The sequence below is a fragment of the Actinotignum schaalii FB123-CNA-2 genome, from assembly GCF_000411135.1.
Lineage (GTDB): Bacteria > Actinomycetota > Actinomycetes > Actinomycetales > Actinomycetaceae > Actinotignum > Actinotignum schaalii_A.
In genome coordinates this window covers 547,784-605,454 of the sequence record NZ_KE150262.1, presented here as the reverse complement: position 1 = coordinate 605,454, position 57,671 = coordinate 547,784, and the positions used below count along the sequence as shown (strand labels likewise).

The 57,671-nt window shown below is 61.8% G+C and carries 44 protein-coding genes and 1 tRNA gene (2 of these 45 running past the window's edge); 17 read left to right on the top strand and 28 right to left on the bottom strand.

Annotated features, from left to right (window positions below; all coding sequences use genetic code 11):
• Both HMPREF9237_RS02465 and HMPREF9237_RS08810 read left to right on the top strand, forming a co-directional pair.
• On the top strand, window positions 1-748 hold the 3' portion of the coding sequence (locus HMPREF9237_RS02465) for an HAD family hydrolase (RefSeq protein ID WP_016442141.1). The gene continues 191 nt to the left of window position 1, outside the view; only the last 748 of its 939 coding nucleotides appear in the window; the start codon falls outside the window, past its left edge; the stop codon is at window positions 746-748.
• 181 nt (window positions 749-929) lie between these two features.
• Window positions 930-2,183 carry a leucine-rich repeat protein gene (locus tag HMPREF9237_RS08810; protein WP_016442140.1) on the top strand — a complete coding sequence of 418 codons (1,254 nt, stop codon included), beginning with the start codon at window positions 930-932 and terminating at the stop codon, window positions 2,181-2,183.
• Window positions 2,184-2,457: 274 nt separating this feature from the next.
• Here HMPREF9237_RS08810 and HMPREF9237_RS02455 read toward each other — a convergent pair whose 3' ends face one another.
• The 7 genes from HMPREF9237_RS02455 to HMPREF9237_RS02430 form a co-directional block, all read right to left on the bottom strand.
• Entirely contained in the window at window positions 2,458-2,763 is a 306-nt protein-coding gene (locus tag HMPREF9237_RS02455) for a hypothetical protein (RefSeq protein WP_016442139.1), read from the bottom strand.
• A gap of 39 nt (window positions 2,764-2,802) precedes the next feature.
• Window positions 2,803-3,126 carry a hypothetical protein gene (locus HMPREF9237_RS02450; protein WP_016442138.1) on the bottom strand — a complete coding sequence of 108 codons (324 nt, stop codon included), beginning with the start codon at window positions 3,124-3,126 and terminating at the stop codon, window positions 2,803-2,805.
• A gap of 16 nt (window positions 3,127-3,142) precedes the next feature.
• Window positions 3,143-3,469: a hypothetical protein gene (locus HMPREF9237_RS09425; RefSeq protein WP_155875784.1), complete on the bottom strand. Its 327-nt coding sequence runs from the start codon at window positions 3,467-3,469 to the stop codon at window positions 3,143-3,145.
• A gap of 303 nt (window positions 3,470-3,772) precedes the next feature.
• Window positions 3,773-4,225 carry a DUF488 family protein gene (locus tag HMPREF9237_RS02445; RefSeq protein WP_016442137.1) on the bottom strand — a complete coding sequence of 151 codons (453 nt, stop codon included), beginning with the start codon at window positions 4,223-4,225 and terminating at the stop codon, window positions 3,773-3,775.
• A gap of 49 nt (window positions 4,226-4,274) precedes the next feature.
• Window positions 4,275-4,361 (bottom strand) — tRNA-Ser (locus HMPREF9237_RS02440).
• Between the two features lie 214 nt (window positions 4,362-4,575).
• Window positions 4,576-5,553, bottom strand: coding sequence for a class 1b ribonucleoside-diphosphate reductase subunit beta (nrdF, locus tag HMPREF9237_RS02435; RefSeq protein WP_016442136.1), 978 nt, complete (start codon window positions 5,551-5,553; stop codon window positions 4,576-4,578).
• Window positions 5,554-5,673: 120 nt separating this feature from the next.
• Window positions 5,674-7,272 (bottom strand): trypsin-like serine peptidase, encoded by a 1,599-nt coding sequence (locus tag HMPREF9237_RS02430; RefSeq protein WP_016442135.1) that lies wholly within the window; start codon window positions 7,270-7,272, stop codon window positions 5,674-5,676.
• 177 nt (window positions 7,273-7,449) lie between these two features.
• Between HMPREF9237_RS02430 and HMPREF9237_RS02425 the strand changes: the two genes are divergently transcribed.
• Window positions 7,450-10,617, top strand: a complete 3,168-nt coding sequence (locus tag HMPREF9237_RS02425; RefSeq protein WP_016442134.1) for a DEAD/DEAH box helicase — start codon at window positions 7,450-7,452, stop codon at window positions 10,615-10,617.
• A 169-nt stretch (window positions 10,618-10,786) separates the two neighbouring features.
• On the opposite strand, the gene nrdE is transcribed toward HMPREF9237_RS02425, so the two are convergent.
• Genes nrdE through nrdH form a run of 3 tightly spaced genes read right to left on the bottom strand, consistent with a single transcriptional unit; the run spans window position 10,787 to window position 13,626 of the window.
• Entirely contained in the window at window positions 10,787-12,940 is a 2,154-nt protein-coding gene (gene nrdE / locus HMPREF9237_RS02420; RefSeq protein WP_016442133.1) for a class 1b ribonucleoside-diphosphate reductase subunit alpha, read from the bottom strand.
• Window positions 12,922-13,320 (bottom strand): class Ib ribonucleoside-diphosphate reductase assembly flavoprotein NrdI, encoded by a 399-nt coding sequence (nrdI, locus tag HMPREF9237_RS02415; RefSeq protein ID WP_016442132.1) that lies wholly within the window; start codon window positions 13,318-13,320, stop codon window positions 12,922-12,924. The genes nrdE and nrdI overlap by 19 nt, the downstream gene beginning before the upstream one ends.
• 42 nt (window positions 13,321-13,362) lie before the next feature.
• Complete coding sequence (gene nrdH / locus HMPREF9237_RS02410; protein ID WP_016442131.1) at window positions 13,363-13,626, bottom strand: glutaredoxin-like protein NrdH; 264 nt, start codon at window positions 13,624-13,626, stop codon at window positions 13,363-13,365.
• A 488-nt stretch (window positions 13,627-14,114) separates the two neighbouring features.
• On the opposite strand from nrdH, the gene HMPREF9237_RS02405 reads away from it, so the two are divergent.
• From HMPREF9237_RS02405 to HMPREF9237_RS02390, 4 genes are all read left to right on the top strand, one after another.
• On the top strand, window positions 14,115-15,728 hold the full coding sequence (locus HMPREF9237_RS02405; protein WP_016442130.1) for an L-lactate permease: 1,614 nt from the start codon (window positions 14,115-14,117) through the stop codon (window positions 15,726-15,728).
• 95 nt (window positions 15,729-15,823) lie between these two features.
• Complete coding sequence (locus HMPREF9237_RS02400) at window positions 15,824-16,666, top strand: (Fe-S)-binding protein (RefSeq protein ID WP_016442129.1); 843 nt, start codon at window positions 15,824-15,826, stop codon at window positions 16,664-16,666.
• Entirely contained in the window at window positions 16,663-18,405 is a 1,743-nt protein-coding gene (locus HMPREF9237_RS02395) for a LutB/LldF family L-lactate oxidation iron-sulfur protein (RefSeq protein ID WP_016442128.1), read from the top strand. Before HMPREF9237_RS02400 ends, HMPREF9237_RS02395 begins: the two co-directional genes overlap by 4 nt.
• Window positions 18,402-19,052, top strand: coding sequence for a LutC/YkgG family protein (locus tag HMPREF9237_RS02390; RefSeq protein ID WP_016442127.1), 651 nt, complete (start codon window positions 18,402-18,404; stop codon window positions 19,050-19,052). The genes HMPREF9237_RS02395 and HMPREF9237_RS02390 overlap by 4 nt, the downstream gene beginning before the upstream one ends.
• A gap of 98 nt (window positions 19,053-19,150) precedes the next feature.
• Here the strand turns inward: HMPREF9237_RS02390 and HMPREF9237_RS02385 are convergent, their stop codons facing one another.
• Entirely contained in the window at window positions 19,151-24,187 is a 5,037-nt protein-coding gene (locus HMPREF9237_RS02385; protein WP_016442126.1) for a DUF7507 domain-containing protein, read from the bottom strand.
• A 273-nt stretch (window positions 24,188-24,460) separates the two neighbouring features.
• Between HMPREF9237_RS02385 and HMPREF9237_RS08805 the strand changes: the two genes are divergently transcribed.
• Window positions 24,461-27,529 (top strand): Cna B-type domain-containing protein, encoded by a 3,069-nt coding sequence (locus tag HMPREF9237_RS08805; protein WP_016442125.1) that lies wholly within the window; start codon window positions 24,461-24,463, stop codon window positions 27,527-27,529.
• Between the two features lie 424 nt (window positions 27,530-27,953).
• Here HMPREF9237_RS08805 and HMPREF9237_RS02375 read toward each other — a convergent pair whose 3' ends face one another.
• The 5 genes from HMPREF9237_RS02375 to dapA form a co-directional block, all read right to left on the bottom strand.
• Window positions 27,954-29,135, bottom strand: coding sequence for a glycerate kinase (locus tag HMPREF9237_RS02375; protein ID WP_016442124.1), 1,182 nt, complete (start codon window positions 29,133-29,135; stop codon window positions 27,954-27,956).
• Window positions 29,136-29,378: 243 nt separating this feature from the next.
• Window positions 29,379-30,713: an enolase C-terminal domain-like protein gene (locus HMPREF9237_RS02370; RefSeq protein ID WP_016442123.1), complete on the bottom strand. Its 1,335-nt coding sequence runs from the start codon at window positions 30,711-30,713 to the stop codon at window positions 29,379-29,381.
• Between the two features lie 302 nt (window positions 30,714-31,015).
• Window positions 31,016-31,912, bottom strand: a complete 897-nt coding sequence (garR, locus tag HMPREF9237_RS02365) for a 2-hydroxy-3-oxopropionate reductase (RefSeq protein WP_016442122.1) — start codon at window positions 31,910-31,912, stop codon at window positions 31,016-31,018.
• A 180-nt stretch (window positions 31,913-32,092) separates the two neighbouring features.
• Entirely contained in the window at window positions 32,093-33,454 is a 1,362-nt protein-coding gene (locus tag HMPREF9237_RS02360; protein ID WP_016442121.1) for a gluconate:H+ symporter, read from the bottom strand.
• 47 nt (window positions 33,455-33,501) lie between these two features.
• Window positions 33,502-34,389: a 4-hydroxy-tetrahydrodipicolinate synthase gene (gene dapA / locus HMPREF9237_RS02355; RefSeq protein WP_016442120.1), complete on the bottom strand. Its 888-nt coding sequence runs from the start codon at window positions 34,387-34,389 to the stop codon at window positions 33,502-33,504.
• A 314-nt stretch (window positions 34,390-34,703) separates the two neighbouring features.
• On the opposite strand from dapA, the gene HMPREF9237_RS02350 reads away from it, so the two are divergent.
• Window positions 34,704-35,468 carry an IclR family transcriptional regulator gene (locus HMPREF9237_RS02350; protein ID WP_231366652.1) on the top strand — a complete coding sequence of 255 codons (765 nt, stop codon included), beginning with the start codon at window positions 34,704-34,706 and terminating at the stop codon, window positions 35,466-35,468.
• 25 nt (window positions 35,469-35,493) lie between these two features.
• Here HMPREF9237_RS02350 and HMPREF9237_RS09175 read toward each other — a convergent pair whose 3' ends face one another.
• Window positions 35,494-36,153, bottom strand: a complete 660-nt coding sequence (locus HMPREF9237_RS09175) for a hypothetical protein (protein ID WP_016442118.1) — start codon at window positions 36,151-36,153, stop codon at window positions 35,494-35,496.
• A complete protein-coding gene (locus HMPREF9237_RS02340) occupies window positions 36,092-36,346 on the bottom strand; it encodes a hypothetical protein (RefSeq protein WP_016442117.1) in 255 nt (84 codons plus the stop codon). The genes HMPREF9237_RS09175 and HMPREF9237_RS02340 overlap by 62 nt, the downstream gene beginning before the upstream one ends.
• 392 nt (window positions 36,347-36,738) lie before the next feature.
• On the opposite strand from HMPREF9237_RS02340, the gene HMPREF9237_RS02335 reads away from it, so the two are divergent.
• Window positions 36,739-37,869: an L-talarate/galactarate dehydratase gene (locus HMPREF9237_RS02335; RefSeq protein WP_016442116.1), complete on the top strand. Its 1,131-nt coding sequence runs from the start codon at window positions 36,739-36,741 to the stop codon at window positions 37,867-37,869.
• A 169-nt stretch (window positions 37,870-38,038) separates the two neighbouring features.
• Here the strand turns inward: HMPREF9237_RS02335 and HMPREF9237_RS02330 are convergent, their stop codons facing one another.
• From HMPREF9237_RS02330 to HMPREF9237_RS02310, 5 genes are all read right to left on the bottom strand, one after another.
• Window positions 38,039-38,929 carry a dihydrodipicolinate synthase family protein gene (locus tag HMPREF9237_RS02330; RefSeq protein WP_016442115.1) on the bottom strand — a complete coding sequence of 297 codons (891 nt, stop codon included), beginning with the start codon at window positions 38,927-38,929 and terminating at the stop codon, window positions 38,039-38,041.
• Between the two features lie 252 nt (window positions 38,930-39,181).
• Window positions 39,182-40,768, bottom strand: coding sequence for an L-serine ammonia-lyase (locus HMPREF9237_RS02325; protein ID WP_016442114.1), 1,587 nt, complete (start codon window positions 40,766-40,768; stop codon window positions 39,182-39,184).
• 169 nt (window positions 40,769-40,937) lie between these two features.
• A complete protein-coding gene (locus HMPREF9237_RS02320) occupies window positions 40,938-41,801 on the bottom strand; it encodes a GmrSD restriction endonuclease domain-containing protein (protein ID WP_016442113.1) in 864 nt (287 codons plus the stop codon).
• 387 nt (window positions 41,802-42,188) lie between these two features.
• Entirely contained in the window at window positions 42,189-44,531 is a 2,343-nt protein-coding gene (locus HMPREF9237_RS02315; RefSeq protein ID WP_016442112.1) for an LPXTG cell wall anchor domain-containing protein, read from the bottom strand.
• A gap of 194 nt (window positions 44,532-44,725) precedes the next feature.
• Window positions 44,726-47,332 (bottom strand): hypothetical protein, encoded by a 2,607-nt coding sequence (locus HMPREF9237_RS02310; protein WP_016442111.1) that lies wholly within the window; start codon window positions 47,330-47,332, stop codon window positions 44,726-44,728.
• 414 nt (window positions 47,333-47,746) lie between these two features.
• Between HMPREF9237_RS02310 and HMPREF9237_RS02305 the strand changes: the two genes are divergently transcribed.
• Window positions 47,747-48,292 carry a DUF4232 domain-containing protein gene (locus HMPREF9237_RS02305; protein WP_016442110.1) on the top strand — a complete coding sequence of 182 codons (546 nt, stop codon included), beginning with the start codon at window positions 47,747-47,749 and terminating at the stop codon, window positions 48,290-48,292.
• Between the two features lie 8 nt (window positions 48,293-48,300).
• On the opposite strand, the gene HMPREF9237_RS02300 is transcribed toward HMPREF9237_RS02305, so the two are convergent.
• Window positions 48,301-48,552 (bottom strand): type II toxin-antitoxin system Phd/YefM family antitoxin, encoded by a 252-nt coding sequence (locus tag HMPREF9237_RS02300; protein ID WP_231366651.1) that lies wholly within the window; start codon window positions 48,550-48,552, stop codon window positions 48,301-48,303.
• A gap of 110 nt (window positions 48,553-48,662) precedes the next feature.
• Between HMPREF9237_RS02300 and HMPREF9237_RS02295 the strand changes: the two genes are divergently transcribed.
• From HMPREF9237_RS02295 to mtnN, 4 genes are all read left to right on the top strand, one after another.
• Complete coding sequence (locus tag HMPREF9237_RS02295; protein WP_016442108.1) at window positions 48,663-49,883, top strand: hypothetical protein; 1,221 nt, start codon at window positions 48,663-48,665, stop codon at window positions 49,881-49,883.
• Window positions 49,880-50,074, top strand: coding sequence for a type II toxin-antitoxin system HicB family antitoxin (locus tag HMPREF9237_RS02290; RefSeq protein ID WP_016442107.1), 195 nt, complete (start codon window positions 49,880-49,882; stop codon window positions 50,072-50,074). The genes HMPREF9237_RS02295 and HMPREF9237_RS02290 overlap by 4 nt, the downstream gene beginning before the upstream one ends.
• 442 nt (window positions 50,075-50,516) lie before the next feature.
• The gene (locus HMPREF9237_RS02285) at window positions 50,517-50,972 is read left to right on the top strand and encodes an S-ribosylhomocysteine lyase (RefSeq protein WP_039898539.1); all 456 of its coding nucleotides are present in this window, start codon (window positions 50,517-50,519) and stop codon (window positions 50,970-50,972) included.
• Complete coding sequence (gene mtnN / locus HMPREF9237_RS08800; protein WP_016442105.1) at window positions 50,969-52,390, top strand: 5'-methylthioadenosine/S-adenosylhomocysteine nucleosidase; 1,422 nt, start codon at window positions 50,969-50,971, stop codon at window positions 52,388-52,390. Before HMPREF9237_RS02285 ends, mtnN begins: the two co-directional genes overlap by 4 nt.
• A gap of 96 nt (window positions 52,391-52,486) precedes the next feature.
• Here mtnN and HMPREF9237_RS02275 read toward each other — a convergent pair whose 3' ends face one another.
• Window positions 52,487-54,709 (bottom strand): S9 family peptidase, encoded by a 2,223-nt coding sequence (locus HMPREF9237_RS02275; RefSeq protein WP_016442104.1) that lies wholly within the window; start codon window positions 54,707-54,709, stop codon window positions 52,487-52,489.
• An 18-nt stretch (window positions 54,710-54,727) separates the two neighbouring features.
• Here HMPREF9237_RS02275 and HMPREF9237_RS09420 point away from each other — a divergent pair, with 18 nt between their 5' ends.
• Entirely contained in the window at window positions 54,728-54,910 is a 183-nt protein-coding gene (locus HMPREF9237_RS09420) for a hypothetical protein (RefSeq protein ID WP_155875781.1), read from the top strand.
• Window positions 54,911-55,220: 310 nt separating this feature from the next.
• Here the strand turns inward: HMPREF9237_RS09420 and HMPREF9237_RS09170 are convergent, their stop codons facing one another.
• The 3 genes from HMPREF9237_RS09170 to HMPREF9237_RS02265 form a co-directional block, all read right to left on the bottom strand.
• Window positions 55,221-55,946: a hypothetical protein gene (locus HMPREF9237_RS09170; protein ID WP_016442102.1), complete on the bottom strand. Its 726-nt coding sequence runs from the start codon at window positions 55,944-55,946 to the stop codon at window positions 55,221-55,223.
• A gap of 42 nt (window positions 55,947-55,988) precedes the next feature.
• The gene (locus HMPREF9237_RS09415; protein WP_155875779.1) at window positions 55,989-56,126 is read right to left on the bottom strand and encodes a hypothetical protein; all 138 of its coding nucleotides are present in this window, start codon (window positions 56,124-56,126) and stop codon (window positions 55,989-55,991) included.
• A 218-nt stretch (window positions 56,127-56,344) separates the two neighbouring features.
• Window positions 56,345-57,178 (bottom strand): ribonuclease H family protein, encoded by an 834-nt coding sequence (locus HMPREF9237_RS02265; RefSeq protein ID WP_016442100.1) that lies wholly within the window; start codon window positions 57,176-57,178, stop codon window positions 56,345-56,347.
• 180 nt (window positions 57,179-57,358) lie between these two features.
• Here HMPREF9237_RS02265 and HMPREF9237_RS02255 point away from each other — a divergent pair, with 180 nt between their 5' ends.
• Window positions 57,359-57,671, top strand: the 5' portion of a protein-coding gene (locus HMPREF9237_RS02255) for a macro domain-containing protein (protein ID WP_016442099.1). It continues 569 nt past the right edge of the window; 313 of the gene's 882 nt are visible here — the first part of the coding sequence; it begins with the start codon at window positions 57,359-57,361; its stop codon lies off the right edge, out of view.

The window sequence follows — 57,671 nt, the reverse complement described above, 5'->3', positions numbered from 1 at the left end:
GGTGGCTACCGGACGCGGGCGTGAATCCGCCATTCCCGTGCTCGATATGCTACGGGTGAGCGAAACCATTATGGTGTGCTCGAACGGCAACGAAACGGTGCTGCTCGGGAACGCACAGCTTCCCGGGGTGGAGGTGCGCACGGTCCGCTCCATGACGGATCGCGGGGACGTGGTGCCGGTGCGCCTCGCCCACCTTTTCACCATGGAGGAAGCCGATCTGGCCCGGGCCCTCGATGCCATGCGCCGCGAATTCCCGGGCGCCTATTTCGCGGTGGAACCGGTGGAAGGCCCGCGGCGGGTGGCGCACGGGTACGCCACCGAACGCCTGGAACCCAATGCCATCTGGGTGAAATTCAAAGACCTCGTGGTCCCGGACGCCCTCCGCCTCATTATGGTGGTCCCCCGCATGGAAGCCGCCGAGCTCATGGCGCGCCTTTCCCGCCTCGATATGCCCGGGGTGGATTGGGCGGCGTCATCTTCTTCCGGCTCAGGCTGGGTGGATGCCGGACGGGCCGGGATCTCCAAGGCCAGCGCACTTGAGGTACTCCGCCGCGATTTCGGAATCGCGCGCGGGGGAACGGTGGCCGTGGGCGATGGCGGGAACGACATCCAGATGCTCGAGTGGGCCGGCGTGGGGGTCGCGATGGGGCAGGCGCTCGATTACGTTCGTGCGCACGCGCGGGCCGTGACCGATCCGGTATGGGACGACGGCGTAGCCACCCTCCTCGAGGTGCTGCTGGCGCGTTAACGCTGGCGCCGTCGTCGTGAAATATCACAAGCGCCCCGCACGGCCGCAAGCTGCGATAATAATAATTTCCATGCAATCCGGTTCATTTTCTGATGAATTTCCGCGCATTTCGCGGTACGGTGGCGGTGAGTAACCCGAGTTTCTCTGGACTCGCCCGAGCCGCACCACGAAAGGATATCGGATGAAAAAGGGAATCGTCGGCACGGTGGGTGCACTGTGCACGGCATTGATGATGGGGCTGGCGGCGATGGTGCCGGCAGCCACCGCCGCTCCCGCTGCCACGTGGGATGCCGCGGATTTCACTATCGAAACCGAGGGCGCCACCACAACGCTGCGCGGTTTGAGCGATACCGGCCTGCAGAAAATTACGAACCTCAAGCACGTGGTTATTCCAGAGGGCGTGACCGCGCTGACCGGGCCGAATGGCAGGACGGGGAATATGCACAGCAAGGGAATCACCGGTATTACGCTGCCGGCCACCCTCACGGAGGTGAGTTACGGTTTCCTGGATCGCAATGCGATTTCCGCGGTGGAGTTCCCGGCGGGGATGCAGAAGATTGGGCCGGCGGCTTTCCAGGCCAATGCGCTCACGGAGGTCACGCTGCCCGCCTCGATCACCGAGGTGGCCTGGAGCGCTTTCCAAAATAATCATATTTCCACGGTGCGCTTAGCCGGCACGTATAACAACGCCGTTTTCCCGGTGGTGCCCGGCAGCAGCGCCGGCAATAGCAGCCCGGCTTTCGCGCAGCAAGAGCTCGCCGACGCCACGATACCCGCGCACGGCACGCTCACGCTCGCGCGGATTACTGATGTGAACGGCGATCTCAGCGGTCGCGGGCTCACGTGGGGTGCGTATTATTGGGACGACGGCGCAGCCGAGCCCGCCCTCACCAGCTCCATCGTGACCTTTGCTGATGGCACGGTGACCGGGGTTGCCCCGGGTTCCACCCGCGTCATCATGATGGCGAATGATACGGCCACCGGTAAGCCGCTGTATTCCGCGGTGGTTCGGGTCAATGTGACAGAGCCGGCACCTGAGCCTGAACCCCAACCGGTTCCTGATCCTGAACCAGTTCCAGATCCCGACCCCCAGCCGGCGCCGGACCCTATTCCGGACCCCAACCCTCAGCCGGCGCCGGACCCTATTCCGGACCCCAACCCTCAGCCCCAGCCGCAACCTGATCCGGTGCCGCAACCGGAGCCCAATCCGCAACCGAAACCCGCGGATCCAACTTCTCCGTCGCAACCGCAGGACCCGAAGCCTCAACCGGCTCCTAAGCCTGTGCCGTCGCCCGAGGCTAACAAGCCGGCTCCTACCCCAAGCAAGGCACCGACGCGGCAACTCGCCCACACTGGCCTTGCCGCTACGGTCGCTCTGGCCGTCATGGCCGTGCTGCTGCCCACCGGCTACGCCCTGCGTCGGCGTGCGAAGTAATCCGAAGTTCTAGGTAACTCAAGGCTAAACGCCACGCACCTGGGGGCCGCGCCGATACCGGCGCGGCCCCCAGCTTCTCTATTCTCCGCACAGATCACGGGCGTTGTTCTGGCCGGTTGTCTACACTGAAGGTAAAAGCGAGGCAAAAGAGGCCGCCGCGGATCTGTTAGCGACGGCTGAAAAGTAGCCCAATTTCTATGGCTGAAAGCTCTTCGATTACCTGTCACATTACCGAGGGCAGGCATATGACCAGCGAATGGAATTGATCGGCAGATTAGGCTCGCAGGGAGTAACCGCCCTCTTCCAAATACTGATTCAAGATCTGTCGCGTACGCTCATCAAACCAATCCCGGACTTCGTCGATAGCTGCGCCGATCAGATCTTCTGGCATGGCACAACTGGAAATAACACCCGAATGTACGGTGTAGATCAGATCCCAGACATCACAATCTTCCCCCACGTCATTTCCCCATTGCCCCTTTTCACCAAAAAGGAAGTCCTGGTCGCCATGTTTCTGGACGTACTCAGCAAGAAGCGCCACCTGCGACTCCTGTGGTGCTTCACTTATAGGTAAAACCATATGATTTCCTCGCTTTCCGGTCTGGCAAAGATGGGCTAGTTAGTCCGGCCAAACTCCCGGCTCCTTCGGCAAAGACAAGTCCAAACCCCAATGATTCTTATTTTCGTGATACTCCAAAATATCGGTAGCCCACGAATCAAGAATTGGACGAATTTCATCCACCGCATCACACGCAAGCTTTGAAGGAATCTCAAATCCGTAAGCTTCCCCAAATTTTAAAGCGTCGATAACCGTCCACGGCGTGACAGGACCCCACAATGCCTTTAAAACGAGTTCATCCGGATGATACTTTTCGGATTTTTTCGTCACAAATTCAAGAAGGCGAATCACCGCCGGGAAACCGTCCAATTCATATGCAATCATCGGGGAACCTCCTAAGCTACTCGTCGCGGGGTATTTGGGGAACCCGCAAAGACGACCCATAGTGTTCTAATGCCGCATTGAGCGCACCTGATGAATGAGCATCAAGTTGGTACGTAATATCGTTAATGGCTGCAACGAGCATGGTTTCTGGAATAGGCGACCCAGAGACCTTCGCTGCGGACAAAATCGAGCATAATTCCCAGACAGAGTCTTCTACCCCAAGGCCGTGCCCGAACTGATCTTTTTCACCGAATAGTATTTCTTGATCACCGTGCTCTCGAACGTAATGTGCAAGAGCAACAACTGGAGGGGTACTTGAGCCACCACTTGTACTTGCAGCCATCCTTTGCCCTTACTTACTTGTCTAGGTAAAAGTCCACAGTATTACGGCGCTCAGCCCCACCCATTTTCAGCGTAGTTCACAGTGACATAATCACCACGCCCACCCGAATTTTATATAGGAGTGAAGGCGAATTCCAGGATCAATGCAGCATCTCGAGATGTACTGCATTTATCTTGGCAATCATAAACTCCTCGCGCACTATAAAAACACGACGAGTCCACTGCGGAAGCGTTGTCGCCGGGTCCTCACCGAGGACCCGTGCTTTTATGGCTGTGTCTTGCTGCGCAATCAAGACATTGCGTCTCAAGCCGCGAAGCGCTCGGACTCTTCTAACACAGCGCACGTTTCCTCAATCACGAGTTTCCGGTGGCACTGCTGGTGATTAGCCTCAAAGCAAAGAATAAGAATCGCACCGTCATGCGCGAGATCGGCAATCTCGTGGATGGCTACCCGCGCATCCGGAGTCGCGAGTACCTCGTTGCGGAAACGTGCGTGAGCTGCATGCGCTTCGGGAGTTCCAGGATAAGCGAAAGCTGCCCGATTATCTTTTGGATTACCGAGGGACCGCATATGAACATAGCGAGTCCCAGTAGATTCAACGGCTTGGCGAAGCCGCGTTTTAGAAAATCCTTTCTTGCGGCTGATGGGAGTAAGCCGAATATCAATAACGGCATGGACCCGGTTAGTTTCCAATGTGGAGAGAAGATCGCTGAGAGTTTTGCCTTCATAGCCCCAGCCGAGGATCGTGGCGACCACCGGTTGTACTCCTTCGTCTGGCGTGGCTAATCCACGATCCATCACAGAGCGGAGACGGAGGGATTCGAACCCTCGAGCCGCTATTGCGACTAACACCTTAGCAGGGTGCCACTTTCGGCCACTCAGTCACGTCTCCATGCTCACCGGGAAAGCCTGAGCTCACCCCTGCAAGCCTTACTAGCGTACACGCTCAGCGGGGCGTGGTGCCAGTTTTTTCGCGGCGGAATTGGTCACGCGGCGCCGCGCCGCATTGCGTGGCGGCGGGCCGGCGCTATTACCGCCAGGCCGGCGCTGCGGCGTCGTACCGCACGCGCCGCCGCGGGCCGCACCACCGCGAGCGCGCAAGCACGCTAGAAATCCCAGTCGTCGTCGGTAGTATCTTCCACTTCGCCGATAACGTAGGAGGAGCCGGAACCGGAGAAGAAATCGTGGTTCTCGTCCGCGTTCGGGGAGAGCGCCGCCAGGATCGCCGGATTGACGGCCGTCTGGTCCGGGTTGAAAAGCGCTTCGTAACCGAGGTTCATGAGCGCCTTATTGGCGTTGTAGCGCAGGAATGCCTTGACGTCCTCCGTCAGGCCCATCTCATCGTAGAGGCTGGCGGTGTATTCTTCCTCGTTCTCGTAGAGGTCTTGGAGTAGCTCAAAGGTGTATTCCTTGAGTTCGGCCTTGCGTTCCTTGCTGGCCTTCTCCACCGCGCGCTGGTATTTGTAGCCGATGTAGTAGCCGTGCACGGCTTCGTCGCGAATAATGAGGCGGATGAGGTCTGCGGTATTGGTGAGCTTGGCGTGCGCGGACCAGTACATGGGCGCGTAGAAACCGGAGTAGAAGAGGAAGGATTCCAGCATCGTGGAGGCTACCTTGCGCTTTTCCGGATCATCCCCGCGGTAGTAATCCAGCACGATCTGTGCCTTCTTCTGGAGGAATTCGTTATTTTCCGACCACTCGAAAGTCTCGTCGATCTCATCGGTGGAAATGAGCGTGGAGAAAATCGAGGAATACGACTTGGCGTGCACTGATTCCATGAAGGCGATATTGGTATACACCGCTTCTTCGTGCGGGGTGACCGCGTCCGGGATGAGCGAAACCGCGCCCACGGTGCCCTGAATGGTATCGAGCAAGGTCAGGCCGGTGAACACCCGGGTGGTCATGAGCTGTTCATGCGGCTTGAGAGTATTCCACGACTGAATATCGTTGGACAGCGGCACCTTTTCGGGCAGCCAGAAATTCCCCGTGAGGCGGTCCCACACTTCGAGGTCCTTTTCGTCCTCGATGCGGTTCCAGTTAATGGCTTGCACAGAACTTACAAGTTTCAACTTCGGGGGGATCACAGTAGCTCCTCGTTAGCGCAGGTGATGCGGGATAGATAACGGTTAAGAACGACGACGCCGCTCGCGCCGCCACACCCCGCCCATTCTAGACGGTTGAATCGGTAAGCGGTGCGAGCCAGATCATGAGGTGCGCGGCTTGGGCTGGATACCCTGCTGGGAGATATCCGCATACTGCGTCGTCGTGCCATCGATGTTGGTGACAGTGAGGGTGTCATCGGCGATGCTCATCTTGGTCACGTTGGTGAATTCGAGGGGAAGATGCGGGTTGAGGTGTTCGGGGTGGCGCAAGCCGAAGAGCCCCGGGTCGTGCCAGAGGATGAGGGCGCCATCGCGACCGAGGGTGAGAATATCAGCCATGCCCGAGCCGTCCAGGTCCCCGGCCGCGAGAGTGCGGAGGTTACGTAAACGGCGATCACGCCCGCCGAGGATCCGCACAGAACGGAAACTACGCGCGGCATCCAACTGGGCGAAGTCGCCGGTTTCTTCCTCGGCCCGCGGTAGGGTTTCTTCCCCGCTGCCGGCATCTAGGTAGAGCGCGACCGCCCCGGAGGACCACACGGTGAAGGCATCCGCACGGTCGGGCTGACCGCCCAGGTAACCGAGGACTTCGTGGGCCGGGTTACCCGGTTCAAGGGCGGCATCCCCCAGGGTGATGCGGGCTTCTTCTAGCAGGTCAGCGATGAGGTTATCCATGGGCACGCCCACGGATTCGTCATCGGTATAGCCGCCGCCGTCCTGCGCCCCGCCCGTAATTGCCACGATGGCCCATTCCCCGCTCTCGTTCTGCTGGAGCCAGGGCCCGCCGGATACCCCGGTGGGCATCCCGGCGCATTCAATATGGAAGTAGTCCACGCCGTTTTCCGTGAAGGTTTCGGTGGAGTTACGGCAGTGGCGCGGGTAGGCGGAGGTGTAGTTATCGGCCTCGAAAGATTCAGCCACCGGGTAGCCGATCACCTCAATATCTGGTTGCTCCGGGCTCGCATTGGCAATGGGCAGCCCGCCCGTCACATCTTCGAGGAGGTTGCCGAAGCGGTCCGGGTCCGCGGTAAGGACGGCGGCGTCGTACCGATCCGCATCCTCATCATCGCTGTAATACGCGTCGTTGATGACCACGGAGTCCGGGTCGATGCGCCAAATACCGTGGGGGATATAGGCGGTACCGGCAATAATGGCGAATTGCGGTACGAAAACGGTAGCGGCGTAGGCATCTCCGGGCCAGCAGTGCGCGGCGGAAAGAATCTGGGAACGCCCCGGGGTATCGAGGACCACGCCGGTGCAGCCGCGGATCACCTGGGTTGTTCCGGGAACCACGTGAAAGAAGGTTCCCACCTGCGGGATTCCCGGGAAGTTGTAGCCCGCCCCGGGCAGGCCCTCCCCCAGCCCAACATCGCTGACTTTCGGGTCCTCGTTGAGTGCGGCGTTGAGAGAATCGGGGAGCCCGGCACCGCGGTGGTAGGCGGCAGCCAGGACCCGGCCGTCCACAATGCCAGAGTCGTCAAATTCGGCGTCGAGATCGCGGTAGGTGGCGTCGTCGTCCCAGACGATAGCAACGCCGTCGTCGCCAAAATTATCGTAGGTGACCGGGCGAGGAATCGGAGCGGCGAGTACCGGGGCTTTGAGCAGCGCGCAGCCACCCAGCGCTCCTGCTACCAGAACCAGCGCGAGTAGGGTGCCGAGAAGCACCGCCAAAGTGCCCGCGTGACGATACCGATTCCTCACCTGCTCCGCCTTCTTTCTCCGCGGGGTGCCTCCGCGGAAGTGGCACCTATCCTACCGCGCCGGTCCGGAAGCGCCGCGCCCGGTTCGCCTGCCGCACCCCGCCCCCAAAGAAGCTGGAACCCAAAGAACCCGGAACCCAAACTTTCCTCATCCCCGGATGCGTCTTAAAATTAAAGGATGGCCGGCACACTTCGCTCCGCTATTGCAGCACTCACCTCGGATTTCTACGAGCTTTATTTCACGCCTCCCATGCTCGCCCGCGGAAAACGCTACGCGGCAACCGGTCGCGTTCTTGAGATAAAGGAGAATTCCCACGGCATCGTCGCCCGCGTCCTCGGTAACGGCCACACCTACCGGGTTCTTATTACCTCCGTACATCCCCTTACCGCGTCCTGCTCATGCCCGGTCTCACGGCGGTGTAAGCACACCGTTGCCACCTTGCTGGTGTACGCCGAGCGTGTGAAAGACCGCTCCTGGCGAACACTGCTTACCGATAGCCTTGTGGGAACGGAGCAGCGCCCGGATACCCGCGGTCTCGGGCTTATTCTCAGCCGCAGTGCGGAAAGCGGGGAAGTGACGGGATTGCTGCGCCCGGCCCAGCGGAATCTCAACGGGGAGTGGTCACACCGCACCACTACCTGGTCCACTATTGCTCCCGCGCACGGCTACAGCTCCGCCGCAGAAAGCTTGGACCCCCTCCAACTTGCGGCGCTGCGGGAAATACATGACGTGGCGAAGCGCGCCTCGTATTTTGACCCAAGTATTTCCTTGCAAAGCTTAGGTACTACGGCGATGGCCTACCTGGAAAATGCTCGCGATGCCGGGGTGGAGCTTTTTTGCGGGGATACTGACCTGCCGCTCCGCATCGATAAGACACCCTGGAGCGCCCAGCTCAGCTTGTCCGCCCGCGAGCGCGGGAGTGATGATCTGCATTTGCGGGTGCTACCAGAAACCCCGGAGGGCACCCCGGCCGCCGTTATCAAAGGCACCGAGCCAGCCCTCGCCATGAGCTACGAAAACGATTCTTATGTCCTCGGCCGCATCAACCCGAATCTTCCCGCGGCTCTCTCCGAAACTTTGGGATCCGCGCAGCCCTTACGCATCCCCGCCGCGGAAATCCCCATGTTTGAACTCAACCTCCTTCCCGCCCTGCCGCCCGATATCAGGGTGGTCTCCCCCGACGGCGCGTTCACTCCGCATCGTTTTTCCGACCCGGTTCTGCACGCCCTGATCCGCCGCCCCGCGCCCGACGAGCTCAATTCGCAGCTCACCGGACCTTTCCTGCTGGAGTGGTACGCGAAACGCCAGCTGCTGGGCGCTGACAGCACGGAGCCAACCGAAATGCCAGCTTTGTATACACCGCTTACTTGGGGAAGCGGCATCATGAAGTTGCCGCAGGGGCAACTCCAGGCAGCCCAACGGGCCTGGCTCGCGGCTGATATGCCCGAACTTCACTTCCCCCGCAGTCGCAACCTCGACATCACCACCTACCAGCACCTGCGCGAGGATATTCTTCCCGCTTGGCGCGCAGCCGGAATCTCGGTCATATTCGACGAGGGCGCGGATCTCACCGTCCTCACCGAAGCCCCGGTCCTCACCACCACCGTCACCGAGGATCGCGACTGGCTCGACCTGGGAGTCACGGTCACCGTTGGGGAACACGACGTCCCCCTCCCCGTCCTCTACGACGCACTCACCAGCGGCGCCCCGCATCTGGTGCTGGGAGATATGGTCATCCCGCTGGGCAGCGACTTCGATGCGCTGCGCCAGCTTTTACACGACGCCGCAGCTCTCGGCACCGTCACCCCGGACAGCATTTCTGTACCCCGGGCGCGTGCCCACGCCCTGGATCTCTCCGCGCTGGCCAATCCGCAGGCGCTGGGCGATGCTCTCGCCCAGCTTGAGCACCTGGGCGAGGCGGTGCCGGTTCCCGAAACTTTCCACGGAACTCTGCGTTCCTATCAGGAAGCCGGCTTTTCGTGGCTCACCCACCTGGCGCGGGCCCATTACGGGGGTATTTTGGCCGATGATATGGGCCTGGGTAAAACCGCGCAGATGCTCGCCATGATGAGCGGTGAACGCGCGGAGGGCACGTTGAAAGGTCCGGTGCTCGTGGTGGCCCCCACCTCCGTGGTGCCGGTCTGGCGCAGCGAAGCGGAACGCTTCACCCCGGAGCTGCGCCTCCGCACCATTACCGAATCAGGTAAACGCCGTTCACAGGCCTTGCCGATTATCGCCGCGAACGCCGACGTTGTGGTGACCTCCTACACCCTGCTTCGCCTCGAGCGCGCGGAGTACGCGAAGGTCGATTGGGGCGGGGTGATCCTCGATGAAGCCCAGGCGGTGAAGAACCCGAGCACGGTGGGTTATCGCGCCGTCGCCGCGCTCACCCGCCCCTGGACGTTCGCGGTCACGGGCACGCCGGTGGAAAATAGCCTCTCGGATTTGGCCGCGCTGCTGGCTCTCACCAGCCCCGGCCTGCTCCCTGGGCACGCGCGTTTCACCGAGCAGTTCCAGAACCCCATTGAGAAATTTAATGACGAGGAGGCTGCCGCGCTGCTCACGCGCCTGGTGCGGCCCTTTATATTACGACGCCGCAAAGCCGAAGTGGCCAAGGACCTCCCCGCCCGCACGGTCACCGAGCTCAGTGTTCCCCTCGCCCCGGCCCACGCGCAGCGCTATCGCAAACAACTGGAACGCGAGCGCCAGGAAATCCTCGGGCTTATCGATGACCCGAATGCCAATCGCATTTCGATTCTCGCTTCCCTCACCCGGCTGCGGCGCATGGCTATTGATCCGGGCCTGGTGGATGCGCGGATCACTACCCCGCCAGCGAAAACCATGCTGCTCCTCGAGCACCTCCAGCAGATTATCCCGGAGGGGCACCGGGCCCTGGTATTCTCCCAGTTCACCACCTATCTAGAACGTATTGCCCACCAACTTGACCGGGAGGGCATTACCTACAGTTATCTGGATGGATCTACCCGGGATCGCGCCGGTGCGATTGCGGCTTTCCGCGACGGCAGCACCCCGGTTTTCCTTATTTCCCTCAAGGCGGGTGGCACCGGGCTCACCCTCACGGAAGCCGATTACGTTTACATCATGGATCCGTGGTGGAATCCGGCCGCCGAAGAGCAGGCCATTGACCGGGCCCATCGCATTGGCCAGGATAAGCCGGTCACCGTCTACCGGCTTGCCTCGGCGGATACCATCGAGGAGAAAGTCATCGCCCTGCAAGCGCGCAAGCGCGAGCTGGCCGGCATGGTGGACGAGGCGGCCCGCGGGCCCATCTCAGGGGCGGATATCCGCTCCCTTCTCGAGCTCACCGGGCCGGAGGGCCGCTAGCTGCGCCGTCGTACCGCGAAAAGTACCCGCGCTTAAACCGGGCGGGCCGGTCGCGTTTCCACGCAACCGGCCCGCCCCGCGCAAGCACACAAGCCGCACGTTCGCTACCGCTCACCCGCACCATCAGTAAGCACTGTTCACCTACCCGGCGCAAGTAAACACCGCATACTTACAGCATGCAGGAGACGCACCCTTCCACTTCGGTGCCCTGGAGGGCGGCCTGGCGGATACGCATGTAGTAGAGCGTCTTGATGCCCTTACGCCAGGCGTAAATGTAATTGCGGTTCACGTCGCGCGTGGTCACGGTGTCCGGGTAGAACAGCGTGAGGGAAAGCCCCTGGTCCACGTGCTGGGTGGCTACCGCGTAGGTGTCGATGATCTTCTGCGGGCCGATTTCGTAGGCATCCTGGAAGTATTCCAGGTTGTCATTGGTCATATACGGCGCCGGGTAGTACACCCGCCCGATCTTGCCTTCCTTACGGATCTCAATCTTGGACACGATCGGGTGGATGGAGGAGGTGGAGTGGTTGATATAGGAGATGGAACCGGTGGGCGGAACCGCCTGGAGGTTCTGGTTGTACATCCCGTATTCGGCCACGTCCGCGGCCAGCTGGGCCCAATCTTCCCGGGTGGGGATGTGATGCGCGGCGAAAAGTTCGCGCACCCGCTCGGTTTGCGGGACCCACTCCTGCTCGAGGTACTTCGTGAAGTAAGCACCGTTCGCATAGGTGGAATCCTCGAAGCCTTCGAAGCGCTCCCCGCGTTCCTTCGCCAGCAGCATGGAGGAACGGATCGCGTGGTAGGCCACCGTGTAGAAATACATATTGGTGAAGTCGAGCGCTTCTTCGCTCCCGTAGAAGATCCGCTCGCGGCCCAGGTAGCCGTGCAGGTTCATCTGCCCCAGCCCGATAGCGTGGGACATCTCATTCCCGCGCTTGATGGAGGGCACCGAGTCAATGCTGGTCTGGTCGGACACGGCCGTGAGGGCACGCACCGCAATCTCTACCGTTTTACCCAGGTCCTCCGAATCCATGGCCTTGGCAATATTGAGGGAGCCGAGGTTGCAGGAAATATCCTTGCCCACATGCTTGTAGGAAAGATCCGCATTGTATTCGGAAGGCTCGGATACCTGGAGGATCTCCGAGCACAGATTAGACATGGTAATCCGGCCCTTAATCGGGTTGGTGTTATTGACGGTGTCCTCGTACACGATGTAGGGGTAGCCGGATTCGAACTGGATTTCGGCGAGGGTCTGGAAGAACTGACGCGCATCAATCTTCGTTTTCTTAATGCGCTTGTCATCGACCATCTCACGGTACTTTTCACTCACCGAGATCTCGGTGAGTGGCTTGCCGTAAACCCGCTCCACGTCATAGGGGGAGAAAAGATACATGGGCTCGCGGTTCTTCGCCAGCTCGAAGGTAATGTCCGGGATCACCACACCCAGGGAAAGCGTCTTAATACGGATTTTTTCATCCGCGTTTTCACGCTTGGTATCCAGGAACCGCATGATATCCGGGTGGTGGGCGTGCAGGTACACGGCCCCCGCACCCTGGCGTGCCCCGAGCTGATTCGCGTAGGAGAAAGAATCCTCGAGTAGCTTCATCACCGGGTTCACCCCGGAAGACTGGTTTTGGATGCGCTTAATCGGGGCGCCCTGTTCACGCAAATTGGTGAGGTTGAGTGCCACCCCGCCCCCGCGCTTGGAGAGCTGGAGCGCGGAGTTAATCGCACGGGCGATGGATTCCATATTGTCTTCCACCCGCAGCAGGAAGCAGGAGACCAGTTCCCCGCGCGCCTGCTTGCCGGCGTTGAGGAAAGTGGGGGTGGCCGGCTGGAAACGCCCGGTGATCATTTCTTCCACAAGGTTGGTGGCCAGCTCGGTATCCCCATCGGCCAGCGCGAGGGCCACGATGCAGACCCGATCCTCGAAACGCTCCAGGTAGCGGGTGCCATCCCAGGTTTTCAGGGTGTAGGAGGTGTAGTACTTGAAGGCCCCCATGAACGTGGGGAAACGGAACTTATGCGCGTAGGCCTTCTTGTAGAGCTCTTTAATAAAGGCCATATCGTAAGCCTCAATCACGCGCTTTTCGTAATAACCTTCGCGCACGAGGTACTCCAGCTTTTCCTCCAGATCGTGGAAGAACACGGTGTTCTTATTGACGTGCTGGAGGAAGTACTGCCGCACGGCTTCGTGATCCTTCTCGAATTGGATCTTGCCCTCGGCGTCGTACAAATTGAGCTCGGCATTGAGCGAGTGGTAATCCACGAGCGAATCATCCAGGTTTTCCGAACCGGTATCCGTTAGTGTTGCGATGCCCAAAACTGTTCCAAACCTTCCTTAACCGTGGCAACGTCCGTAGGCGTGCCGAGCAGTTCAAAGCGATACATCATGGGGACGCCGCATTTTGCGGAGATAACATCCCCGGCGAGTCCGTAAACATCGCCAAAATTGGTATTTCCTCCAGCGATCACCCCGCGGATGAGAGCACGGTTGTGTTCGTTATTGAGGAATTTTATGACGGGGCGCGGCACGGCACCGCGATGGTTCCCGCCACCGTAAGTGGGACAAATAAGCACGTAGGGTTCATCCACCACGGGCGTTTCGCCGTGGATAGGGATGCGCACGGCATCGTAGCCGAGCTTTTCCACGAACCGGTGCGTGTTATTTGTTTGAGAAGAAAAATAGACGATACGTGCCATCGGTTCTTTCCTCAGCGGGCGGCACGCGGCCGCACCGCCAGCTTAGGCAGTCACCAGGGTGGGTTCCGCGGTGGCCTGCGCGCCGGCCTTGAGCGCCTTGATTTCATCGGGGCGGTAGCCGGACCAGTGGCGGCCGTTCGCGATGACCACGGGTGCCGATTGGTACCCGAGGGCCTTGACCGCGGCGAGGGCCTCCGCATCCTGGGTGAGATCCACGAGCTCATACTCCAGCCCCGCCTTATCGAGCGCGCGCTTGGTGGCATTGCACTGCACGCACGCGGGCTTGGTGTAGACGGTAATGCTCATGAGGTCTCCTCAGTTTCGGATTGTCACGCTGTGTGCGTGGTGGAACGACTACAAGGCTAAACACTACACCTAGTGGCACCTAGAACAAAAGACCACTAGAACTTGTGGTTGTTACGACGCCGCCACCACTCCCGCTTTGCGCCCATTTCCGCGGTTTTAGGACTTAGGGCCCGCGCTTTGTGAAGCTGGTAACCACCCCGTCCGGCGTGTCACGCGGAGCGGACGGGCCGTCAGCTACATACCTAGCCACTCGCACAGCGCGCCGAATCGTTTAGCACATTTACTAGTTTTCCGCCAGAGTAAGGAGTCCCTTACTAGGTGTTTTGTGTGCAATATCACCTCTATTTATGTGCTCTCAATTTTTATCTTGTGACCTACGTCCGTACGATCTTAATCAGACTTAACCGGATTCGGATTCGACCGCCGTGACCAACGCTGCTCACCGACCCGCATCCGACCCGACCTCGTGCGATGGATAGGAGAACATCGTGGAAGCCTTTACACAAACTACCGCGCCGCTGGGGAGTCTCACCCTCTCCGCCCTCGTGGCCCTCCTCCCGCTCCTCACGGTGTTCCTCCTGCTGGGCGCCTTCCATATCAAAGCCCACTGGGCGGGCGTATGCGGCGTCGTCGTTGCGCTTGCCGTGGCGATTTTTGCTTTCCACATGCCCGCCGGCATGGCGCTGGCCGCCGGCCTGGAAGGCGCCGTCTTCGGGATCTTCCCCATCACCTGGATTGTTCTCACCGCGATTATCCTGTTCGAACTCACGGTGGCCTCCGGGCATCACGACACCCTCATGCAGGCTTTCGCGCGCCTCTCCCCCGATCCGCGCGCACTGGGCATTTTCATCGCTTTTAGTTTCTGCGCCCTCCTCGAGGCGCTGGCAGGTTTCGGGGCGCCGGTAGCAATTTGCGGCGTGATGCTGCTCGCCCTCGGTTTCGCGCCCTGGAAGGCGGCGCTCACGGTGCTGGTGGGCAATACCTTCGCGGTGCCCTACGGGGCAATGGCCACCCCCGTGCTCACCGGCGCGAACCTCACCGGCATTGATGCCGCCACCCTCTCCGCGCAGATCAGCGAACAAACCAGCGTGCTCGTCTGGCTCATCCCCTTCGCACTCCTCCTCATTATGGACGGCTGGCGCGGCCTGGCCCAGGTGTGGCCCCTGGCCCTGGCGGTGGGGGCGTCCTACGCGCTGAGCACCTGGTTCGCGGCCCGCACCCTGGCCCCCGGCCTGGTCAATATGGTGCCCGCGCTAGTGAGCCTGGCGGTGGGAATCGCGCTGCTGCGCATCTGGCAACCGCGCGGGAGCCGGGCCGCGGCCGAGCGCCTCACCGGCGCCGCACCCCGGCCGGCCACCGAACGGATCCGCCCCGCTGCCCTGGCCTGGGCCATCTTCCCCTACGTGCTTATCGTGGCCGTTTTCGTGACCACCCAGATGGTGCCGGCAATCCGCAACGCCCTGGCGGCCACAAACGTGACCATCCACTGGCCGGCCCTGTGGGCCGGGGGCGAGAACCTGGTGCGCGCGGCCGATGGCACGCCCGCCGCCTCCACCACCTACACCTTCGCCTGGCTGAGCTCCCCGGGCACCCTGCTGCTCCTGACCGCGCTGGTACTGGCCGCCTGTTACCGGATGCGGCCAGATGCAGTGGCACGCCTCATGTTCGCCCAGGTCTACAAGCTGCGCTGGACCTTCCTCACCATCGGTTCGGTGCTCGCCCTCGCCTACGTTATGAACCTTTCCGGGCAGACCCTCACCATCGGCACCTGGATTGCCGGAGCCGGCTCTGTTTTCCCCTTCCTCGCCCCGATTCTGGGGTGGATCGGCACCGCGGTGACCGGTTCGGGAACCTCAACCACGGCGCTCTTCGCCAATTTGCAGCACACCGCCGCCACCCAGATCGGGGCAGACCCGGGGCTGCTGGTGGCCTGCAATACCGTGGGCGGGGCCGTGGGCAAGATGATTAGCCCCCAAACCCTGGCAATTGCCACCGGTGGGGTGGATATGGTCGGCGAGGAATCCGTGCTGCTGCGCCGGTCTCTGCCCTGGGCCTGCGGCCTGCTCATCCTGCTCTGCCTGCTGGTTGGGTTCCTCGCCTAAATGAATTCCTGCCCCGCCTCAGTTCCGCGGGTGGCCGGGCACAGCGCCGCGCAGCGGCGCCGTCGTCGTAACAAAAACGAAAGAAAAGAGTTGATATGAGCCTGATTCCCGGGCCGGAACCGCGCAAGAAAGTTGCGGTTTTCGCCACCTGTATTAACGAGGTGATGTTCCCGAATACCGTGAATAATACCGCGGTGCTGCTTGAGCGGCTCGGGTGCGAGGTGGAATTCCCGCGCGCCCAGACCTGCTGCGGCCAGATGTTCACGAATACCGGTTATTTTGATCGGGCGCTGCCGAGCGTGCGGGCTTTCCTCGAAGCTTTTGAGGACTACGACTATATTGTGGGGCCCTCCGGATCCTGCGTGGGTTCGGTGCGCGAACAGCACGAGATGCTGGCGCTGGATGCCGGTGAAGATGAGCTGGCGCGGCGCGTCCACGAAGTGCAGAAACGGGTCTACGACATCAGCGAGTTCATCGTGGATGTGCTCGGGACGGTGGATGTGGGCGCGTATTTCCCGCATACCGTGACCTATCACGCCTCCTGCCATTCGCTGCGCGTGGCCGAGGTGGGTGATCGCCCCATTCGCCTGCTGCAGGCGGTGCGCGGGCTGGAATATATCCCGCTGGAGGATATGCGCCAGTGCTGCGGCTTCGGGGGCACGTTCTCCGTGAAGAACTCGGACGTGTCTATTGCGCTGGGGCGCGATAAGGCCCGGCACGTGCTGGAAACCGGGGCGGAATACGTGGCGAGCCTCGATAATGCTTGCCTCATGAATTTCGGGGGGATTCTCCACCGGGAGAAGAAACCCGTGCGCCCCATTCACATGGTCAATTTGCTGGTGCAGACCGCACCCGTTGGTGCGAGCGCCGGGGCGGGAACCGTAGGCGCTGCGGCTGTACCGGGCGCCGCAACAACCCCCACCGGGAGGATCGCATGAAAACACTGAAATTGGAACGCCTCACCCCGGCCCCGCCCGACGGGGATCTGCTTGATTCCCCGGCCTTCCCCAAGGCCGCGGTACGCGAGCTGGGTAACGAAACGCAGGCGAAGAATCTCCATCACGCCACCCACACCATTCGCGCCAAGCGGCAGGCGGTGGTGAGCGAGCTGGATAATTGGCAGGATATCCGCCAGGCCGGCGCCGATATTAAGAACCGGGTGGGGCGCCACCTCGATTACTACCTGGCAGAGTTTGAAAAGAACGCCACCGCGGCCGGGGCGCACGTGCACTGGGCGCGCGATGCGGAGGAAGCCAACCAGATCGTTATCGACCTGGTGCGCGCCACCGGGGAAAGCGAAGTCACCAAGGTGAAGTCCATGGTCAGCCAGGAAATTGACCTGAACGAACACCTGGAAGAAGCGCGGATCGCGGCGTGGGAAACGGACCTGGCCGAGCTTATTGTGCAGCTCGGGCACGACCGGCCCAGCCATATTCTGGTGCCCGCAATTCACCGTAATCGCAGCGAGGTGCGCGATATTTTCCTGCGGGAGATGGGCCAGTACGGCACCCCTTGCCCACCCGATGTGACCGATGAGCCGGCCGAGCTGGCCGCCGCGGCGCGCGTGCACCTGCGCGAAAAGTTCATGCGCACCAAGGTGGGGATCTCCGGCGCGAATTTCGCCATTGCGGAAACGGGTTCCCTGGTGGTGGTGGAATCCGAAAGTAATGGGCGTATGAATCTCACCCTGCCGGAAACCCTCATTTCCGTGGTGGGTATCGAGAAAATTCTCCCCACTTTCCAGGATCTCGAAGTGTTCTTGCAGCTGCTGCCGCGTTCGTCCACCGGTGAGCGCATGGCGCCCTACGGAACTATTTGGACCGGCGCGCGCGAAGGTGATGGCCCGCGCGATGTACATATTATTTTGCTCGATAACGGGCGCACCAAGGTGCTCTCCGACCCGGTGGGGCGCGCGGCGCTGCGCTGCATTCGCTGCTCGGCCTGCCTGAATATCTGCCCGGTCTACGAGAAAGTGGGCGGGCACGCCTACGGGTCAGTCTACCCCGGGCCTATCGGCGCGATTCTCAATCCGCAAATTCGCGGCCTGGAATCGGCGGTGGATCGCTCCCTGCCCTTCGCCTCCACCCTGTGCGGGGCGTGTAATGAAGTGTGCCCGGTGAAAATCCCGATTTCGAATATCCTCGTGCACCTGCGGCGCAAAGCGGTGGATAAGAAACGGGCCGAAGCGGGCCTGCGCCCGCATGTGGAACCGATCCTTATGGCCGGAGGCGGCTGGGTGATGGGCAAGGGCTGGCGCCTGGAGGCCGCAGCCCGGCTGGCCAGCGTGGGCGGGCGCGTGATGGGCCTGTTCATGCATTACATCGGGAATTGGCATATTCCCGGCGTGCACCGCTGGACCCGGGCCCGTGATGTTCCCATGCTGCCCAAGCGCAGTGCCCGCGCCACGTTCGCGCGGCGCAAGAAACGCGAAGCACGGCAGCTCAAGCGTTTCCAGAAAGAGTTGCAGAAGGGGCAGTTGCATCAGCTCGGTTGCGATCCAAATTTGATCGACGGCTCCCCCGCCGCTCCGCCCGCGCAGCTACCGCCCGGAGCCGGACAAGTGCCGCCCACCGCGACGCAAGTACCGCCCACCGCGGGGCAAGTGCCGCCCACCGCGGGGCCGGTTTCGCCCGCACCTGATATTTTCGGCCGCCCAACCACAGAGGAGCTGTCATGACCTCGGCACGCGATGAGATTTTCGCGCGGATTCGCTCCGCGCTCGGTGATGTGCCCTGCCGGGATCCGGAAGAATCCGCGATCAGCTGGGAATACAACCAGCCCACCGCCATTGAGGGCGACCTCGTGGATTATTTCCTCGAGCTCGTGGCCGATTACAAGGCCGACGTGGAGCGGGTCGCCCCGGAGGCGGTCCCGGCGGCTATCGTCGCCCACCTGCACGCCATCGGCGCGCGCTCCGTGGTGCTTCCCGCGGGGCTGGATTCTTCCTGGCGCGCGGCTATTGCGGAGGATGGTTTCCAGGTGTACGACGACGATAACCTCAGCGCCCGCCAGCTGAACGATATTGATGCGGTGGTGACGGCCGCCGCTGTCGGGGTGGCCAATACCGGTACTTTTGCCATGGACCATCGCGCCGACCAGGGCCGGCGTGCGCTCACCCTGGTACCTGATGCGCATGTGTGCGTGCTGCGCGCCGATCAGGTTGTTTCCAATACCCCCGAGGCGATGACCCGGCTCCAGGATTCGGTGCGCGATGGCCAACCGATTACCTTCGTGGCCGGGCCCTCCGCCACCTCGGATATCGAGCTGAGTCGCGTGGAAGGCGTGCACGGCCCACGCCAGCTGCACGTGCTCGTCGCCGGCTAAATAGGCGGGCGGCGCGGCCACCAGCACACCAGGGCCCGGCCGGGATCGTGATCCCGGCCGGGCCCTGCATGTTGTACCCGCGTTAGCGGTACTTCCCGCTAGTTAGCCTTTTCCCGCCGCCGCAGCGCTCCGCCTCCGGCCAGGAGGAGAATCGCGAGGGCGATGGGCATCGCAAGCTCAGCACCGGTGTGGCTGAGTTGCTTGCGGACTGGTGGTGCGGGCGGGATCTTCGTGTCCACACTGGCGGTCGCCGGTGTGGCCTTCTCGCCACTCGGGGTCACCGCGGTAACGGTAGCGGTATTGGTGACCGTCGTACCCTGCATCGTCGCGGTGATCTTCGCTCGGGCTTGCGCTACGAGCTTTTCTCCCGGTGCCAGCACCCCTGCCGCACGCGGCCAGGTGTACTCGATGGGCCCCAGCTCGCTCATAGGATCGTCGATAGTGATGCCGGTGAGCGTTGTTGTTCCGGTATTGAGCACCTCGAAACGATAGACAATCACGTCCCCGTCCACAGTTGCGGTTTTCTCCATCACCATTCCAGGGTGGCCGGTGATGGTGACACTACCGTGGCCACCGGTGCCCGGTTCGCTCGGGTCGCCCGGTTTGTTCGTCACGGTGTCCCCTCCGGGGGTCACGCCGGTGGCGTTGGCATCGTTGCGGACGGTACCCGCATCCACCTGCTCCTGGGTCAGCACCGAAGTAGCGGTAGCACTAGCTTTTTCACCCGGAGCGAGCACCCCGGCAGCACCCGGCCAGCTGTACTCAATCTCGGACAGACCCGGGAAGTCATCTTGAATGACAAGATCCCGCAGGGTGGTATTGCCGGTGTTCTCCAGCGTAAAGAACCAGGTAATGAGGTCACCCGCGCGCGACTTCTCCTTTTCTACGCTACCCGTCTTCACCAGGGTGAATCCGGGGCACTGCGGGAGAAGCACGGTTTCGGTTGCGCTATCGCGCACCAGCAACCCGCGCGCTGAGGTCGCGCTCACCTCCACGGTATTTTCCACCGCTCCGGCATCCAGAAGTTCCTGGGTGATGTGCGAGGTAGCGCTCGCAGTCACCGATTGACCCGGTGCGAGCACCCCGGCCGCACCCGGCCACTCACCGAAGGTCACCGCGCTCAAGCCGGGAAGCTCATCGCGCAGTGCCACCTCACTTAGCGTGGTGGTACCGCGATTAGCAATGGTGAAGGTCCACGTGACCTCGTCCCCGGCCCGCACGGTTCCAGCGGGGCGCGCGGGCGCGCTACCCTGCTTGATCACCTGGATCTGGGCACCGTCCGGGATACTCACCGTGGCGCTATCGCTGGCCGTAACCGCAACGCCGCGCGGATCGGTGCCGGTCGCAGTGGCGGTATTGTCCAGCGTGCCGCGGTCAATATCGGCCTGGGTAAGGGTGTAGGTTCCGGTTACCTGCTGGGAGGCACCGGGTGCCAGCGTTGCGATAGTGCCTAGCTCTCCACCCAGCAGCGGATCCGTGATCGTCACGCCGCTCAGCGTCACGTTCCCGGTATTACGCACGTCAATGGAGTAGCGCACGTGCTCGCCGGCCGCGATAGTGGCCGGAGGCGTAGCAGTTTTGCTTACCGTCAGTGCACCGGCGGCCGGCAGCGGCGTGGTCACCGTCGCGGTGGCCTGCACCTGCGTATTGTGCGGCGAGGTTCCGGTCACCGTGGCGGTATTATCCACGCGACCCGCATCGATATCGGCTTGGGTGAGCGTGGCTTGCGCGGTTCCGGTGGCGACGGCGCCCGGCGCCAACATGCCCGGTTGGGCAGCATCAGGCCAGGTCATGACAAGCCCACTGACCTTCGGGTCACTCAGGGCCACCTGCGCAAGCGGAACGTTCCCGGTATTCGTCACGGTGAAGGTGTAGGTCACGGTATCACCGGCCGCCGCATTCGCACCCGTGCCATCGGCCGCGAGCGCGGCTGCCTTGGTGAGGGTGAGCGCGGGCTGGGCGTGGAAGAATCCGAAGTCTTGGCCTTCCAGTGTGGCCGCGCGTTCCACCGTTACCGCGGCGCTAGTGGCACCGTCTTTCCCCGCCGGTGAGTAGCTGGGTACGTAGCTGGCGCCCCCGTCAGTTACGGGTGGGGTGACGGAGATACGGTAGTTTCCGGCCAGGACATTATTAAAGGAGTAGGTCCCATCGGCTGCCGCCGTCGTTTCCAACGGAGCACCGCTGGGGCCCAGCACGGGGGCACCGGTACTGGCATCGAGGAGGCGCACGGTAGCGCCGGCCAGCGCGGTGTCATCCGCGCTGGCGCCGTCGTCGTTAATATCCACGGCGATGCGCCCGCTCACGGTGGCGGCGACCACGGTGGCACTTTGCGGTTCGCCTGCGGTGAGCGGAAGCGGCGAATGCGAGGCGGTGCGCAACTGTCCGGTCATCGTATTCGCGATGACCGCGCCGGCCTCAGCTTGCGGGGCTTCCAGGGTGAGTGCGTAGCGGGCACCTCCGGCCGGGCCCGTCGCGAAATCGTTGATGACGAAACGCAGTGCCGTGACCTGGCTGAGGTCCGTGGCAGCGGTGACTTCCTGCCACGTTACGCCCGCGGCCGGAGCTGCTCCGATGGTGCCGTGCGGTGCCGTGGTGTATTCGGCTCGCACATTGGCGGCCTCACCCTGGAGGCGTTCTACCCCGGTGAGAACCGGGGTCACGGTGGTGCCGCGACCGTCACCCACGTAGGGGAGTTCGTCCACGAAAATAGCGTGCCCCATGGAATCCATGGTGGTGTTGTACATTTCCAGCAGGTACGAAACCGGTTCGTTGCGCTGGACGTTGGGCGCGCGGAGCGTCTTGAGGTAATTCGCTCCCGCGACGAGCACCATGGTGACGTCCGTGGAGGTTTGGGCCTGCCAGCCGGCCTGATCGATCACGGCCCTCCAATACCATTTCCTCAGATCGTCACCGCGGAAATAGGAATCCAGATTGAGCTGGCCGGATTCGGGTAAATAGGGTCCCACCTGAAGGTTGACAGGAATCTCGGGCAGCGGCTGGCCCACGGGCAGTTTGCCGCCGTTGGCCACGTAATCGAAGAGGTACGGGGTACGCCCATCCGCGCAGAGGTTCGCATCGGTAGCCTTGCTCCCCTTCCAGGTGGTGGCATCCACGGGGGAGAGATCCACGTCCACCACTTCTGCGGGCAGGCACATGAGCACCTGTGCATGGGCAGCTGTGGTGTGGGGCGAGTTAGGAACGAGGAAGGTTTCAGGACGAACGGTATAGCGGTACTTATGATTTGTTTTCGCGACCGCTATACGGTTGCCCACAGTTCCGTCCGGATTAATAGTGGCCAGGGAAGAAGCCTGGAAACGCGCTTCGCCCACCGCCACGAAAATACGAACTCCGGTACCTTTGTACTGACTTCTTCCCTGGTACTTCGACCGCATACTCACGGAGAGGGGAACGCCATCATCAACAAAAACCGCGTCCGACGTTGCCACCGCTTGAACCGTTAAGTACATATGGTACCGATCTAGCGCAGCGGCCGAGCCCGTGCGTTTGGACAGCAAGTTGCCGTTATTCACTTTGGGGCGCGCTTGCAACGCAAAAACATCGCTAAAATCGCCGGAGTATTCCGAGAGCGGGCGGAATTCGCGCTGCTCCGGGCTACCTTTCGCGCCTGCTCGCACGTACAGGTCATAATCCGATTTCGGGATCTCATAGTAGCCATTAGCCGTTTCGCCAGGCATACCCTTGGGGTAGGGATCCCCGGGGATATCGCTGGTTTTCACGAACAGGCGCGCGGTGCGCGGATCTATACGCTGGTAGGCCGGGTCGCCCGGCTCAATGGTGACCTGGTTATCGGCCGAGCCCACGCTTTCGTATTGACCGCCCAGGCGAGTGTTATCCAGATACTGGTAGGCGATGCCGATCAGTGCATACGGAGTATTCGGCGGTACAACACCGTTATGACCCAAGCCCGGGCTCGTGCGCATCGCGTCCGGATCGCTTCCCTCCGGATTGCGACCGTAACGCGCAGTGGTATCCGTGATGAGCCGTCCCTCCGTTGGCCGATCAATCGTCCACGTGAGGGTTTCGGTGTTATTGAGCAGGTTTGTTTCGTGTAGAGGTTGTGAGGGCGACGACGCCGAGCTGCCCCGCGGGTTAACCGGAGCCACGGAACTGGTGAACGTCACGAGCGTCTTATTAGGTAATTTCGCAATGTCGGAAGCGGGAATCCACACCCGGTATTGTGCATAGGCTGCCGAATCCCCATCCCGGGCCTGCGCGCCCGTGAGGGTGAACTTTCCGAAAGAGTCCCCTTTCTCGGCGGTGATCCCCGACCGCACTGGAACTACCGCCCACCGCTCCGGCACGAAGGGGCGCGGCGCACTCGCTCCGGGTTCTTGCACCGTGATGTTAAATGTGACCGCGGTGGTGAGGGGTTTTTCAAATGTCCATCGATCAGAGAAGGGGAAGCTGTACTTCGGCGTGAAACCGAAGAAATTGCCCTTTTCCTTCCCGGAACCGAAATCATAGGAGCCTTCCCCGCGGTAGGTGGATGAGTCATCAACCGGATCACTCCCGTGCCCAAGATCGAAGTCAAGCTGCCCCACCACTTCCACCAGGCTGGGAGCACCGGATACCGCAATGGTGCGTGTGCCCTGCGCATCGGTGACCTCGAGTTCGGGACTGTAGGTGCTGCCCGGCCCCACCCCGGTTCCGGGCCGCGCAATAATGGGCTGAATCACCACAGCGGCTGTACCTGCACCGCCTTCATTACTCACCGTGGCGGTCAGGGTCCGCCCATCCGCACTCACCGTATAGGAGCGTTCCACTCCGTTCGATGTTCCTCCCAGCACCGCGTCAAGCCCGGGGCCCGTCTCCCAACTCCAGCCTTCCGGAAGGGTTTGTGAGATCGTGGTGGCAGTGGCATCTGATGCCACAAAGGCCCATTGGAAAGACACCCGTGAGCCATAGCCAACTTTGCCGTTCTTTGCCTCGGTATCGTAATCGCCATAGGTGTCATCACCGGTAATACTGACAGAGACATTGGTGAGCGTACCTGCTGCGGGAGCGGCGGAGGCCTGTGGGAGCACTCCCCACCCCAAGCTCAGAAGCAGCACGGTGCATAGCAGCGCAATAAGTGACCGCCGTGATGCCAGCGGCATCATTAAATGTCGATTCATCGAGCTTCCTTGCGTGAAAATGTGATGAGAAATTCCACCATCGGGTGGTTTTTGCTATAACCAGCTGTAATGAATGGTAGTGATACTTTCCTAATTTTTGATGAAGCTTTAGCAACAAATTCGTGGCATCGCGCACATATCCACCACAATGTCCCAGCCGCCACATTTTAATGCGATGTCATACTAAAATGAACACCAATATTATTATTGGTACTAACTAGGGAACCCGGAAAATTACCGCAGCACCGCAGCTGCCAATCCCAAGGAGTGATTATGCCGCAGCCCTCCACCCGCCAGCCGCGCTCCCGCGCGCTCCTCATATTCCTGGCGGTCCTCTTCCTTATTCTCGGCACGCTGGTGTGGGCCACTCCGGGACCGGCCCGCGCTGCCGATACCAACCCTGCCGGCGGTAGCCCCGCGGCCGATGCGGCGGCGTCGCCGCGCGCCGTCGTGCAATGTTCACAAGATCCCAACGACCTCACGTGCCCCGAGGATCTCCTCACCCAGCGCATTCGCGAGGCCGGAACCACGCCCACCCGTATTATTCTGGGCGCCACCGACACTCTCCTCACGAGTACCCTGAAGATTCCCGCCGGTGCGGATATTGAGCTCGTCAACGGCGGGCGCGCCCCGTGGGGTGCCACTGATTCCGGACTGGTGCGCGAAGATGGCTTCAGCGGCGTGATGGTGCAGGTGCCGGCAGGCGCCGCCCTCACTTTCGATAATTACGACGGCGGCACTTTCCGCATGCGCAGCCGCGGGGAATGGGTCCCGGGCGGCGGCACTCTCCTGGATGTGCGCGGCAGCCTCACCATTAACGGCGGGGAATTTTCCGGGGTGCGCGAAGCGAAGCAGACCTACCAGGGCGCGATCACCATCAGCGGGAAAGATGCCAGTTTTACCCTCAACGGCGGGAACGTCACCGATAATCATCGTCAGCTCAATAATCCTGGTGCAGTCCAGTACGGCGCCGCGAATATCGCGGTAACCGAGGGCGCCACCTTCGTGATGAACGGCGGGGAGGTTAGCAAGGGCAAAGCTCGTGTTGTTGACTCTTACGGTTACGGCGAAGTTGGCGGGATCGGCGTGTACAAAGGCGGGAACGTCACCATCAACGGCGGAACCATCACGGAAAATTCCGGTTTCGCGGGCGGGATGATCGCATTCACCTGGCTGTGGTCCACATCGGATGCCACCCCCGAAAACTCTGCTCGCACCCGCAGCTTCATCACGATCAATGGTGGCACCATCTCCAAGAACCGCGCTTCTTTCTCCGGTGGTGGGATTCTTTCTTTCGGTAACTCCGAGGTCACCATGAACGGCGGCACCATCGATTCCAATTCGGCACCCAACGGTGGCGGCGTGGGAACCTTGGACCTGTACGTGTGGGGTGCGGACGGCACCTGGCAAGAGGTTCCCGGCGATGGTAAGAACTGGGGCTTCACCACCGCGCAGTGGTCGGAGCTGTCCCCCGGCGCCTTCACCATGAACGGCGGCACGATTTCGAATAACTCCAGCCGGCGCACCGGGGCCGGCGTGAACGTGGTCTCCAATAAGGTCCAGCTCAACGGGGGCACCATCAGTGGCAATGAGGCTGGTCAGCAGGGCGGCGGGGTCTATGTTTCCACCGCCACCTACACCCTGCACGCCGGCAACACTCTGGTCACGGCGAATTCCGCTTCCGGGATTGGCGGCGGGATCTGGACCTGCCCCACCGGCAGCGTAGAGGTCCACGTGGATAACGGCGCGGCGATTTTCGGGAACGCCGCGACTCGCTACGGCGCGGACCTCGCGCACGATAACCTCGGTTCGGTCAGCTCCGCGCCGGTGTGGACCTCGGATGCGATTCTGGGCGGCGGCCTGGTGGATTACTACCAGGATAACGAAGGTGCCCGCTTCGACCCGGCGCAGCTAAGCCTGCCCGAGAAGGAACGCCCGCGCCCCGAACTCATCAAGGGGCGCGAGATTTCGAACGAGGGATTTGCCGCCGTGGTTTCCGATCCGGCTCAGGGTGCGGCTCGCGATGCCGCGCGCCTGGTCATTACGGGCAACACCGCGCCGCGCGGGGCGGGTATCGGCACGAATGGCTCGGTTATTTTCGGCACGTGGGGTTACGCGCAGGCAACGGTCACGAAACAGTGGTTCTATGAAACGACGACGACGCCGCCAGCTGGCGATAAGCCCAATCCTGTGCCGGCACGTCCTTCGGATATTGCCTCCTCGAGTGTGCCGATGCGGCTGGTCTCCGATACCTCCGCTGAGCTCCCGAAGCCGCAGGTGGTACAGAAGTTTAGCGTGACGGCCGGTGAGGAGTGGACGAAGAGCTTCACAAATCTACCGATCCGCACTGATGCTGGAGAGTTGTACGTCTACGCGGTGCAGGAGCTGGACGCTGCTGGCGAGGTGCTGAAAACCAAGGTGTTGGAGCCGTCGCAGCTGCTGGTGCAGCGCGGTGAAAAACTGCCTAAGCGCCCGGAACTGGCGGAAGGCATGGCTCCGCCCGAGGTGTGGTTCGTCGGGAAGGTCGCCAATGAGGTGCCTACGCCGGTGGATATCGCGGTCACGAAACAGTGGGCCTACCGCGATTCGAGCGATCCGGTGCCGGGTGCTGCGCTGCCCGAGCAGGTGGAATTCGAGCTGCTGCGCGATACCGATGCGGCTTTCTCCCATCCCGAGGTGGTGCAGAGCTTCACCGTGACGAAGGCGGATAACTGGGTTCGCACACTCACCGGGCTGCCCCGCGCCACTGCGGAGGGCGTGGCCTATGTGTACGGGCTGCGTGAGAAGGGAGCTGGCGAGATCGTGCCGGTTCCGGCGGCCCCTAGCGCTCCTGAGACTCCCGGCAGCCCCGAAGCCCCGGGCGAGGACGGCGTTATTCACCGTGCGGTGACAGTGGTCAATACCCTGACCCCGCCGCCTCCGCCTACTACGCCGCCCACGGTTCCGCCGACTACGCCGCCGACTACGCCGCCGACGACGGAGCCACCGACTCCTCCCACCACTCCGCCGGTACCGCCCACAACCGAGCCGCCGGTACCGCCGACAACTCCCCCGGCTCCGCCGACGACGCCACCTACAACGCCGTCGGTACCGCCAACGACACCGTCGGTGCCTCCCACTCCGAGTGAGCCACCGACGCCGCCCACGGTTCCGCCGAGTACACCTACGGTAACTCCGCCGGCCAGCACGCCTCCGGCTACTCCGCCGAGCACACCGCCGGCGAATCCGCCGCGGATTGTGCGCACCGGCAGCGATGCCCGCACCGGAGCAGCCCTCGCGGGCTCAGCGTTGCTCGCCGGCCTCGGAATCCTGGCCTGGCGCCGGCTGCGCACCGACCGCTAGGCGAGCCCTGCGCCTAAGCCACGGGGGGTGGTACATCGCACGCGATGTACCACCCCCCGTAGTCGTTCTTTCAGACAACCGCCCAAAATCGACGCACACAAAGTGGTACCAGAACTACATTAACTAGATGATTTCCTGTCGTGACGTACCACTTCGTTGCGCCATAACCGGGCCGGCCCTTTCAGACGCGCCCTTCGAGATGCCCCACTCGGCTGGGGCCGGGGTGCAGGCTGCCGGACCCGGTATGTGTTGTCCGGGGTGTACTGCGAATGTCGTACATACGAAGTACAGCTCTGAAAACACCTAGTACCTCCGCCGGTGCTGGTGTGACTCCTGAGGTTCGACTTATGTGATCGCACCCCTCGGCAACACTTGTTTACCCCAGGGGTCATGGATGGTTAATCTAGCTGCCGCCACCGAGAAATTAGGCACGCCGGCCGGCCGCGTAGAGGCGCAAGGCGCGTTCGGCGGCGTTTTCCAGGTTCGCCGCGCCCTCCGCAAGCGCCTCGTCAAGCGTGCAGGGCCGGTCCACAATCGGCACCAAGCCAACGAAGCCGTGTTCGTACAGGTCCTCCACGCCTTCACCGAGTTTCCCCGCGAAAGCAATAATCGGCACGCCGGCAGATTTACCGCCGCTGGGCGTATCACCGGCACCCGCACCGCGCCCGGCACCCGCACCGGCCGCCGCGGCAACCCGCGCCACCCCGGAAAGCGTTTTGCCCATGAGGGTTTGGCGATCCATGGCGCCCTCCCCGGTCAGAACCAGGTCCGCGCCGGCCATCGCCTCTGCTAGCCCCACGGTTTCCATGACCAGATCCACCCCGGATTCCAGGCTGGCCCCCAACAGCAAAAATGCGAAACCGAGCCCGCCGGCCGCCCCCGCGCCCGGCGTCTCCTGCACGTCCATCTTCCCGGCAACGGTCGCGAAATTACGCAGCACCCCGTCCAGGAATTCCACGTCCGCGGGCGAAGCACCCTTCTGCGGCCCGTAAATCGCGGAAGCCCCGCGCTCCCCGAGCAGCGGATTATCCACATCGCAGGCCACCCGGATGGTCACGCCGGCCAGGCGCGGATCCAGGCCGCTGAAGTCCGCCCGCGCCAAGCGCGCCATCTCCGCCGGGGTGGTGCCCAGCTCGGTGGCGGCGTCGTCGTAAAAACGTGCGCCGAGTGCCGCGAGCATCCCGGCCCCGCCGTCGTTCGTGGCGGAACCACCCAGGCCCACCAGAATCTCGGTGGCGCCCTCATCGAGCGCCCGCGCAATAAGCTGCCCCACCCCGGTACTATCCGAGCGGCGAATATCGCGTTCTTCGGGGCGCAACTGGTCCAACCCCACCGCGGCCGCGCTCTCAAAAATGGCGTGCTCCCCCGCGATCGCCAGCTCAGCCGGCACCGTAGCCCCGCGCACCCCGGCCACCGGCAGCGTGATGATCCGGGCGCCCAGTGCATCGGCAATGGCGCGGGCGAAACCTTCCCCGCCGTCCGCCATAGGAATTTCCACGCATTGCGCATCGGGTATAGCCCGCCGCGCCCCGGCCGCGAGCGCCGCGGCCGCGCGGGCCGCCGTCATGGATTCTTTGAAGCTATCGGGGCAGCACACAATTTTCATGGCAGAGCCTTTCACGTCGGTGTCTACAATTTTCGCCGTGCTGAGTCACGCGGATGTTAAAGCTATCGAAACGCTATAGAAAAGCTATCGAAAAAATACGCGGGGCACACGAACGCGAGGAAATGGAGAAAACTCGCGCCCGCGCGCCCCGCGCGATAGGAACACTGGCAGCTTAAAGCCGGTAGCGTGCGGCACGCTAGCGTCAACGCAAACTAGTGTTGCCGCAAGCTACCCGCCTTTTAGTTAGCGGACCAGTGCTGGCTTCTTATTATCGAACTTCCAGCCGGGGATGAGGTACTGCATGCCGATGGCGTCGTTGCGCGCGCCGCCGCCTTCCACCTTCTCCTTGTAGAGTTCGTGCGCCGCGAGGATCTGATCCATATCGGGCTCGATGCCCAGGCCCGGGCGCTGCGGGATCGTGAGCTTGCCGTCCACGATCTTCATCGGTTCCTTGGTCAGGCGCTCCACGCCTTCCTGCCAGATCCAGTGGGTATCCAGGGCGTTGTATTCGCCCGGGGCCGCCGCGCCGCAGTGGGCGATCTGGGCCAGGGAAATATCAAAGTGGTTATTGGAGTGGCAGCCCCAGGTCATGCCCATATCGTGGCAGAGCTGGGCCACGCGCACCGAGCCGCGCATCGTCCAGAAGTGCGGGTCGGCCAGCGGGATATCCACGGATTGCAGGGTCAGCGAGTGGGTCATCTGGCGCCAGTCGGTATTGACCATATTGGTGGCGGTGGGCAGGCCGGTGGCCTTGCGGAACTCGTTGAGGATTTCGCGACCGGAGAAGCCGTTTTCGGCACCGCAGGGATCCTCGGCGTAGGTGAGGATGCCGACCTTGTCCTTGCACAGCTCAATGGCTTCCTTGAGGGACCATGCGCCGTTGGGGTCGAGGGTGATGCGGGCCTCGGGGAAGCGTTCCTTGAGGGCCACAATCGCCTTCATTTCTTCGGCGCCTTCCAGTACGCCGCCCTTGAGCTTGAAGTCCTGGAATCCGTAGAGATCGTGGGTGGCTTCCGCGAATTTCACGATCGCTTCGGGGGTGAGGGCTTCTTCGTGGCGGATGCGGTACCATTCCACATCCGAATCCTTTTCGCGCAGGTAGGGCAGGTCCGTCTTATCCGGGTCGCCCACGTAGAAGAGGTAGCCGAGGGCCCGCACCTGATCGCGCTGCTGGCCTTCGCCCAGGAGCGCGGCCACCGGCACGTTGAGGAACTGGCCGAAGAGGTCCAGGGTGGCTGCTTCCAGCGCGGTGACGGCGTGCACGGTGGTACGCAGGTCGAAGGTTTGCAGGCCGCGCCCGCCCGCGTCGCGATCCGCGAAGCGTTCGCCCACTTCACGCAGGAAATTATTGTAATCGGCCAGGGAACGCCCCAGCACAATATCCTTGGCGTCCTCGATGGTGCGGGTGATCTTCTCACCGCCGGGGACTTCGCCAATACCAACGTTTCCGCTGGAATCTTCCATCACCACCACGTTACGGGTGAAGTAGGGGCCGTGCGCGCCGGAGAGGTTGAGTTCCATGCAGTCATGGCCGGCAACCGGGTAAACATCGATCTTCTTAATTGTGGGAACTGACATCGTTGTCTTTCTTGTTTGGGCGCTGCGCGGATATTGTGCGCCGCGCGGCGCGTTTGGTCGGAGTAGAGGAGTATGTGCGTTTGTTTGTAGGTGCGGTGTTCTAGTGGTTGCGACTGCGCGCTACGCGCGGGTTTTACGACGACGCCGCTAGCTGGCCGCCGGCCGGCCGGACAGGAGAGGTTCCTTTCCGGCCGGTCCGGCTGCGTCCAGCCGTGCATGTAGCCGGCCGCCCTCGGTTCCAGCCCGCCGCGGCTCGGAGTCACACGGCCGCGGTGGCGGGCCAGCTACGGCCAGCGGGTGCTTTACTCGGGCAGGCCCGGGTGCAGCTCGATATTCGCGAGCTTCTCGTAGAAGCGCACGAGGGAGGAGTGGTCCTCACCGGCATGGTCATCGCCCTCGAGTACCGACATCATCTCGCGCACCTGGGCGGTGAGCGGAAGCGCGGAATTGACCCCGTGGCCGGTGTCCATGACGTTATTGAGGTCCTTGATATGCAGGTTGATGCGGAAGCCCGGCTTGAAATTGCGGGCCAGCATCATGGGGACCTTGGCGTCCATCACCGTGGAGCCGGCCAGTCCGCCACGGATGGCGCGGTACACGGCTTCCGGATCCACTCCGGCCTTCTGGGCCATGGTGAATGCTTCGGCGCAGGCGGCAATATTGATCGCTACGATGGCCTGGTTGGCCAGCTTGGCAATATTGCCGGCCCCGATGGGACCCACGTAGGTGACATCCCCGGCCATCACGCCGAGCACGTCCTTGACCTCGTTGAAGAGCTCTTCTTCGCCGCCGACCATCACGGACATGGTGCCGTCAATGGCCTTCGGTTCGCCGCCGGAAACCGGGGCGTCCAGCATCCGCACGCCGGCCTTTTCCAGGCCCGCGGCCACTTCGCGCGAGGCGAGGGGCGCGATGGAGGACATATCCACGTAGATGAGTCCTTCGCGAGCGCCTTCGATAATGCCGCCTTCGCCCAGGGCCACCGCCTTGACGTGGGGGGAATTCGGAAGCATCGTGATGACCAGGTCGGCCTTCTCCGCAGCTTCCTTACCGTTCGCAACGGCGGTCGCTCCGGCTTCCACCACTTCGGCAACGGCTTCGGCATTGTGGTCGTTCACGTAGAGTTCGTGCCCGGCCTTGAGGAGGTTCTTCGCCATGGGCTTACCCATAATGCCAAGACCGATAAATCCGATCTTCATGGAGTTTTTCCTTCCTTTTTGTATGATCGTCAGGTTGGTGTTTCCAACGGGCGGAGCGTTTCACGTGGGGTGGGGCGCTCCGTTTTTATGCGCCGTTTATGCGCCGTTTTCTCTGCGCACCGTTCCTCGCGGGGGTAGGGCGCGGCCGTAGCTGCGCCGTCGTACCCCCTATCCGTATCCTTAGACCGGAACCACGAGGCTCAGCAGCAGGCAGGCGCCCAAGCCGAGCACGGAGAGCAGCGAGGTGTAGGTGGTGCGGACCTTGATGGTTTCCGCCACCGAGAGCCCGAGGAATTCCTTGAACATCCAGAACCCGGGGTCGTTGACGTGCGAGGCCATAATGGAACCGCACGTAGTTGCCAGGGTCATGATTTCGGGGCTCACCCCACCGCCGGCGATCATCGGCAGCGCGATACCGGCCGCGGCCACCACGGCCACCGAAGCGGAACCGAGGGCCACGCGCATGAGCGCGGCGATAAGCCAGGCGATAATAATCGGGGAGAGGCTGAGGTTCTCGGTGATTCCGAGGATGTAATCGGAAATACCACCGTTCTTGAGCACGGCCGCGAAGGCACCGCCACCGCCGATGATGAACACGATCATCGCGATGGACTTCACCGAAGCCGCGCAGGAGGCCATGATCTTATCCATCGGCACCTTGCGCAGCAGGCCGAAGTAGGCCACGGCCACGAGGAGGGAGATCATGAGGGCGAACCAGTCGTGGCCGATGAAGGCCATCACCTTGGTGACCGCGTGATCGTGACCCAGGGTTACCTCGAGGATGGCGTGGCCACCGATGAGGATAACCGGGAGGGCGGTGATGCACAGCGAAGCCCAGAAGCCCGGCATTTCTTCGTCGGTCCATTCCTTTTCGTTGACCAGGCCGGCCGGCGGGCGGGCGGTCACGGACTTGACGAAGGGCAGGCGCGGCCACATGATGGCGACCACCGCGCCCAGCGGAATGGCAAAGATGAGGCCGTAAAGCATGGTCAGGCCGATGGAGGCATCGTACATATTCGCCACGGCCGAGGGGCCCGGGTGGGGCGGGAGGAAGGAGTGCATCGTGGACAGCGCGATCGCCATGGGCATCGCCAGCCACATGACCGGGATCTTGTAGGCCCGGCATACCGCGAAGACGATGGGGATGATGATGACGAAGGCGGTCTCGTAGAAGAGCACAACACCCACGAGGAAGGACACGATAACAATCGCGAGCTGGGAATGCTTGATCCCGAACTTGTTAATCATGGTGGTGGCGAGGCGGTTCGCCGCGCCCATATCCGCCATGAAAACGCCGAGCATGGCGCCGAAGCCGAGGAGCAGCACGAGTTTACCGGTCTGCCCGCCCACGCCCGATTGGATGACGTCAAGGAGTCCCTTGACTTTCTCACCCTTATCGTCGACGGTTGCCAGGAGAGGCATACCCTGCGCCATGCCCACCACGACCGAGACGATGACGAGGGCAATAAAGCCATTCATCTTCAGCACGATCATGAGGAACAGGAGCAGCGCAATGCCAAGTGCGAGGATTACTAGTGGCATGGTTTTTCCTTAGTTTCCAATCTCATCACTGAGATAGCCGGATACGGCTAGATATTGGTGACCGCTTCGACGGCCTTTTCGAGCGCCGGGCGGAATTCGGGGGCAAGTTCACGGGCCGGTGCGAAGCAGTATCCCGCTTCCACACCCGCCATACGCAGGCCTTCCTTGAGGACCACCGGGAAGGTGGCCACGTCCACGAGATTGCGCAGCGGCGAGAGCGCATTTTGCAATTCGAGGGCGCGTTCGCGGTTGCCGGCGCGGTATTCGTTGTAAATGCTGGAGACGAGCTTGGGCGCAATATTCGCGGTGGAGGCGATGGCGCCGGCGGCTCCCAGGCACAGGGCCGGGTAAATGAGGGTATCGCGGCCCATAATGACATCGAAGTCATCGGGGAGCTCGCGAATGTAATCCCCGGTCAGGGTCAGGTTCCCGGCGGAATCCTTGATGCCGATGATATTGGGGACGTCCACCAGTTCCAGCATGGTCTTGAGAGCCACCGGGACCTGGGTGCGGCCCGGGTTGGAGTACACCAGGATGGGCAGATCGGTTTCCGCCGCGATGTTCTTGTAGTGCTCGACCAGTTCGGACTGGGTGGGGGTCATGAAGTAGGGGGTGAGGACCGAAAGAGCGGATACCCCGCCCACTTCCTGAACCATATGTGCGGTCTTAATGCAATCGCGGGTGGTGATTTCCGAGGCGCCGGCGTAGACCGGGACCCGGCCATTGGCCTGTTCCACGGCGATTTCAACAACGCGGCGCTTCTGAGCGTTATCGAGGCCGTAGATTTCACCGGAGCTGCCGAGCACGAAAATACCGTGCACGCCGTTGGTGATCGTGTAGTCAATGACGTCGCGCAGACCCTGCTCCAGCAAGTTTCCTTCGCGATCTAGAGGTGTGACGAGAGCGGGAATCACGCCTTCTGCATGGAACTCCATAGTTCTCCTTGGTTGCGGCTTCAGTTTCGACTTCAGCAGCGAAGCACGAAACTTTGTGGACAGTCAGCTACGTATGTAGACACTAGTATTAAAACGCGATTGCGGTACTACAGGATGGGACTAACGTCTGAGGTATGCGGAGCGACACAGACGTTCGGCGACGCAGTTCCGGGGAACTTGTTGCGCTGTCCTTTACTATGGAACCTAGAGAAACGAAAGAAATTACGTGGTGCCGTGGCATCCCTGAGGTGCCCCCAGCGCACGGTCCCCTGCCGGGCGTCGCGGCACCACGGATACGAAGGTGTTGGATCCGTTTGAGAGCTACAAGCATGCATGGCGGCGGTGTTCGCCCCGTAAAATCTGCCTCACGCACCGTTGACCTGCTCGAATTCCTCGGCAGGCGCATTGCCGACCCGCCGCGCCTGGCGGAGATCTGCGCGGAGTTAGATGCGCCACGTTCCTCCACCTACGCCCTGCTCCGCACCTTGATCGATGCCGAATGGGTGCAGGCCACCTCCACGGATCGCTACATGCTGGGCATCCGTGCGCTCACCGTGGGCACGGCCTATATTGATGCGGATCCCTACGTGCGGATTGTGCGCCCGATTCTCGTGGACCTGGCCAAGGAGCACGGGGAAACCTTCCATATGGGCCGTTTCGATAACGCGGAAATCGTATATCTACTTACTCAGCAATCCGACCGCTCCACCCGCACCTATTCACGCGTGGGGCGCCGCCTGCCCGCCGCGGCCACCGGCCTGGGCAAAGCCGTGCTGGCCCACCGCCCCGAAGACATTCCGGAGGAACTGGTGGCGCTGACCGAGCGGACCATCACCTCACCGACGCAGCTGCGCAAGGTCCTCACAGAGACCGCCACGCGCGGTTACGCTATCGACAATGAGGAAAATACCCCCGGTCTGCATTGCGTGGCCTTTTCCCTCCCCTACGAAAGCCCGGTGCGCGACGCTATTTCTTGCTCAGTTCCTAGCGCGCGCTGGAGCGCGGAGCGCGAAGCGGAGCTCGCGGCCGCCATGCGCACGGCCGTCAATCGGATTCTCGATTCCGCGCCGATTGCGTAGCGGGGAGAAGAATGGGATAGGTGGTTCACTCTTCGAGAGCTTCGAGCGCAGCAGTACGGTCATGACGCACCGCGGCGCGTAACTGAATCTTCTCCCATTCCCGGATTCCTCGATGGAGTGCATCGCGTGCTTGCGGTGTACATGCCGCTCCGAACTCATCGATCACGAAAAGAAGAATCTCTTCAAGGCAGGGCCGAAACCTGCGCCTACCCACCGGGAAATGAACATTGGCAATACGTGGAGTGCGGGCCTCGTTCTTAATGCGCCGGCATGCCCGGCGGGAATGATGACCGCTCAGGAGCAAAGCATGTGTCCATTCATCGCCGTGCGAATGTATCTGGATATGCGCGCAGGGAATATTCGAACGTGGTGAGCGAATGTAATCCCAGCGCACCAGAGGCTCTTGTCCTTCGTGTCCGCGGATCACTGAAAATGTTGATTGATCGACCGTGAGAAAACCACTCTCCGGATCGAGAAAAACTCGATAGTCAAATAGTACAAGCGGGTTGCCCTGGAAAGCTATGCGGCCACTGATTCGCTTTCCAGGCGCTTTACTCAGCACCACCGACTCGATACTTACTGAAGAATTTTCATCTAGAAAACTGCTTATCTTTCCTAGATGGTCAGCAAATCTTTCGGCTTGGAACTCCAGGCTCCCACCTGGATGATCGCGGTTCACGGCCATAGCGAGCCAACTTCTCGAAGTAATCTAATCCATCCAATTCGAAATAGAGCTTTGCTTCTTTTTCGCCGAGCAGGTAGTTATCAGCGCGTAGGTCGAATTCTTCCCGGGTCATTCTAACCTCGCGCAGAATCTCTTCTTTCCGCTCCAGAATTTCTTCCAGCGAGGTGTAGGTTCGCCCGATAATGACTGCCATAGTGGTCACCTCCATCCTTTCCGTCATTCTCGCATGGCGTAGAAGCGTAAAAAAGACCTAGGTGACGCCTTGTGGATAAGGGTGACGTTTGAGGATTCTGTGGATAACTCCTATACCGCTGCCACTACCCATCCCGGGCGATCTCGCTGTTCCCATCAGCCAGTTTCGAAAACTTGACTAACGTGAACCAACTCAGACCTAACGACGACGCCAGCTGGCTTTCTCCCTATTGGCCACGAAGGTGCACCACCTAGGGACTTATGTCACATTTGGCACGGTCTACATGTGTAGATACTTGTATTGCCGGTAAGTAGGCTGACGCCGTGTATGCACCGCTGCACGGGCGCCTTCCCGGCATATCTCAGGCAGACCCCAAGGCAAAGGAGCATATTGTGAGCCGGGATACCATCGCACACGTGAAGCTTTCCCACGTTATTTTGCCGCTGAACAACCCTATTTCTGACGCAAAGGTCTTCACCGGACGGCAAAAGCCCATGACAGAGGTGAATTTCCTCTTCTGCGAGATCGAAACAACCGACGGCCATTCCGGAGTCGGTTTTTCATATTCGAAACGGGCGGGTGGGCCAGCGCAATTCGCCCACGCTTCCGAAGTGGCCGATAACCTTATCGGGGAAGATCCCAACGATATTGACCGCCTGCGCGTGAAGCTACTGTGGGCCGGAGCTTCGGTGGGGCGCAGCGGGGTGGCGGTGCAGGCCATTGCCGCCATTGATGTGGCCCTGTGGGATTTGAAGGCGAAGCGGGCCGGGCTGCCGCTCTCCAAGCTTATTGGTGCCCACCGGGATTCCATCCGCACCTATAACACTTCCGGCGGCTTCCTTTCCTCGCCGCTGGAAGAAGTGATCGAGAATGCGCTGGCTTCCAAGGAAAAGGGTATTGGCGGCATCAAGATCAAGGTGGGGCACCCGGATCACCAGGTGGATTACACCCGCGTCAAGGCGGTGCGCGAGGCGCTGGGCGATGATTTCCCGCTTATGGTGGATGCGAATCAGCAGTGGGATCGCCCCACCGCGAACCGCATGTGCGAATGGCTGGAAGAATTCAATCTGGTGTGGATTGAGGAACCGCTGGATGCCTACGATTACGAAGGCCACGCGGAGCTCGCGCGCCGTTTCATCACCCCAATTGCTACCGGTGAGATGCTCGCTTCGGTAGCCGAGCACGTCAAGCTCATCGAGAACCACTCCTGCGATTTCATTCAGCCGGATGCTCCGCGCGTGGGTGGCGTTTCGGAATTCCTCAAGCTGACGAAGCTGGCCGAGCATGCCGGCCTGCAGCTCGCCCCGCATTTCGCCATGGAGATCCACTCCCACCTGGCGGCCACCTATTCCCTGGAGCCGTGGGTGGAGCACTTCACCTGGTTGGATCCACTCTTCAATGAGCATATGGAAATCAAGGACGGTCGCATGATTGTTTCTGACCGGCCCGGCCTGGGCGTGACGCTTTCCGATCAGCTGCGCGCCTGGACGGTGAATACCTTCGAAGTCGGTAAGCGGCCTTAAATACTACGCGGCTGGGCACCGCCAGCCGCGCCGGCAACGGTGTGGGCAAGGAACACCGTGGCCGGTTGGCCCCGGGGTGGGCGGAAAATCCGCCTACCCCGGGCGTCGTCGTATTTAATGTGCGGTATTTAGTGCGCAGATTTAATACGCGGCACTAATGCACGCGTATTTATGCGCGTACTTCGCGTAGCAGCGTCGCGATTTTCTCCGAATCCTCCGCGCTCAACGGGACCTGCGGGGCACGCATCAACGGCGAGCACTTCACCCCGCACAAACGCACCCCCTCCTTAATCGCAGCAATGAAAATATCACCGATCTCATACACCGCAGCCAAACGCGTAATCTTCCCCAACTCCGCGGCAGCGCCCGTAACGTCCCCGGCCTCATACGCCGCATGCATCGCCGCAAATACCTCAGGAATAAGATTCGTCAGGCCCGAGAGCACCCCGGTCCCGCCACACACCCGATTCCCAATGTAATACTCATCAAAACCAGAAAGCACCGCGAAATCCGGGCGCACCTTCTTCACCTCGCGAATCACCCGCCGCGTATGACTCTGAGTATCCACCGTATCCTTGAGCGCCACAATATTTTCGTGCCGGGCGGCCAGCTCAGCCACCAACTCCGGACTCAAATCCGCACCCGTACGCTCCGGGAAGTTATAAAGCATCACAGGAAGGCTCGTCGCGCCCGCAACCGCGTCATAAAAATCAAGGGCCCGCCCATATGAATGCCCGAAATAGAAGGGCGGAAGAGCCACCACGCCATCCACACCAGCAACCTCAGCAGCCGCGATATTCTCCAGCACCTCACTCAGCCGCGCCGCGCTCACCCCGGCCAACACCTGGAAACGCCCCGCGGCCTGCTTGACCGCGAACTTCAAGAACTCGGCCTTCTCCTCAGTAGCAAAGGAGAAAAACTCCCCGATCGAGCCGAAGAAGAGCACCCCGTTGAGCCCGGACTCGGCAAGACGATCAATATGGGCGGCCATCGCCGGATAATCAATCGCACCCGAATCGTCGATCAACGTGACCGACGGGCAATACACACCAGAAAACATTCCAACCCCTTGTCAGTGGCGCGCGGCCGGCCACCCCGAATGGGCGGCATGCCGCGGCAGTCGTTCATACATCTATTATGGAACTAAGTTCCACCTAATGGGACTGGACGGGACTTGTGCTACGTCACATTTCGGGGACGTTTCGGGTAGTTTCCGGCCGTTCCGGGTAGTTTCCGCCCGTTCGAGGTAGTTTTGCACCCCTTTCGCGGAGTTTCGCAGCGGGACGCCACACGGCGCAGCCACACGGTACGGCTAGCACTCCACCACGTTAACCGCGAGCCCACCCTCCGAAGTTTCCTTATATTTGGAAAGCATATCCATCCCGGTTTGGCGCATGGTTTCCACCACGGTATCAAAGGAGACGGTGTGGGAGCCATCGCCCCACAACGCAATATAGGCGGCATTAATAGATTTAACCGCAGCCATGGCATTGCGTTCAATGCACGGGATTTGCACCAGGCCACCCACGGGATCGCAGGTGAGGCCAAGAGAATGTTCCATAGCAATTTCCGCAGCATTTTCCACCTGGGCCGGGGTGCCGCCCAGAGCTTCCGCGAAACCGGCGGCCGCCATTGCCGAAGCAGAACCGACTTCACCCTGGCAGCCCACTTCCGCCCCGGCAATGGACGCATTCGTCTTAATAATTCCGCCGATGGCCGCCCCGGCAAGCAAAAAATTATACATTCCCGCGCGGGTGGCCCCGGGCACGAAACGTTCATAATACGTGAGGACCGCGGGAACGACGCCGGCCGCGCCGTTCGTCGGCGCGGTGACAATCCGGTGGCCGGCCGCATTTTCTTCGTTAATGGCCAGGGCGAAAAGATTCACCCACCCGAGGGCTTCCAGCTGGTCCGCGCGGTGCCCCGCCGCGGTTTTTTCCTCCAGTTCGCGGGCCAGCCCGGGGGCGCGCCGCTTCACGCGCAGCCCACCCGGAAGAGTCCCCTCCGTGGCAATACCGGCCTTAATCGCCTCACCCATCACGGCGTGCACCCGATCCATATGGGCAATAACAGCCTGGTGTGGGCGCAGCGCGGTTTCATTAGCGAGCGCGAGTTCAGAAATGCGCATGCCAGTTTCGGAACAGAGCTCCAGCAGCCGAGCTGCGGTGAAAAACGGATAGGGGACCGCGGTCTGGGCGGCGTCGGCCTGTTCTTCCGTGGCGAGCGGCGCCACCCGCGGTTCAGCCGGATCGCCCAACTCTTCCATCACGAAACCGCCACCCACCGAATAATACGTATGTTCAGCGAGGAGCTCCTCGCCCGCCCAGGCACGCAAGGTTAACGCATTTACGTGGTAGGGCAAAATATCACGCGGACGAAAAATAATATCGCGGTCGCGCACGAACGGTGTGGGCTCGAAACCGGGCACGGTGAGGGTACCGGAAGAATCGATAGCGGCTTCCATGCCGTCCACCACCGCGATGGATACATTTTCCGGGCTGTACCCGGACAGCCCGAGGAGGACCGCGCGGTCGGTATTATGCCCGCGCCCGGTGGCGGCCAGGGAACCGAAAAGATCCACGCGCAGGCTCGTGATGCGAGCGCCCGGGGCGCGGGTGGCCAGCAGCGTTGCGAAATGCAGCCCGGCGCGCATGGGCCCCACCGTATGTGACGACGACGGGCCTATCCCCACCCGGAACATATCGCATACTCCCAGGGGATTTGCGCGGGTCTCCTCCTCCCCGGATTCGCCGGTGGTCCCGGTTACTTGCGTTTCGCCGGCGAGGATGGCGGCGGGGAGGACGGCGTGCGGAGTATCGGGGTGACGTTCGCTGAGGGAGACCGGGACGGTATGTGCGGCGTCGTCGAAATCAGGATTGAGCCTTAAACGCGCGGTCATACATGTCCTTTCGGTTGCTGGTCACGCACCGTTTGTGATCATACGGCAAGCGGCCGGGAGCTGCGCGCCCCCGGCCACTTTTGTGCCGCGCCAATATGGCTATGTGGCTAGTTGCCTATGTGGCTAGTTGCCTATGTGGCTACGTGCCTATCGGCTACTGGCCCGCAGGCTACTTGCCCGCAGGGCCTTCCCAGCCGGGAACCAACTGGTTCGGGCAGGTCTGCAAGTACTGGGCGAAAGCATCGTGTTCGGCCTGGGTGACGGTCAGCCCGTAGGTGGCCTTCACGCCGATTTGCCGCGCCACGTACTGGCAGGTGAAGTTCTTGTTCGCGGGGACCCATTCGGCGGCGGAACGCCCGGCCTTCTCTTTGGCCTGGTCCGCGGACACGGCCTGCATATTGCGCGGGTCGCTGGCGAAAGCGGCGCGCTGCTCGTCCGTGAACTGGTTGGCACCCGAAGCCCAGGCGTTATCGAGGCTGACGATGCGGTCCACCACCACGGTCTTGGTGCCGGCATCCGGGCGCGCGTAATCAACCATGTTTCCGGTGTAGCTATCCACCAGGGTGCCGTAAGCGATACCGCAGCCGGAGGTGCCCGGCTGCACACCCACGTTGACGAGGTCGCGGCGCAGAATGTCCGTGTAGACGTTACATTCGTCTTCGTTCAGCCCGGCAGCGTCGGGGCCGAACTTCGCCGGATCGGCCTTATCGGTGGTGGACGATTCGGCAATTGTGAGGGTGCTCAGAAGTTCGGTTGCGCTTTGCGGGTGGGCCGGGTTCGGGATGACTGCCGGGAGCTTTTCCGGAGGGGTTTCCGAAGCGCCGGGAGTGACGACGGCGGAGCTAGCAGCCGGGGCTGCGGAGCTGGCCGCGGGAGCGGAGGTGGCTGCAGCCTCATCACTACTCTTGGTGCATGCCCCCATCATCCCCGCGAGAATCGCCAAGGCTCCCATGGCGGCGGCGCACTTCGCGAGCGAGGTGCGGGCGGTGGTGGATGCGCCGTGGCCGGCGCTGCCAAAACTAGTGCGTGGCATGACTTCCTTCTCTTTTCGTTTTCTTCTCGAATAGATAAAACTGCGCGGCGCCGAAACGCCGCGTGACAATGGTAGACAAGCAACCGCGCGGATTCAAAGGCGGGGCGCATGGTGGAATACCAGGTGAACGTGGTGACTGAGGTGCGGGGCAGTGGTGGTATTCTGCGCGTTTGTTTGTGCGGCGACGCCAACTGAATGCAGCGCGGGCCACGCTGAGCCTGGCGCGAGGGCATATATAAGTTTCGAGCTGTACTGCATCCGTAACACAATCGAAGTACACCTGTGAAAACAAGGTGCCCCGCTCGGAGCCAGAACCGATACTGGCCGAGCGGGGCACCTATTCGCAACACGTGGCATCACGCGCTGCCACCTAATGCCTACACGTCCTTACTTCACCGCATGCCGCGCGCGAGAACGACCGAGAACAACCGCACCGCCGGCGAGCATAAGAAGCGTTGCCGCACCAATAGCGCCGCTCATATCGCTTCCGGTCTCGGGAAGCTTCTGGGTGGGAGTTACGTTCTTCGCCACCGCTCGCTTTGCGGTAGTTGTTTTATTCCCTGCCGCGGAATGCTTCGCCGCGGGCTTGCCGGTCGGTTGGGGCGACGACGGCGTATCGGGCGCCTGCCCTGGCTTCCCCTCCGGCGTCTGGGCCTGCTGACGCGCCAGTTCCAGATCCCGCTGAGCCGCCTGCAAGGCGAGGTTCGCCGCGGTCAGTTCCTGCTGTGCTTCCGCCTGGGCTTTCATTGCGGATTCCTCCGCTTCACGAGCCGCCTCAAGCGCGAGAGTCGCCTTACCGTGAGCATCCTGAGCTGTGCGCAGCTCCGCCTCGGCCGCCTTCACCTTCTCAGTAGCTAGGCGAACATCCCACTGGCGCTCATCGTAGGTATTCGACGCATCGGCGAGTCGAGTCAATTCGGCTTGCTTCTGGGCAGCAGTCGCACGTGCAGTATCGAGGGTACGCACCGCTTCCGCGGCTGCCTGACGAGCCTTATCCGCAGCAGCCTTCGCCTGAGCCGCCGCCTCCTTGGCGGCATCCGCGGCGGTCTGCGCAGCGGTCATATCCTTTTCCGCCTGCGCGAGCCTCTCAGTAGCCTGCTTCCAGGTGGGTTCGAGCTCCGCGACGCGTTCCTTGAGCGCACCCGTCTTCTCCGTAGCGCTCACGGCTGTCTTATTCGCCGCATCGCGCTTACCCTCCGCCTCACGTACCGGAGATTCAGCTTGCTCAAGCGCCTGTTTCTGGGCAGCCGTGGCCTCGTTCAATTTAGCTTCCGCAGCGGTTAGTGCCTCTTGGGCTTTACCGGCTTCCTCGGCTGCCTCCAGCGCTTTCTTCTCAAAAGCAGCGTTCGTAGCTTTGGCAGCCTCGAGTTCAATAGCTCGCTGCTCCACAGTGGCCTGCGCCTGCTGCACTTTCTGAGCGGCTTCTTCCTTCGCGGTCACAGCCTTCTCATGCACCGCTTTTTTCAGTTTTATGTTTTCACGCGCCGTTGTCAGGTTCTCTACAGCCTCTTCATGCGCCAACTTAGCTTCCTGGAGACTCTGCTGCTTTTGCGCGGTGACTTGCTCGGCCTCCGCAACGATTTTCCTCTGCTTCTCGACCAAATCCTTCACGTCATCAGCAGGGTTAATTTTCTCGAGATTTTCGAGCTGTTCACGCTTCATTTTCTCGAGTTTTTTCGCGTCCTCGTACGCGCTCTCTGCCTCTTTCTTGGCCTTTTCTTTCGCAGTCACTTGCTCCGCGAGTGGAGCCTCCGACTGCTCGAGCTTTTTGATCTCCGCTTCCGACTCCGCAGCCACACGCTCAGCATCCGCTTTAGCAGCATTAGCCTTGGTTAAAGATTCCTTTGCTGCTTCATCCGCTTCGGTAGCGGTCACCTCGGCATCCTGCGCCTTACCGGCAGCGGTGGCAGCAGCCTCTTTAGCCTCGGCCTTCGCTTTGTACTCAGCCTGGGCAGCCCGCACCGCATCCGATTCTTTGCGGACCTTCGCCATTTCTGTCTTGATGACCTCATCGCGCTGGGCGCTCGCCTTTTCCAGCTCTGCTTCAGCCTGCGTCAAAGCTTTCCGCGCGGCGGCCTCCTGCTGCTCAAGCTGCTTAACTTCCTCGCCAAGCCGGGCCTTATCCGCCTGGGCAGCGGCATCAACCTCACGGGCCTTCGTTACTTCAGTGGTTGCAGCCTGCACGGCAGCTACCTTTTCCTTAAGCTCGGCTTCTTTTGCGGTGACATCGTCCGTGGCTCTCCGCGCACTCGCGTCCGCTTTCTCGTGGGCAATCTGGGCGGCGGCCGCTTGGTCTGCGGAATTCCGGGCTTGCTCAGCAGCCTGCGGGAGCTGACCCTTCGCTGCCTTCCCCGCCTCACTGACCGTGTCCGCTGCTTTCTGCGCAGCTTCCGCTTCTTTCGTGGCATCTGCAAGTTGCTTTTCGCTCTGCGTTACCCCAGCTTGAGTTTTCTTAGCCGCAGATTCCGCTTCGGCGGCCTTTGCTTTCGCTTCAGCTGCGGTTGCGGTAAGTCGATCCACATCAGCCTGGCGCGCCGACACGGTTTCTTGGGCGACTGCCACATTCTTTTCCGCTTCGGCAAGGCTAGGTGCGGGTCGCGCGGCGGTAGCCGCGCGGGCGTCGTCGTTATTCTGTACGGGCTGCGCCACGGCGGCACCGGCCGGTAGCAGCGCAACGGCGACCCCAGCGGTGAGGGCGGCGGCGAGGGCGCGGTGAGTGTGGGTCCTCATGATTGTCCTTTCGGGGAATATGCATCTGGGCGGGACTGACGTTTTGTCAGCTCCAGGACTTGATGGATATAAGCTAATGCGAGAAATTCCAGATTCGTCTCGGAATTAACTGGGATTTTCTCAGGAGCGCTGCCCCGTGTCTGCCATTGCGGGGCAGCGCTCCTTCGACCGCGCGCAGCGCTGTGTTATTTCGGTTATTTCGCAGCGTGCCGGGCACGGGAACGGCCCATGACTACCGCCCCGCCAGCAAGAAGCAAGACGGTGGCCGCGCCGATGGAACCGAGAGCTTCGCTACCGGAGGCGGCCAGGGCCGGTTTCGCGGGAGCCTTGGCGTGGGCGGACATATCCGGGCGCACAGCCGGTGCGACGGGAGCTTGCGGCTGTGCCTGAGGCGCCGCGGGCTTCGCCGTGGGAGCCGTAGGAGCCGTGGGAGATTCGGGCTGCGCCGGGGTGCTCGGCTTGGTATCGGGTTTCGTCTCCGGCTTCACTTCCGGCGTGACGTCCGGTTTTACCTCCGGCTGGTCGGGCTTCACTTCCGGCGTCCCGGGCTTGGGACTGGGGGCGTCCGGCTTGACCTCGGGCGTGCCCGGCTTCGTTCCCGGCTGATCAGGCTGGTGCGGTTGTTCCGGTTGCGGAGCCGGCTTCACGCCCGGAGCGTCCGGTTTCGGGGCGGGCGGCTTGGGCGCATCAGGCTTCGGGGCCGGGGTCTGCTGGCGGGCCAAGGTGAGTTGCTGTTCGGCGGCATGCAAGGCGACAGTTGCCGCGCCGAGCTTTTTCTGCGCTTCGGCCTGCGCGGACTGTGCTTGCTGCGCTGCTTCGCGCGCCACGGTGACCGCCTGAGTGGCTTTCTCATGCGCGGCCCGGGCCTGCTCCGTCTTTTCAGCGGCGAGCCGAGCCGCCTCGGCCGCCTGCTGCAGGTGCTCCGCGCGCTCGTCGTACTTCTGCGCTTCGGCAATCAGGCGCTCTAGCTGAGCTTGCTGCTGCGCGGCAGCCTTCTTCGCATTATCCAGGTTGCGAGCGCTTTCCTTCTCAGCTTCCCGCGCGGCTTCCAGCTTCACCTCCGCGGCGCGCATATCCTTCGTTGCCTGGAGAGCCGCCTCGCGCGCGGCGCTCACGTCTGACTTCGCCGCGGCGAGCTTCTTTTCCGCTTCAGCCCAGCCCGGCTTCAGCTTCTCCACCCGCCCCTTGAGATCCGCGAGTTTCTTAGCCGCTTCGGCGTGCTTCTCACGCTCGGCATCATGTGTGCTCTGCGCAGCCGTTACCTTTTCTGCTTGGGCAGCCTTGGCTTTCTCCAGCGCAGCGTTCGCCTCGGTTAGTTTCTGCTGCGCTTTTTGCAGCTCCTTGTGAGCCTGGTCAGCCGCGGTACCCGCCTGCTGCACGGCAAGTTTAGCTTGGATAGCATCCGCCTTCTTGCGGTTTACTTCTGCGGTGAGATCCGTAGTCGCTTGCTGGGCATCATTCAGTTTTTGCGCAGCATTATTCTTTTCGACGACGGAGGCATCATGCTCCGCCTCCTTTGCCTTGTGTGTATTAATTGCGGCATCGCGCTGAGCAGCCAAGGCATCGTAGGCGTTCTTCGCCTCGGTGTAGCCCTTCTGCTTTTCAGCCACCGTAGCTTCCAGCTTTTTCAGCTCGGCTCGATGCTCTGCGAGACGGTCTTGCAAGGTTTTCTTCGCCTGGGGCGGAGCGGTTGTAAGCGCCAGCTCAACCTTCTTGATGTCTTGTCGTTTAGCTGCTTCCTTATTTTTCGCCTCATTGAGAGCCTTTTCGGCATTATCCATCGGAGTCTTGAGCTTTTCTGCAGCCGCTTTCTTCTGGTCGAGATCATTCTTTAGCTGCTCAAGTTCCCCAGCGAGTCGTGCTTCGTCCTGATTTGCTTTTTCAACTGCGGCATTCGCGCCCTTATGAGCCTTCAGAGCATCCTGCAGCTTCGCCTCAGCAACCTGCTGTTCTTTCTCAACACGCTGCGCTTCTTGCTGCTTGGCATCCCGCTCCGCAGCCTTCTGCTCGGCGAGCTGCTTGGCCTTATTGACCGCGCCGGTTTCGGTATCAACCTTGGCCTTGTCATTCTTGAGCGCCTCATCACGCTCCGCTTCGGCCTTGCTCAGCTTCTCCCGCGCTTCGTCAAGCTTCGTTTGGGCGGCCTTTTCCGCATCCGCGAGATCCTTGACTTCCCGCTCCAGGCGCTTCTCATCCGCTTTGGCGGCAGCTTCAACTTCCTCAGCCTGCGTTAGTGCCTGGCTGGCAGCTTCTACACCCGCGGCCTTCTGCTGTGCCAGCTTCTTTTGCTCACCGAGTTTCTCCGTTGCCCGCTCCAGCTCGGCGGACGCTTCATCATGCTTGGTTTTCGCGGCAGCCGCTCGCTCGGTGGAATCCTGCGCCTGAGCGCTGGCTCCCTGCAACTGATTCTTGGCTGCCTCACCCGCTTCTTTCACTTCATCAGCGGCGCGCTGCGCGGCATCGCGCTCTTTCTGAGCCGCGCTGAGTTTATCTGCGGCTTCTTGGGTGGCAGTAGCAGCTGCAGCCGCGGCCTTTTCCGCCTTCTTGAGGTCATCTTGCGCGGTGGAATTTTTCTTGGCAGCCCGCTCGAGTTCCGCCTGGCGATTCTGGACTTCAACCTGCGCCGCGGCTACGTTCTGTTCGGCTTCCTCCACGCTCAGCGCGGGGCGCGCGGCATCGGCCACAGGAACCTCGCCCGCTCCGGAAACCGGCTGGGCCTGCGCAGCGCCAGCCGGAACAAGTGCAACGGCTACCCCGGCGGTGAGAGCGGTAGCTACGACGCGGTGAGTCTGGGACCTCATCGTTATCCTTTCAAGGAATATACATCTAAGTGAGAGTGGCACCCTTTGCCAGGGCCACGATTTTACGGGGAACAGTTAATGGCAGAAAAGCTAGATTCGGCTTGGAATTTTCTGGGATTTTCTCGGGAATGCCACCGCATTTTCGCCACTCCACCCCACAATGCCCGTAAATAAGCGGATTATTGGTTAATTGCCATTATTTACACAGTTCCGCGTTATTACTCATTTAACTAACGGCCGGGCCTTCTGGCCCATGCCACACCAACCCACACCAATCCATTTTGTGGCGCAGATTACTTTCAAGTCATAGACTGGCGTGGTGAGGGTTCGCTCGTAGGCCGGGTGGCGCCCCGCTGCTGCGGCGTCGTACCTAAAAACTACGCTGGTACACACGCACACATGAAGGAGGCAACCATGAAACGTTTGGTGCTTGTAACCGTAACCTGTGCCGCGGCGCTGGTATTCAGCGCATGTTCGGGCAGCGCCACGCAATCCGCACCGCCGGACGCCGTGAACACACCCGCAAGTGCCCCCGCGAGCGCGGATTCACCCTCCCGCTGCGCGCCCGCAGAAATGGACACCACCCTGGGCGATAGTGACGGTGCGGCCGGGCATAGGTATTACGTACTGCGCGTGGAAAACACCGGTAAAGTGCCGTGTTTCATTCCGGCACAGCTCGAGGTGACACCCATCAGCGCCAACGGGAATATGTTCACCGAGCCGGCGCCGGCGAACAGCGCGACCGGGGCGGATGTGGTACTTGAGCCAGACGAGCGGATCGCCATGGAAGTGGACACCATCAATCCCGGGATTGTGTGCCCGGAGCGGACGGTGTGGGACCTCAATCTTGCGGTGGGGTATACGGGCACCAGCGTGTATTCCGTTTCCCACGGGGAGCAGATGAATTCGTGTTCGTCCGGGCAGTCCACGGTGAAGGTTGGGGATTTTGAGGTGGAGTAGGCGCCGAACTACTCGGCAACCTCGGAGAGTGGATGCTCACTCCCTCCGCCCGCCTCAATCCGCTCCATCGCATCAAGCAAACGCCGAGCATTGCGCGGCGAGCGCATGAGGTAGACCGTTTCGCGCAGGGAGGTGTATTCGTCCAGCGAGAGAATAACCGCAGGTTCCTGGCCGTTCCGGGTGATAATCACCGGTTCACAATCATCAACCACGGACTGCAAAACGTTCGCGTAGTTCTTCAGCGACTCTGAAGACGTCATTGTTTTCATTGCGCACCCCGAATGTATCCGTGCTATCTACCCGTAGAATAACAGCTGTGCAGTGTTGCACAATCCTGGCACCACGCCCGCCGATCCGCGAAGGAGAACCCATGAAACGATTCGTTCCCTCAGCCCTGGCCCTCGCGAGCGCCTTCGCGCTCACGCTCGCCGGATGCACGAATTCTGACGGTTCGGCCGCGTCACCCGATTCCAGCGCACCGGCCGCGAGCGCCAGCGGCGCCGGTGGTTCGAGCGGCACCGCCACCGCTGCACCGGCTCCCGAATTCGCGGCCCTGGCCAGCTCAAACCTGGCACTCCCCGATTACCTGGCGCGAGCGGTCCGCGACGGCGATGGCACCTACCCCGGCAAAGAACCCGCCCAGGTCACCGTGCCATTCACCAAGGGCACCGCACTCCTCCACGACACCGAGCGCGGCACCCCCGCGCGCACACCCGTCACCACGGGAGCCACCGGCGCCACCCCGAGCACAAACCTCTTCGAAATCCGCATGGACGATCTGGGCGCCACCACCCTGGGCGGGGTGCCCGTGCGCGGCGTGATTTTTACGAGCAGTATCCGCCGCACTGGGGCCGAAGCTGCGCCGGAAACTCCGTCGGTCACCTTCGCGTGGTACGACGGCGCCAACCAGCCTATCGCCCAGATCATGCCCGAGGATTACCGGCACGGCAGCGCGCACGCTCCCCGAATCGACGTCGTGGATATGCAAGCGGACCAGATTTCCCTGAGCTGGGCGCCGCTGGATAGTTTTGGCGGGCAGGCCAGCGTGCGTGGGCGTTTCACGTGGAACGGAAGCGCGTGGGTCCAGGATCAGGTCGAGTACACGCTGGCCGATGGCAGCGTCGTCGTGCAACCGAAAAACGCCGAGCTGGAAGCGCTCGCAACAGCAGAAAAGGCGCGGGAGGCCGGGATGTCCGGCGAGCTGGCCGGGCGTGTATTCACGGCGGATACCCGGATCGCCGGGTGTTCGCTGCGCGGGCCGGACTCGATCACGTACTTCCCCTACGCCTCCTTTATTGCGGATAACCGGGCGGATGCGGCGGCGGGCAGCGACGCGAAGGCCTCGGCGGGCGAACGCGGGCGCTCCTACTGGATCGGGGAGCCCGCGGAAACCACGCCGGCCGCAGCCACCGATATTCTGTGCGCACTGGATGGAAACGAGTTCGCCATTTTAGGCGGCAACCGCCGCGAGGCCGCCCAGCTGGTCCCCGAAACCCCGACCAAGCGCTTCGACTCCTACCTGGTGCTGGAAGGTAACCCGGCCGGCGAGGCGCGGTTGAAAGAAATCGTTGCTGCTGAGAATGAATCATGAGCGCATACACTGCACGCGCTACCCCCGAGGACGGCTGGTGGGTAGTCGAGGTGGACGAAGTTCCCGGGCTCTTTACCCAAAGCCAAAACCCGGAGGATATTCCGGATTTGGTGCGTGATGCCCTTGCGCTCTTCCCCGAAGCGGAACGGAATCCGGCTAGCGCCCACGTTCGCGTTATCCTGCCGGACTGAGCCAGCCCGCGGCAGACATGGCGAAGGCCGGGGGTCCACGCTCCCCCGGCCTTCTCAAGACTCTCGCGCTAGAACCGAGGATGGAATGGGAACCATCCGGGTTCATCTTGGCTGCGACTGAGCCTGTCCCCAGGAGATAACCAGTCTCCCGGCAGCGGAACGGGTCCACGCCTCCCGTTGCTTTCCGCTGACATGTTCTATATAACCGGAGCTTCCCTAAAATACCATGCACCAAGGCTGGAATTTTCCTGGGAATCTGAGACCACTTCGCCGCACTTTCCAAAGCTGGATACAATAGCCGTTGTTTGTAACACGCCGGGCGGACCAGCCAGGCCCAGCAGAGCCCAGCGAAGATCCGCCAGGCCCGCGCGGGACCCGTACACACGGCCCCACCCCGGCCCACACAAGTAGCGTTCCAAAGAAGGGAAGAGCCGTGCCGCATATGAACGTCGAGTCCTTCAACCTCGACCACCGGAAAGTTTCCGCACCCTACGTGCGGGTTGCCGATATCAAACACCTGCCGCACTGCGACGTCCTCACCAAATACGACATCCGCTTCTGCCAACCCAATAAAGAGCACCTGACCATGCCGGTCATCCACTCCATCGAACATTCCTTCGCCGAATACTCGCGCAATCACAGCGATGCCGTGATCGATTTTTCCCCGATGGGCTGCCAAACCGGCTTCTACCTGCTGCTCGCCGCCGAACCGGACGTACCCGGCACCTGCGAACTAGTGGAACAAACTTTCCGAGACATCCTAGCCGCCACCGAAGTCCCGGCCGCGAACGAAGTCCAATGCGGCTGGGGAGCCAACCATAACCTCAAGGCCGCCCAGGAAGCGGTAGCCGCCATGCTCTCCGGGCGCGCGACCTGGGAACAGGTGATGGCCAAGTGAGCCGCGCCCGCTCCCTCGCCCCCGGCGGCACCCGGCTGCGCGCCCTCATCATCGCAGCTCAAGACGAAGAAATCGTGCCGGTCCTCGCCGCCCTACGCGCCGAACCTTTCTGCGCCACCACCCCGGCCACCGCCGAATCCCTCCAGTCCATCTTCCCCACCGAGCTACGCGGGGCATCCGGCGTGAACGTACCCACCAACCTCGGCCCGATGCTTTGCCTGCGCACCGGCATCGGCCTGGTCGCCACCGCGAGCGCGCTCGGCTGGGCACTGTCACGCTACCGCCCCGAGGTCATCATTTCGGCCGGGTCCGCCGGCGGCCTGGCTGCTGATATCCGGGTGGGCGACGTCGTCGCCGGAACCCGCTACCGCTACGGCCGCGCGGACGCAACCGTCTTCGGCTACGCACCGGGGCAAGTTCCCGGCGCACCCGAATTCTTCGAAGGCGACGCCGCCCTCCTCGCCGCGGTCCCGGACAATGCGCGGCGCGGCGAAGTCCTCTCCTCCGACGCTTTCGTCACGGCCGCGAACGTGGAAGATACCCGCACCCGTTTCCCGGACGCCCTGCTCACCGATATGGAATCGACCGCCGCCGCGCATACCGCCGCGCTCGCGGGGATTCCCTTCCTCACGATCCGCTCCGCCTCGGATCTATGCGGCCCGCAGGCCGGGATCGACTATCACATCGGTATCGACGAGGCCGCCGACCTTTCCGCCCGCGCGGTCACGGCCACCCTCGCGCGCCTGGCGGAGACTTCGCCGTGGCACGGCACCGCCACGGGCGGCGCACGCGCTCGCAGCTTGCCGCCGCGTTTCTCGCACCTCGCCCTCGAGGCCGCGATTCTTTACGTTTTCGGCCGTGTTCACACCACTGAGGGCGACGACGCCGCGGCGCCCGTCGCCCCACTTGACGCGGAGATGGTTGCGGATGTGCGCAGGGCGCTCGGGGATTCCGCGCTGGACGCGGACGAGGTGCTCGCGTGCATTGCCCGGGCCCACAGCGCGATTGCGGCCGATCCGCAGCTCACCCTCACGGCAAAGCAGTACGACGCCGAACGCCTGGCCGTCACGGAACTAACAGGAGCGGAATCCGGGCGCGGAAAACTCACCTGGCCGCCCACCTCGCAAACCGTGATCAAGCGTTTCTCCGGATATTGGAACGAAGCGCTCCAGGCGGTCGGGCTGGCGGTGAGTAGCGGGCGCAAGCGCGGTGCTTTGAAATTCACCACCCAGGATTATGTGGATGCCTTGCGCAGCCACGCTATCGCGGCGCGGCGCAATGGCAAGAACGTCAGCTACAACGGGTATGTGGAGTGGCTGGCCGATTCGGGTAACCAGGGCACCTATCCCTCCGGGGCCGCGATTCGCCAGCGCTTTGGTTCGTGGTCCGCGGCGCTGGCCGAAGCAGGGATTAGTTAACCGGCGCGATCGCCCGTCATGGCCCGGCCCCGTTGCCGTAACGGGGCCGGGCCGCTCGCGTTGCGCGGCGGACGTGCGGCGCGGCGCGCGGCGCGCTTAGTACACCTCGGTAGCGCCGATCTGGTCGAGCATCCACGCTACCTCTTCGGCACGCTCCCTCCAGGCGTCATAGCGCCCGGTTTTCCCGGCGTGCCCGGCAACCATTTCGATGCGCTCCAGAATGGGGCGCTCCGGGCTGGGCTTGGTTTTTTCACGCAGCACCTGGACCCACTTCGTGGGCTCCACGTAGAGCACCCGAATATCGTTGAGGGACGTGGTGGCCAACACCGCCGGATACTCCACGCCTTCGCGCACATTCTCCACCGGGCTGTACTCCTTCATATAGGCGTATACCTCCGGGGAGACCACCGGGTTGCCCCATTCTTCCCATTCGCCCACCGTCAGCGGGAGTTCCGGTTTGAGGATCGTGGTCAGCGCATCCACGAAAGGCACCGCGGCATGCACGGCTCGGAAAAGTTCGGGGGCCTGGTTGATCGCCGCACCGATGAGCAAACCACCGGCGCTGCCGCCTTCCGCCACGAGGCGATCAGGTGCCACCCAGCCGGAGTCGATAAGCCACCGCGCCGAGTCCACGAAATCGTTAAATGTGTTTTTCTTGCGGAGGAGTTTGCCGTCGTCGTACCACCGGCGCCCCAGTTCACCGCCGCCGCGGATATGCGACCACCCGATCACGACACCGCGATCCAGCAAGCTCAGGCGGTAAATGGAGAAATAGGGCTCATTCGACACTTCGTAACTGCCGTAACCGTAGAGGTAGCCGGGGTTGGTGCCGTCCGGGTGGATATCGGCGCGGCGCACCACTGTGAGTGGGATCCCCACGCCATCGCGAGCGGTCACCCACACCGCGTCCTGGGTGTAGAGCGAAGGATCGTAGCCGGGAATATCGAGGGTGCGCAGGACCTCAATATCGCCGGTGCGCGGGTCGAATGCCTTCTGGGTGGGCGGCTCCAGGATGGACTGCTCGGTGAAGACCACCCGGGAGGTGAACCAATTGCCCTCCGGATAGGTTTCCACGAAGCTGCCCTCGCCGGTGGGGATGGCCACCGGGGCGCACCAGCCGTGGTGGGTGGGCGCCGCGGCCGGCGTTACCGCCGCCGGTTGGGTGGGCGCCGCGGTGGCGGCGTCGTCGTTCCCGGAAACGGACGCGGCAACGGAGGTGACCGCTGCGGGCGGCGTCGAACCGATAGCACTGGCGGCAGAAAGTGGACGCTCCCGGCGCATGACCCGCAGCTGCGTTTGGCCTTCGGAGCGCATTGAAATAACGGCGTGGCCGGCGTAGGCCTCCACGTAATCGACGCGCTCGCCTTCCTCGGGCACGAAAACAGGATCCCACTCTTCCGGGGTGGAGGTGCGCAGCGGCGCGGAAGCCACCTCGAAATCAGGGCGGTTGGCGTTGTGGACGATAAGGACCTGGTCGCCGGCCGGTTCGGCGGTGTATTCCAGGCCCTCGCGGCGGTCGAGGATCTTGACGCGCTGCTCAATATTTTCCGTGGAAATGAACCGCACATCCGAAGAGGTCACCGAGGCGGAACGGATAATAATCCACTTGCCGTTGCGGGATTGTTCGTGGTCGACGGAGAAACGCTCGTCGTTTTCTTGGAAGAGGACCGTATCGTTGAAATCGCCGATGCGATGGAGGTTGACCTGCCACTGGCGCCAGGAATCATCCACGCGAGAATATGCGACCGCGCTGGAATCGGCCGTCCAGGCCAGGCCGTAGCCGATATCGCGCACCGAATCGTCCACGATCTGGCCGGTTTCGATATCGAAAATACGCAGGGTGAAATGCTCATCGCCGGTGAAATCCACGCTCATGGCGCCGAGCTTGCCGTCCGGGGAGGGCATGAATCCGCCGCAGAGGAAGAATTCTTCCCCGAGCGCGAGCTCGTTGCCGTCCCACACCGGGAATTCCGGGAAGGACGTGTTGAGATCCGGGCGGGTGGTGCCGCGCGCGGGGGTGCGGAACATCGCCGGATACTGCCGGTCCTGGAAAGTGCGCCGGTAGTACCACCAGTCTCCCACCCGGTAAGGAAGAGCGCGGTCAGCTTCCTTGGTGCGCGCCTTGAATTCGGCCACGAGGTTATCGCGTAGATCGCCAAGCCCCGCGGTTTGCTCCCGGAAATAGGCGTTTTCAGCGTCGAGGAGCGCGCGGACATCCGGATCGGATTTATCGCGCAGCCACTCGTAGTTATCCACGTAAGTATCGCCGTGGAAAGTGCGTTCGGTGGGGATCTTCTTCGCAATCGGGCCGATAGTCATGGAGGGATTCTACTGGAGATGAGGGTGTTGGTGCGCGGGGTGGTTGGTGGGCGCGGGCGGGCGCTGTTGCACGGTACCGTGCGTGCGGGCGTGTGGTGGTACGACGGCGCAGCTCAGGCCGACGGCGCAGCCGCCGGCCAGCGCGGACGTCGTCACGTTGTGGGCGGAAGGGAGCGGGATTCTCACGAACCTCAGCAATAACACCAGCATCTGGGGAGGTGGTATGTGTTGTCCGAGGTGTACTTCGCATGTACCACATCCGCAGTACACCCCGGAAAACAACCCGTGCCCTGCGGAGAAAATGAGGACCGGCCCTGGACTACTCCGAGGAGCAGCGGAACCGGTCTTGGTAAAAATAGCACACCACAGTGTTATAAAAATTACCCTAGACACCAGGAGTGTCGGGGGTGGTAGAATTGATTACGCAGAAGGTGGGAACAAGGTCTCCCATCATGTCCAAGGAGGGTCTAGCGGACGTAAGCGCCGCTAGGTCCTCCTTTCTAATCGCTTTTCACCTTGGTTTTTTCGCCAATTCGGCTCCCACTCTGGAGACACCTGTCAGCCAGTCTGCAATGGCCGGGTCAATGGAAGCAACAAGGTCAAAGGCCTCTTGAATCTGATGTTTGACGTTAACGTCGAGCAGTGGCTCAACGTGGGAAACTCGATTTCGAAGCCGATGAAGGTGAGCCACTCGCCAGAAAGTGATTGCCCCGTCCTCATCTTCTATATGAGGGAAAGCGTTACGTAAAGCTTCGTTCCAAAGCCTAGTTCGATTCACGTTTTGTGCAAGTTCAGGGTTTGCTCCGGGGAGATGATTGGGGAGTAGGTCACGCCACATTCCGAACATGATCTGTGACAACACATCGTCGTGAGTTACTACCTGTCCGTAGCGTCGGTGATTTGTTGATCGAGAACTCGCTTGGTTGATCGCTCTGCGCAGGGCGTCTCGACGTTTGAGGGAAGTCAAGGACCGTAAAGGCGCTGCAGGCTCCTGCAGTAACCAACTAGACGCGCCGGGAATATGATTCCGGTTCCAAATCTGCAGCTGACAGTCAATAGCATTGCGTAAAACCACTTCAGTGATACCAAGAACCGTTTGCACAGCCGCCGTTAACCCAGCATGCCAGATATACAGATTTAGTGCCTCTTTACGATTGCCCCCGCAGCGCTCCATGTAGGGACTCATTCGGGCACTGGAAAGACGCTCAATGACAATGGCGCGCCAATCATCTGTCATAGTCTCATTCTTCTCACGCGGGAATAAAGGCGCTATTTGGACTCACGCCTGGGCGGCTTCGAGCAGGTCACGAGCAGTTGAGTAGCTTTCTCCACTACCTGTTACGATCATCTCCTCAATTTCGTAAATGGCCAGCAAGCTCTCAGCATTGGGCTTCTGGCCTTCTTTTGGTAGTGGCATTCCTTGAGTAGACATAGTTCCCTCCCCGTTTCCCCTTGGTCCTTCCCGCGTTTTTCGTCCATCCTAGGCGGCCGCGGAGAGAGAAGGAAGAGGAGATTTTTCCGAGTTCTGGGTGGAGCTACGTATGGCCTGTAGCGGTGCAAGGTAAGTCACCGGCGGCCGGCCACGCACGGGCTTCCTGCGCGCAGATACCCGCACGTGGGGGCAGCTGCGAATGATTAGCCGCGGAGGGAAAACTCGCGGGAGCGGGTGACGGCAAGGGAGTCCACCAGCTCGTTGGCGGCATCGCCGGCGTGGCCCTTGACCCACTCCACTTCGGTGCGGCCGGTGCGGGCTTCGTAAAGATTAAGGAGGCGCTCGACGAGATCACGGTTCTTCACCGGTTTGCCGTCCGCCTTCTTCCAGCCCTTCGCGCGCCAGCCGCGCGCCCACTTCGTCATCACATTAATGACGTACTGCGAATCAGCACGAATAAGCAGCGGTGCCTGGGTGCCGTGCTGGGCCGCCACATATTCCAAACCCTCGATAAGCGCCGTCAGCTCCATAATATTATTCGTGGTGCGGGCCGCGCCTCCGCTGTTCCGCGCCCCACTGAGCTGCTCCACCCAGGCCCAGCCGCCCGGCCCCGGATTTCCCGAACATGCCCCATCGGTGGCAAGCACCGCGGCAAAACCCGGGCGTGGGCTGCCGACCGGGATACCGCCCCCGGCCGCCGGGGCTGGAGCGGGAGTGGCTGCGGCGTCGTCGTACCCCCCAAGCTCATCGTCATCCACGCCCGCAAGCGGCAACAAACCCTGCACCTCGTTATCCACAGCCTCCACGGCGCCAATGCCGCTCGCATCCGTATCCACAACCGCGCGCAGCAAGCGCTCGGAGTCCGCGTGCCACAGCGCCCCGCTTTCGCGCCCCTCATCAGCTAAACCGTGGCGGGAAGCGAGTGGGGAGGGCGCGGCGCCGTCGGCCAAACCTAAAAGTTCGAGGGCGGCGAGGGCAGTGAAGGTATCCGTGCCGCAACGTTCGGCCAATTCAGCGGTTGTTAACCAGGTTGTCATAGCTTTAGGTTAGCGTGCCGGGCGGCGCGGCCACGCATTCCCGGGGATACCGCGAAGTTATCCACAGGGGCGGGCGCGGGCGCACGCGGCCACGAGCCCTGTGCATACGCACACGAAAACCGCTCCTGCCCGGTACCCTTGTACTAGGGAACCCTGTTCGGACCCAGAATAAGGAGAATAATGCTCAACCTAGCTGAATATCGCGACGCCCTGAAGCTCGACGACGAGTGGCCCGCGCCCGCCGCCTCGAAGCGCACCGACCGGGAACTTTTTGAGATTGCCTTCGGCGGCCTAGAAGGTAACCTGGCGAAAATGACCGACCGGGAGCTCTTCACCGAACTCAACCACCGCCTCATCCAGCGCGATCCTGAAGAAGTCAGCGAGGAGGTCTCGCGCGCAATTGACGTGCTGCTCTACCGGCTGTCCGGGTACCTGGGGCGCACCGAGGCCCGCCACCTGGCTCGTATTTCTGACATGATGCCGGAATCCGAAT

Bases quoted from the DNA above. Each gene is read 5' to 3' on its own strand.
- HMPREF9237_RS08810 (WP_016442140.1), top strand. From the start codon at position 930: ATGAAAAAGGGAATCGTCGGCACGGTGGGTGCACTGTGCACGGCATTG.
- HMPREF9237_RS02455 (WP_016442139.1), bottom strand. From the start codon at position 2,763: ATGGTTTTACCTATAAGTGAAGCACCACAGGAGTCGCAGGTGGCGCTT.
- HMPREF9237_RS02450 (WP_016442138.1), bottom strand. From the start codon at position 3,126: ATGATTGCATATGAATTGGACGGTTTCCCGGCGGTGATTCGCCTTCTT.
- HMPREF9237_RS09425 (WP_155875784.1), bottom strand. From the start codon at position 3,469: ATGGCTGCAAGTACAAGTGGTGGCTCAAGTACCCCTCCAGTTGTTGCT.
- HMPREF9237_RS02425 (WP_016442134.1), top strand. From the start codon at position 7,450: ATGGCCGGCACACTTCGCTCCGCTATTGCAGCACTCACCTCGGATTTC.
- nrdI (WP_016442132.1), bottom strand. From the start codon at position 13,320: ATGGCACGTATCGTCTATTTTTCTTCTCAAACAAATAACACGCACCGG.
- nrdH (WP_016442131.1), bottom strand. From the start codon at position 13,626: ATGAGCATTACCGTCTACACCAAGCCCGCGTGCGTGCAGTGCAATGCC.
- HMPREF9237_RS02400 (WP_016442129.1), top strand. From the start codon at position 15,824: ATGAGCCTGATTCCCGGGCCGGAACCGCGCAAGAAAGTTGCGGTTTTC.
- HMPREF9237_RS02395 (WP_016442128.1), top strand. From the start codon at position 16,663: ATGAAAACACTGAAATTGGAACGCCTCACCCCGGCCCCGCCCGACGGG.
- HMPREF9237_RS02390 (WP_016442127.1), top strand. From the start codon at position 18,402: ATGACCTCGGCACGCGATGAGATTTTCGCGCGGATTCGCTCCGCGCTC.
- HMPREF9237_RS02385 (WP_016442126.1), bottom strand. From the start codon at position 24,187: ATGAATCGACATTTAATGATGCCGCTGGCATCACGGCGGTCACTTATT.
- HMPREF9237_RS08805 (WP_016442125.1), top strand. From the start codon at position 24,461: ATGCCGCAGCCCTCCACCCGCCAGCCGCGCTCCCGCGCGCTCCTCATA.
- HMPREF9237_RS02375 (WP_016442124.1), bottom strand. From the start codon at position 29,135: ATGAAAATTGTGTGCTGCCCCGATAGCTTCAAAGAATCCATGACGGCG.
- HMPREF9237_RS02370 (WP_016442123.1), bottom strand. From the start codon at position 30,713: ATGTCAGTTCCCACAATTAAGAAGATCGATGTTTACCCGGTTGCCGGC.
- garR (WP_016442122.1), bottom strand. From the start codon at position 31,912: ATGAAGATCGGATTTATCGGTCTTGGCATTATGGGTAAGCCCATGGCG.
- HMPREF9237_RS02360 (WP_016442121.1), bottom strand. From the start codon at position 33,454: ATGCCACTAGTAATCCTCGCACTTGGCATTGCGCTGCTCCTGTTCCTC.
- dapA (WP_016442120.1), bottom strand. From the start codon at position 34,389: ATGGAGTTCCATGCAGAAGGCGTGATTCCCGCTCTCGTCACACCTCTA.
- HMPREF9237_RS09175 (WP_016442118.1), bottom strand. From the start codon at position 36,153: ATGGCCGTGAACCGCGATCATCCAGGTGGGAGCCTGGAGTTCCAAGCC.
- HMPREF9237_RS02340 (WP_016442117.1), bottom strand. From the start codon at position 36,346: ATGGCAGTCATTATCGGGCGAACCTACACCTCGCTGGAAGAAATTCTG.
- HMPREF9237_RS02330 (WP_016442115.1), bottom strand. From the start codon at position 38,929: ATGTTTTCTGGTGTGTATTGCCCGTCGGTCACGTTGATCGACGATTCG.
- HMPREF9237_RS02325 (WP_016442114.1), bottom strand. From the start codon at position 40,768: ATGACCGCGCGTTTAAGGCTCAATCCTGATTTCGACGACGCCGCACAT.
- HMPREF9237_RS02320 (WP_016442113.1), bottom strand. From the start codon at position 41,801: ATGCCACGCACTAGTTTTGGCAGCGCCGGCCACGGCGCATCCACCACC.
- HMPREF9237_RS02315 (WP_016442112.1), bottom strand. From the start codon at position 44,531: ATGAGGACCCACACTCACCGCGCCCTCGCCGCCGCCCTCACCGCTGGG.
- HMPREF9237_RS02310 (WP_016442111.1), bottom strand. From the start codon at position 47,332: ATGAGGTCCCAGACTCACCGCGTCGTAGCTACCGCTCTCACCGCCGGG.
- HMPREF9237_RS02305 (WP_016442110.1), top strand. From the start codon at position 47,747: ATGAAACGTTTGGTGCTTGTAACCGTAACCTGTGCCGCGGCGCTGGTA.
- HMPREF9237_RS02300 (WP_231366651.1), bottom strand. From the start codon at position 48,552: ATGACGTCTTCAGAGTCGCTGAAGAACTACGCGAACGTTTTGCAGTCC.
- HMPREF9237_RS02295 (WP_016442108.1), top strand. From the start codon at position 48,663: ATGAAACGATTCGTTCCCTCAGCCCTGGCCCTCGCGAGCGCCTTCGCG.
- HMPREF9237_RS02290 (WP_016442107.1), top strand. From the start codon at position 49,880: ATGAGCGCATACACTGCACGCGCTACCCCCGAGGACGGCTGGTGGGTA.
- HMPREF9237_RS02285 (WP_039898539.1), top strand. From the start codon at position 50,517: ATGAACGTCGAGTCCTTCAACCTCGACCACCGGAAAGTTTCCGCACCC.
- HMPREF9237_RS02275 (WP_016442104.1), bottom strand. From the start codon at position 54,709: ATGACTATCGGCCCGATTGCGAAGAAGATCCCCACCGAACGCACTTTC.
- HMPREF9237_RS09420 (WP_155875781.1), top strand. From the start codon at position 54,728: ATGAGGGTGTTGGTGCGCGGGGTGGTTGGTGGGCGCGGGCGGGCGCTG.
- HMPREF9237_RS09170 (WP_016442102.1), bottom strand. From the start codon at position 55,946: ATGACAGATGATTGGCGCGCCATTGTCATTGAGCGTCTTTCCAGTGCC.
- HMPREF9237_RS09415 (WP_155875779.1), bottom strand. From the start codon at position 56,126: ATGCCACTACCAAAAGAAGGCCAGAAGCCCAATGCTGAGAGCTTGCTG.
- HMPREF9237_RS02265 (WP_016442100.1), bottom strand. From the start codon at position 57,178: ATGACAACCTGGTTAACAACCGCTGAATTGGCCGAACGTTGCGGCACG.